A 56,910-nucleotide genomic window follows, 5' to 3' on the forward strand; every position below is an offset into this window, starting at 1 on the left:
CCAGGGACGGACGTTCGCCGGGTGTTGAGCCTCACATCGGGTGGCCGGCCTCACATCGCAGGCCGGGGCTTTGATCCGCGATGATGAGCGGATGCTCAGGTTCATGTTCGTCGGCGACTCCATGACGATCGGCAGCGCGGGGGAACACACCTGGCGCCACCGGATGTGGCAGCACCTGCGGTCCTCGCTCGGCGAGGAGGGTTTCGCGGTGGTGGGCCCGCGCGACGCGCTGCACGACAAGGTCTCCGGCGAACCGGTCTCGTACGCCTACGCCGGCAGCGACCCCGACTTCCCCCGCCACCACTTCGCGGGGTGGGGCGAGGGCTGGCTGCACATGGCGCCCCAGATAGCGGACGCGGTCCGGGAGGACCGCCCCGACGTCCTGCTCATCTCCCTCGGCCTGATCGACCTGGGCTTCTACACGAACGCGGAACAGACGGCGGAGAACGTACGCCGCTTCGTCTCGGCGGCGAGGTCGGCCAACCCGCGCATCCGCCTCGTCCTGCTCCCGGTCATCCCGAACATCCGGGCCAGGACGGACGCGCCGTTCGCGGCGGAGGTGTTCCGCTTCAACGTGCTCCTCGCGAAGGCGGCAGCGGACCTCGACACGGGCACCTCCCCACTGCTCCTGGCCTCGACGCCGCCGTCGTACGACATCGACCACGACACGTACGACGGCACGCACCCGAACGCGAGCGGCGAACACAAGCTGGCGGCGGCTTTCGCGGACGCCATGCACCAGGCGTGGGGCCTGGGCACACCGTACGGGCCGACGCATCCAGCACCCGCCGAACTTTCGACCACCGCCTGAAACAGGGGTCGTATCCCTTCGGCTGCCGGGGCTGGACGAAAGGCTGATGTCCGGGCAGGATTCGTCTTTCTAGCGTGCCGGTATGACGGTCGAGAGCACTGATGACGCCCCGCCACGGTCCGAAGCGCACGCGCCCCGCCCCGCGGCCGTGCCCCCCGGGGAGCGGGCACTCGCGCCCGACCTCGCGCGGGGGCTGATGCTGCTGTTCATCGTGCTCTCCAACACCGCGTTCCATCTGACGGCGGCCCGGCACGGGCCTTCCGGGTGGCAGCCGGTGGACGGCGGATGGGCCGATCACGCCGTGCAGTTCAGCATGATCACCGCCCTCGACCTGCGCGTCTATCCGCTCTTCGCGTTCCTCTTCGGGTACGGGATGATGCAGCTCTTCCTGCGCCAGAAGGCCGCGGGGACCTCCGAACGGGACGCCGTACGGCTGCTGCGAAGGCGCAGTCTCTGTCTGGTCGTCATCGGTCTGCTGCACGCCACCCTGCTGATGGGCGGGGACATCGTCGGCTTCTACGGGCTGATCAGTCTCGTCCTCGGCTGGCTCTTCCTGCGGCGCGGTGACCGCGCGCTGACCTGGTGGATCTGGGTCGCCGCCGCGCAGTACGTGCTGCTCGCCGCGCAGCCGGTCGTCGAGGCGGCCCTGTCCGGCGAGTTGGGATCCCTGGGCGACGCGGGCGCGGAGCCGGGGGCCGAGGCGTACGGCGCGGGTGAGGCGAACTGGCTGACGGCTGCGGGCACCCGCTTCTCGACCGGCCTGTTCGTCACCTTCGCCGCGGCCCCGCTGTCACTGGTGGGTGGCGCCTACCTCATCTTCCTGCTCGGCTTCTGGGCCGCCAGGAAGCGCGTGCTGGAGGAACCCGCGCGCCACCTGCCCCTGTTGCGCCGGACCGCCGTGATCGGCATCGCGGTGGGGTGGCTGGGTGCGCTGCCCTCGGCACTCGCCCACGTCGGGGTGATCACCGTGCCGGACGACGCCCAGAGCGAGAGCGGGGCGCTGACCGTGCTGCGGGACGTCACGGGGAACGCGGCCGGGCTCGGGTACGTGGCGGTCGTGGCGCTGTTCGTGGCGTGGTGGACCAGGCGCGGGTCCCGCCGCGCGGGGAGGAAGGCGGGTGCGGCCGTCGTCGCCTCGACCGCCGTCACCGCCGTCTCCGCCGTCGGGAAGCGCTCGCTCTCCTGCTACCTCGCCCACTCCCTGCTCTTCGCCCCGGTCCTCGCCGCGTGGGGCCTCGGCCTCGGCGAGCATCTGACGAGCGCGACCATGGCGTTGTTCGCGGTGGGCGTGTGGCTGCTGACGGTCGCGGGGGCGTTCGCGATGGAGCGGGCGGGGCTGCGGGGGCCGGTGGAGGTGGCGCTGCGGTGGGTGATGTACCGGCCGCGCTCCCCCGGAAAGCCGGGGGAAGCCCCGTCACGTGGCCCGCGTCAGCCGGTTCGCCAGGGTTGACATCGTGTACGTGCCGATGCCGAGGACGACTTCGAGGGCGTTGCGCTTCGTGTAGCCGTGGGCGAGGAATGCCTTGAGGTCGTCGTCCCCCACGCCTCCCGCGGTCGCAAGCACCTCCAGGGTGAACTGCCGTACCGCCTCCAGGCGTTCGTCGGTCAGCGCCTTCCCCTCACGCAGCGCGGCGATCAGCTCCGTGTCCGCGCCGAGCTTGCGCAGCTTGCCCGTGTGCATGGTCACGCAGATGTGGCAGTCGTTGCGCACGGCGACGGTCATGACGACGACTTCCCGCGCCACCGGCTCCAGCGTCGACCCCTCGAAGGACGCGCTCAACTCCAGGAAGCCGTTGAGCAGTTCGGGCGACTCGGCGAGCCGCGCCACCGCGTTCGGCGTCTTCCCGAAGGCGGTGGCGGTGCGCTCGATCGCGGCGCGGGACGCGGCCGGTGCGGTTTCCGCGGTGTGCTCGGTGAACAAGAGGTACCCCCTACGATGGACAACGTGGTTGACGATAAGAAGGTAAACCAGGTTGTCGATTCCGGCAAGGGCCTTTCGGCGGACGGCGACGACAGCGACGGGCGCGGCGCAGGCGACGACAGCGACGGGCGTGGCTTCGAGCTGCCGCTGCTCCTCTTCGCCGGGTTCCGCACCCTGATCGACCGCCTGCACTCCGAGCTGGCCCGCCAGGGCCACCCGGACGTACGCCCCGCCCACGGCTTCGCGATGCAGGCGATCGGCGTACGGGGCGCGAGCGCCAGCGAGGTGGGCCGGCGGCTCGGCGTCTCCAAGCAGGCCGCGGGCAAGACCGTCGACCGCCTCATCACCCTGGGCTACGCGGAACGCACCGACGACCCCGCCGACGCCCGCCGCAAGCTCGTCCGCCTCACCCCGCACGGCATCGACGCACTGCGCCGCTCGGCGGCGATCTTCGACGCGCTGCACGCGGAGTGGGCCGGTCAGCTCGGCGCGGGGCGCCTGCGCACGCTCCAGGACGACCTGCGCACGGTCGTGCCGCCGGACGCGTTCCGCCTCGACGCGGCGGGCTGGCTCGGCGGTTCGTGATCCCCCGCGGGGCGCGCACCCTTGCATAGAGCGCACTCCAAGTCGTTGGCTTGGCACCCATGAAGTACACGCAGCTGGGACGCACAGGACTCAAGGTCAGTCGACTCGTGCTCGGGACCATGAACTTCGGGCCACTGACCAACGAGCCCGACAGCCACACGATCATGGACGCCGCGCTCGACGCGGGCATCAACTACTTCGACACCGCCAATGTCTACGGGTGGGACGAGAACAAGGGCCGCACCGAGGAGATCCTCGGCACGTGGTTCACGCAGGGCGGCGACCGACGGGACAAGACCGTCCTCGCCACCAAGATGTACGGGAACATGGCCCTGGACGGAAAGCCCGCGTGGCCCAACCACGACCTGCTCTCCGCGGTCAACATCCGCCGGTCGGTGGAGGCCTCCCTCAAGCGCCTGCAGACCGACTACATCGACATCTACCAGTTCCACCACATCGACCGCCGCACTCCGTTCGAGGAGATCTGGCAGGCGATCGATACCCTCATCACCCAGGGCAAAATCCTCTACGCGGGTTCATCGAACTTCCCCGGATACAAGATCGCCCAGGCCAACGAGATCGCCGCGCGCCGCGGCAGCTACGGCCTCGTCAGCGAGCAGTGCCTCTACAACCTCGCCGAGCGCAGCGCCGAGATGGAGGTGATCCCGGCCGCCCAGGACTACGGCCTCGGCGTCATCCCCTGGTCGCCGCTGCACAGCGGGCTGCTCGGCGGCGTCCTGAAGAAGGAGGGCGAGGGCAAGCGGCGTACCGGCGGACGCGCCGCCCAGGATCTGGCGAAGCCCGAGGTGCGCGCGCAGGTCCAGGCGTATGAGGACCTGCTCGACAAGCACGGCCTCGCGCCGGGTGAGGTGGCGCTCGCCTGGCTGCTCACCCGGCCCGGCATCACCGGGCCGATCGTCGGGCCGCGTACGTCGGAGCAGCTCACCAGCGCACTGCGCGCCGTCGAGCTGGAACTCCCGGCCGAGCTGCTCGACTCCCTGGACGAGATCTTCCCGGGGCCGGGGCCCTCGCCGGAGTCCTTCGCCTGGTGATCAGCGACTGATCGGCGACTGATCAGCGGGTGATCAGCGGGTGATCAGGGCGTGCGTGCGGCCGCGGTCATCGCCTCACTGGCCGACCGCGGCCGCCACCGCCACGACGACGAACATCAGCACGAGCACACCGGCCATGATCCGGTTCCTGGTTTTCGGGTCCACGTGGTCGAGGTTAACCGGCCCCGGCCAACGGCCGTCGACCGACCACCTCCCCAGTTTCGGGAAGGGGCGGGGTGGGGGAGAGAAAGCCGCATGGACAGCCACAGCCACATAGCCATCCGGCCCGCCGGTCCCGACGACATCCCCACCGTTCTCGCCCTGTTCGACGAGGCCGTCGCCTGGCTGGTCTCGCAGGGGCGTACCGGGCAGTGGGGCGACAAGCCCTGGTCGGCCAATCCGAAGACCATCGCTCTGGTCGAGAAGTACGTGACCACCGGCTCCCCCTGGATCGCGGAGATCGGTGGACTGCCGGTCGGCACGCTCACGCTGACCGACGGCCCGGGGTCGTACATCGACCCGGTGGACGAGCCGGAGCGCTACATCCATCTGCTGGCCTCCCGGCACGGGACAGGGGCGGGAGCCGCCCTCCTGGCGCACGCGGCAGAGGAAACCCGGAGACAGGGGGTCTCCCTGCTCCGGGTCGACTGCTACGCGGGCGGCGACGGCAAGCTCGTCGCGTTCTACGAGCGCAACGGCTTCACGCGGACCGAGTCCTTCGTCGAGCAGGACGGCACCTGGCCGGGCCAGATCCTGGCCCGGCGGGTCTGACCGGGCAGCCGCTCACGCCGCCGTCGCCAGCTCCCGCGGCACGAACTGCACGTGCTGCTGCCCGCGCCGCAGATCCACCTTGAGCCGCAGGTTCGCGGCGCGGGCCAGCATCAGGCCGACCCCGACCGCGGCCACGGCGCAGATGACGCCGCCGGCGGCCATGCTCACGCGCACCCCGTACGCGTCGGCGAGCCAGCCGAAGAGCGGGCCGCCGAGCGGCGTGCCGCCGGTGAAGACCATCATGAAGAGGGACATGACGCGGCCCCGCATCTCGGGGTCGGTGGCCATCTGGACCGAGGAGTTGGCGGTGACGTTCACCGTCAGGCCCAGGATGCCGATGGGCACGATCAGTGCGACGAACATCCAGAGCTCGGGCGCGAACGCGGCCACGATCTGCAGCACGCCGAAGGCGATCGCGGCCCCGGCGAGCAGCCTCAGGCGTGAGGTCCCGCGGCGGGCGGCGAGCAGCGCGCCCGCGAGGGAGCCGATCGCCATCAGGGTGTTGAACAGGCCGTACATCCCCACGCCGCCGTGGAAGATGTCGTCCGCGAAGGCGCTCAGCCAGATCGGGAAGTTGAACCCGAAGGTGCCGACGAAGCCGACGAGGACGATCGGCCAGATCAGCTCGGGGTGCTTGGAGACGTAGTTCAGGCCCTCCCTCAGCTGCCCCTTGCCGCGCGGCTTGCGCGGGGTGGGGTGCAGCTCGCGGGTGCGCATCAGCATCAGGCCGGTGAGCGGCGCGAGGAAGGACAGGCCGTTGGCGAGGAACGCCCAGCCGGGTCCGACGGCGGCGGTGAGACCACTCGCCACGGCGGGGCCGATGAGGCGGGCGGACTGGAAGTTCGCCGAGTTCAGCGAGACGGCGTTGCGGACCTGGTCGGGTCCCACCATCTCGGACACGAAGGACTGCCGGGTCGGGTTGTCGACGACCGTGACGAGGCCCGTGAAGAAGGCCGCGAGGTAGACGTGCCAGACCTGGACGTTGCCGCTCAGGGTGAGCGCCGCCAGGAACAGGCCGCTGATGCTCATCGCGCCCTGGGTGCAGAAGAGCAGCTTCCGCTTGGCGAAGCGGTCGGCGATGACACCGCCGTAGAGGCCGAACAGGAGCATCGGCAGGAACTGCATCGCGGTGGTGATGCCGACCGCGGCCGAGGAGCCTGTGAGGCTCAGGACCAGCCAGTCCTGGGTGATGCGCGCCATCCACGTGCCGGTGTTGGAGACAACGGCGCCGGAGGCGAAGAGCCGGTAGTTGCGGATCTTCAGCGAGCTGAACATCGACTGCTTGGCGGCAGGGGTCTTGTCGAGGGTGGTTGGTGCGGGGGCGGAGTCTGCTCCGGATCCCGTACTCAAAGTGCGTTCGCCTCCTTGGCGTCGTACTGGTGGTACTGGTCGTGCTGGTCTCGTGCTGGTCGTGCTGCCCGCTGCTTACAAGTGCGCGAGCTTCTCCAGGACGGGGGCGGCGGCGCGCAGTCGCGCCCACTCGTCCTCGTCGAGGTGCTCGGCCAGGCCGGCCAGCCAGGCGTTCCGCTTGCGGCGGCTCTCCTCGAGCATGGCCTCGGCCGTCTCCGTCTGGGTCACCACCTTCTGGCGGCGGTCCTCCGGGTGCGGCTCGAGCCGGACGAGACCCTTGGCTTCGAGCAGCGCGACGATGCGGGTCATCGACGGCGGCTGCACGTGTTCCTTGCGGGCCAGCTCACCGGGGGTGGCGTGGCCGCAGCGGGCGAGGGTGCCGAGCACCGACATCTCGGTGGGGCTCAGCGACTCGTCGACCCGCTGGTGCTTGAGTCGACGGGACAGGCGCATCACGGCGGAGCGCAGGGAGTTCACGGCGGCGGCGTCGTCACCATGGGAGAGGTCCGGCATGTTCGTTAGAGTAACTCATTACTCTAGCTAAAGACCACCTGGTTTCCCGCGACAAGGGTCACGGAACCCTTTCGTCACCCATATGAGTGAGGTGGCCGCGGAAAGTGAGACGCGGCCCGCGGAACGGCGGGGACCCTGGCACGCATGGGATCGACAGTGCTCAGCCTGCGAATAGACGGTGAGCTGCTCGACCGGCTCAAGCAGCACGCCGCCAAGAGGGGAATGAGCGTCCAGGACTACGTGGTCGGGACGCTCATCCGTGGTGACTTCGACGAGCGCTTCCAGAGCGCCGTCGAGGAGACGGAAAAGTTCTACGGGGCGGCCTGATGGCCGCCCCGTAGGCATTCACGCGATACGCGCCCTTACGTGAGGCCGAGCGCCGGCATCAGGTAGTAGAAGGCGAAGACGGCCGACACGATGTACATCGCGGCCGGCACCTCGCGGCCGCGGCCCGAGGCCAGACGCAGCGCGGTGAAACTGATGAAACCGATGCCGATGCCGTTCGTGATCGAGTACGTGAACGGCATCATCACCATCGTCAGGAACGCCGGGATCGCGATGGTGAAGTCCGCCCAGTCGATCTGGCCGATCGAGCCGGACAGGATCAGGAAGCCGACCGCGAGCAGCGCGGGCGTGGCCGCCTGCGACGGGACCATCGTCGCGATGGGCGTGAGGAACAGCGCCACGGTGAAGAGACCGCCGGTGACGATGTTGGCGAAGCCCGTACGCGCGCCCTCGCCGACGCCCGCCGTGGACTCCACGAAGCAGGTGGTGGCCGAGGAGGACGAGGCGCCGCCCGCGGCGACCGCGATGCCGTCGACGAACAGGACCTTGTTCATGCCCGGCATGTTGCCGTTGGCGTCGGTCAGCTTGGCCTCGTCGCCGACGCCCATGATCGTGCCCATGGCGTCGAAGAAGCACGACAGGAGCACGGTGAAGACGAAGAGGATGCCGGTGAGCAGTCCGACCTTCTCGAAGCCGCCGAACAGGCTGACCTGACCGACCAGGCCGAAGTCCGGGGTCGCGACGGGGTTGCCGGGCCACTCGGGCGTCGTCAGGCCCCAGGAGGGCACCTTCGCGACCGCGTTGATGACCATCGCGACGATGGTCATGACGACGATGCTGATGAGGATCGCGCCCGGCACCTTGCGCACGATCAGGCAGAGGGTGAGCAGCGCGCCGAGCACGAAGACGAGCACGGGCCAGCCGTTGAGGTGCCCGTCGCCGCCCAGCTGCAGCGGGACCGTGGTGTGCGCGGCGTCCGGGATGCGCGAGACGAAGCCGGAGTCGACGAGGCCGATCAGCATGATGAAGAGGCCGATGCCGATCGCGATGCCCTTGCGCAGACCGAGCGGCACGGCGCTCATCACGCGCTCCCGCAGTCCGGTCGCCACGAGCAGCATCACGACGAAGCCCGCGAGGACGACCATGCCCATCGCGTCGGGCCACGACATGCGGGGCGCGAGCTGGAGGGCGACCACGGTGTTCACGCCGAGACCGGCGGCGAGCGCGATCGGGACGTTGCCGATGACGCCCATGAGCAGCGTGGTGAAGGCGGCCACCACGGCGGTCGCGGTCACCAGCTGGCCGTTGTCGAGCTGGTGCCCGTACATGTCCTTCGCGCTGCCCAGGATGATCGGGTTCAGCACGATGATGTAGGCCATCGCGAAGAAGGTGGCGAAGCCGCCTCGGACCTCACGGACGAGGGTGGAACCCCGCTCGGTGATCTTGAAGAAGCCGTCGATGCCACCCTGCGGGGGCTTCGGCGGCTCTTTGCTGGCGTCGACCGGGGTGGTGGCCGAGGAAGGCATGCGGGACCTCGTGGACTCAGAGAAACGCAGAGAAAGGGGGAAGATCGTCAAGTGGTGGGCAATGATCGATTTGTTTGTTCTTACGAAAACAACCAGCCATTAACGAGCGGTTTCAGTATGAATACATGAAGGGGAATTCGCTATCTCCGCGCGTAGACCCTTGTGCCGCCAGGGCGGACCGACCCCCGCGGGAGCCCGCCCCGACTGCTCGTAAGCTAGGCGCATGGAGAAGTGGACCCCCAAGCACGAGGCGCCCGAGCCCCTGGAGGGCCCCGTCGTCGCCACCATCACGGGCGGCACGATCCTCTGGTTCGTCCTCTTCCTGGTGCAGCTGCCGTTCTACGGCTGGTTCGACGACCACGACGCCACCTGGTGGGTGTGGACCTGCCTGGCCGGAGCGGGCCTCGGCCTGATCGGCATCTGGTACGTGCGGGGCCGCGACGCGGCGATCAAGCGGGACGCGGCACGCAAGGCGGCCCCCGCCGCCGAGTAGTCCGTTCGTCGCGCGGCCGCCCGCGCGACCACGGGACTGCGGTACGACCACGGGACGGTCCGTCTCCTACCGTGGTCGGATCTTTGGGCCACTCAAGGGGTGAAGCCCACGCCCCGCCCGTACCGTCGATGCCATGACGCATATCGACGCGGGCGCCGAGCTCGACCCGGTCCACCCGGTGGCACCGCCCACCGGACGCGCGACGGGTCTGACCGCCGCCGAGGTCGCCGAGCGGGTCGCACGCGGCGAGGTGAACGACGTACCCATCCGCAGCTCCCGGTCCACCACCGAGATCATCCGGGCGAACGTCTTCACGCGCTTCAACGCGATCATCGGCGTGCTCTGGGTGATCATGCTCTTCGTCGCGCCGATCCAGGACTCCCTCTTCGGGTTCGTGATCATTGCCAACACGGGCATCGGCATCATCCAGGAGCTGCGCGCCAAGAAGACCCTGGACGGACTCGCGGTCATCGGCGAGGCCAAACCCACCGTGCGGCGCGACGGCACGGCGGCCGAGATCTCCACCTCCGAGATCGTCCTCGGCGACCTGGTGGAACTGGGGCCGGGGGACAAGATCGTCGTGGACGGCGAGGCGGTCGAGACCGAGAGCCTCGAGGTCGACGAGTCCCTCCTGACCGGTGAGGCCGACCCGGTCATCAAGAAGCCCGGCGACAAGATGATGTCGGGCTCCTTCGTGGTCGCGGGCGGCGGCGCGTTCACCGCCACGAAGGTCGGCCGCGAGGCGTACGCGGCGCAGCTCGCCGAGGAGGCCAGCCGCTTCACGCTCGTCCACTCCGAGCTGCGCACGGGCATCTCCACGATCCTCAAGTACGTGACGTGGCTGATGGTCCCGACCTCGATCGGCCTCATCATCAGCCAGCTCGTCGTCAAGGACGACAACTTCAAGGAGTCCGTCGCCTACACCGTGGGCGGCATCGTCCCCATGATCCCCGAGGGGCTCGTGCTCCTCACGTCGGTCGCCTTCGCGATCGGCGTCATCCGGCTCGGCCGCAAGCAGTGCCTCGTGCAGGAACTCCCCGCGATCGAGGGCCTGGCCCGCGTCGACACGGTCTGCCTCGACAAGACCGGCACCCTCACCGAGGGCGGCATGGACGTCACCGAGCTGCGCCCGCTGGGCGACACGGACGAGGCGTACGTACGAAAGGTGCTCGGCGCCCTGGGGGAATCCGACCCGCGGCCCAACGCCTCGCTCCAGGCGATCATCGACGCCTACCCCGACAGCGAGGAGTGGCGCTGCACCGAGTCGCTGCCCTTCTCCTCGGCCCGCAAGTACAGCGGCGCCTCCTTCAGCGAGGGCGACGGCGGCGACTCGACGTGGCTGCTCGGCGCCCCGGACGTGCTGCTGCCCGACGGTGACCCGTCCCTCGCCGAGATCGAGGACCTCAACCAGCAGGGCCTGCGCGTACTGCTCCTGGCCCGCGCCGCCGGTGAACTGGACGACCCGGACGTGGCCGAGGGGGCCCGCGCGACCGCCCTGGTCGTCCTGGAGCAGCGGCTGCGCCCGGACGCCGCCGACACCCTGCGGTATTTCGAGGAGCAGGACGTCAGCGCGAAGGTCATCTCGGGCGACAACGCGGTCTCCGTGGGCGCGGTCGCCGGGAAGCTGAGCCTGCCGGGCGCCGAGAACACCGTGGACGCCCGCAAACTCCCCACTGACCAGGGCGAGATGGCCGAGGCCCTGGACGCCAACTCCGTCTTCGGCCGGGTCACCCCGCAGCAGAAGCGCGACATGGTGGGCGCTCTGCAGTCACGCGGCCACACGGTCGCGATGACGGGCGACGGCGTGAACGACGTCCTGGCCCTCAAGGACGCCGACATCGGCGTCTCCATGGGCTCGGGCTCCGAGGCGACGCGGGCGGTCGCCCAGATCGTGCTCCTGAACAACAGCTTCGCGACGCTGCCCTCGGTGGTCGCGGAGGGCCGCCGGGTCATCGGCAACATCACGCGGGTGGCGACGCTGTTCCTGGTGAAGACGGTCTACTCGGTCGTCATCGCACTCCTGGTGGTCTGCTCGCAGGTGGAGTACCTGTTCCTGCCCCGCCACCTCACCCTCCTCTCCACCCTGACGATCGGCGTCCCGGCCTTCTTCCTGGCCCTGGCGCCCAACAAGGAGCGGGCCAAGCCCCACTTCGTACGAAGGGTCATGCGGTACGCGATCCCGGGCGGGGTCGTCGCGGGCGTGGCGACGTTCTGCACGTACCTCCTCGCCCGGAGCCACTACTCGGGCGCGGGAGCGCGGGAAGCCGAGACCAGCGCGGCCACGCTGGCGCTGTTCCTGATCGCCATGTGGGTCCTCGCGATCATCGCCCGCCCCTACACATGGTGGCGGCTCGGCCTGATCGGCACGATGGGTCTCGGCTTCCTGCTGGTGCTCACCGTTCCGTGGCTCCAGGACTTCTTCCAGCTGAAGCTGGTCGGCACGACGATGCCGTGGGCAGCGGTCGCGGTCGCGGCGGTGGCCTCACTGATCATCGAGGTCATCTTCCGCTGGGTCGGCCGCCGCTTTCCGGCGTAGGTACGCGCGTGGGAACCAGCGTGTGAGAACTAGTTGACGTCGACGAAGTCGCCGGTCGACGTCACGGCCGGGGTCGTGGACGTACCGGCGAAGACGTAACGGAAGTAGCCGTCCGCGGAGGCCTTCACGGTCGTCTTCAGGTTGCCCTTGGAGTCGGACGTGATGGTCTTCAGGGTGGAGTAGGAGGTCGCACCCTTCTTCTTGTACTGAAGCTTCACCGGCTGGCTGGTGTAGCCCGCGTACTTGGAGGTCTCCCAGTTGGCGCGGGTGAGGGCGCCGGTGACGGTGAGGGTCTTGCCCTTCTTGACGGGCTCGGGGGAGGCGTTGGTGGTGAGGCGGGCGTTGCGCTGCATACGGGCGTCCGAAGCGAGCTCGTCCTTGGCCACGTAGTCACCGTCGTCGCCGTACGCGCTGGCCGAGACCTTCCACTTGCCGGCCAGGGTGTTGCTCCAGAGGTCGACCTTCGGGTCGACCACGACGGTGGACGTGCACGTGGACGTGGTGGCGTTCACGACCTTGCAGTCGGCCATGAGCTCGTCCGGGAAGATGAGACCGTCGATGTCGGCCTCGACGTCCGTGCCGTGCCACAGGAAAGCACTGCCGGCGATGATCCCCGAGGGGTCGGTCGCGGTCACGGCGATGGTGACCTTCTTCTTCTCGGTGGTACCGAGCACGATGTCCTTGCCGCCGTTGACGGTGACCTTCGTGATCTTGGTGTCGCCGACGACCTCGTCGAGCGGCATGTCGGCGGCGAAGGGCGCGAACTTCGGGGCGTTCGGCTCATCGGCCGCCTGAGCGGCGGGCACGACGAGAGCGGACAGAGCCAGGGTGCCGGTCAGTACGGCCACGGTGGCACGGATGCGCATGTGTTTCCCCAGGTGGGAAGGGGCTCCGCGGTGCGTGGGGGCTGTCACGCGGGGCCCGGTGATCTAGGAGTCTGTTGACTCGCAAGATCAGACCCACGAGTTGCCGGTCTGGTTGTACGAGAAGTGAAGATTTAGTGACCGAGATCTGGACTACAACCTTCCGCCCCCGAAGGGACACGAGGAACGGCGCGCCCTCACGCACCCGCGGACAACGACGAACCGGAGGTGCCTGAGGGGCGCGAGGAACGGCGCGATCAGCCCCCACGCACCCGCGGACAACGACGAACCGGAGGTGCCTGAGGGGCGCGAGGAACTGCGCGATCAACCACGACGAACTCGCACCCGACAACGAACCGACGCCCCCCCAAGGGGCGCGGGGAACTGCGCAACCAGCCCCCACGCACCCGCGGACAACGACGAACCGCCGGTCCCTAAGGGGCGCGGGGAACTGCGCGATCAGCCACAAGCCACCCGCGGGCAGCGACGAACCGCCGGTCCCCAAGGGGCGCGAGGAACGGCGCGACCAGCCACAAGCCACCCGCGGGCAGCGACGAACCGCCGGTCCCCAAGGGGCGCGAGGAACGGCGCGACCAGCCACGACCCACCCGCGGGCAGCGACGAACCGCCGGTCCCCAAGGGGCGCGAGGAACGGCGCGACCAGCCACAAGCCACCCGCGGGCAGCGACGAACCGCAGGTACCAAAGGGGCGCGAGGAACGGCGCGATCAGCCACAAACCACCCGCCCCCCACACCCCCCTCAGTCAAACCACCGGTCCCGCTCCAACTCCTCCGTCCGCGAAGGATCCTCAAGCAACGCCGCCACCTCGAACCGCCGAGGCCACTGCCCCGCCGCCCAGGCAAGCCCCGCCGCGACGCCCTCAAGGGTGGCGGCATGGACCGTGCCGTCCGGGCTCCGACGCCAGTCCAGCTCGACACCCCCGGCAACCAGCTCCTCGTGCTCGACGTACGTCCCCGGAGTCGCGGGGCCCAGCAGGAGACGTACCGACTCCGGCACCGGATGCTCCGCCCCCTCCCCCGCAGGCTCCACCGCCGAGGTCTCGCTCAGCCGACGTACCTGGAACAGCTCGGCCAAGTCCCCCGCCCTGCGCGGCTCCACCGGCAGCAGCGCCACACCCCCGGCCAGCGGCAACAGATCAGGCGCGTCGGCGACAACCGCGTCCGCCACGTCGACGACCACGACCTCTCCGTCCACCACGGCCCGCACCTCGTCCGGCAACGTCACCTGCTCCGGATCCAGATCGGCCAGAGCCCCGTACAGCGCGTGCAGCTGCGCCGCCGAAACGGTCCTCTCCGGGTCCGCGAGCCGTTCGAGCAGCTCGGCGGCGCCGCCCGGCTCCGCGAGGAGTGCGGCGACCGACGTACGGACGCCGAGCGCCCGCAGCACCTGCTCGTCGTCGAAGCCGGACGCGTCGGCCGCGTCGTAGAGCCCTTCGAGCAGCGGATCGCCGCCCGTGGCCCGCAGACCGGCGGGACGCCGCCCGCCGAGCACGGGATTCCCCCGCAGCCACCACGCCGTGTACGAACGGACGCTCTCCGTCGTGCCGTCCGGCAGCAGCACCCGCAGCGGCTGCGTCAACGCGTCCCGCAACGGCGGGAGCGACAACATCGCCAGGGCCTGCGGCCAGCAGTCGTCGTCGACCAGGTCCAGGTCCCGTACGGCGATGATCTCGGTGGCGACGGGCGGCACGGGAGTCTCCGGCAGCCGGTCGAGCGTGTCCTCGCACCACACGTCGACCGCGTCGAGCAGCCCCGCGTCGTCAGGCTCGGCGAAGTCGCCCTCGCGCGGGTCGAGTTCATCGGGGTCGAGTACGACGTCCGTGGCGCGGACGAGCGCGAAGGTGGCGAGCACCCCGCACGCGGCGAGCGGCTGCTCGCCCCAGCGCTCGGCGAGTTCGGCGTCCACCGTGGCGAGTTCGTCCTCGCGCATGACCTGGGCGAAGGGGCTGCCGGGGAAGACGAGTTCACCGGCGGGCGCGAGGTCGCCGTCCTCGTCGTCGGGGAGGGCGAGCGCGCCGAGCCAGGGCTCGTCGCCGGGCGCGAGGTTGGCGTCACGGACGAGCGCGAGCACGATGTCCGCGAGCTCGTCGGCGTCCAGGGCGTCCTCGTCCCACGTGTCGTCGTCGAGTGAGGCGGCGACGGCGGCGCGGACCTGCGGGGTCGTCAGAACGGCGCGGGGCGTGGCGGGCAGGGCGCCGAGCTTCTCCAGGAGGGGATGCACGGCGTCAGGGTGGGCGACCTTGAGACCGAGACGGACGAGCGCGGCCGGATCGCCGTCGTCGCCGGTGACGGGCAGAAGGACCTGCCGCGGACCGATGGTGGTACGGCCTCCCCCAGAGCCGAAAGCCTGGGAGGCGCCCCCAGCGAGCGGAACGGGAAGCCCGGTGAGCCGATCGGGATCGACCCCGGCCAACGTCTCGTACAGCCGGTGCCACCACTCCGGCTCCCGCTCAAGGCCCGCGAGGCGGTCGATGGCCTCCGTCAGCGGGACGCGGGCGACACCGAGGGTGCGCAGCTCGGCGCGCCGCTCAAGTCCTGCGGGCAACAGGCACGGCAGCACATCGGCCAGCACACGTACGGTGTCGGCGCCCGCGCCCTCCACGACCTCGGCGTCACGCGGCCGCAACGCGACGGGGACCTGCCACTCGGGCACGTCGGGGTCCTCTTGGGGCACGGCCTCCACCGCGGGCGGCAGGAAGGCCGTACGAGGCAGCCGGTCGAGGATGGCCTGGCGCAGGGCGCCGTCCAACTCGCTCTTGCCGAGCGGGCCGGGGACGAGCCCGATGATGGCTTCCCCGACGGGCCGCCAGTCGGCAAGGAGTTCGGCGTACGCGTCGGCCGCGCGCTGCACGAGGAAGTCGGTGAGGGGGCCGGGCGCCGCGTGCCGCCGGGTGGTGTCGAGCGGGAACGAGGCGATGAGCAGGGCGGGCACGCCGAGGGGCTCGTCACTCGGGGTCGGCGCGTGCAGGACGGGGGCGCTGCGGGGAGCCTGCGGGGCACCGTCGCGGTCGGTGGGGACGGCCCAGGTGACGGACCAGTGGGGGCGCAGCCGCTCCTCGACGGGCCGGTCGGCGAGGAGGCCCTGCTCCAGGGACCCTTGCTGACTTACGGTGCGCCAGCGGGTGTCGCCGTCACGGCTGTCGGAGACGTCGACGTAGCCGGGCTCGGAGGTACGGCGGAGGGTGCGGGGCGTCTGGTCCGCGACTTGGACGACTACTTCCTCAAGGCCGGGCAGGGCGAGGAGCAGCGCGTCATCGATCCCGTCGAGAAGCCGCACGACGAGGTCCTCGGCGGCGGCGTCACGCAACGGCAGGATGACGACGGTGTCGTACCCCTCCGGGGCGGACCCTTCGGCGGCGAAGGGCAGCCGCAGCAGGGGTACGTGGCCGTCGCGCCTGCGGATCTCGTCCCCGAGCCCCGGGCTGAACCGGGCGGTGTCGGCGGCGAGTTCCCGCGCCTCGCTCAACGACCAGCGGACGCCACCCGTACGCCCCACGAGGGCGGGCTCGTCGGAGACGGCGAGGACGGCGGCGAAGCCGACGCCGAAGCGGCCTACGGCGCCGTTGTTCTGCTCCTCCCGCTTGGCGGAGGCGCGGAGGGTGGAGAGGGATTCGACGCCGGTGGCGTCGAGGGGGGCGCCGCTGTTGGCGGCGGCGAGTACGCCGTCCCGGAGGGTGAGGGCGAGTCGTCCCGGGGCGCCGGCGCGGGCTGCGGCGTCGGCGGCGTTCTGGGCGAGTTCGACGATCAGGCGGTCGCGGTAGCCGCCGAGGGCGAGGTCTTCCTCGGCGTTCGCGTCCTCCCGGAAGCGGGCCGGGCTCGCCGCCCAGGCGTCGAGGACTCCCCGGCGGAGCCGTGCCGTGCCGAACGGGTCAGTACCCTCGGCCGCCGGCCGCACGGTCTTGCTCACGGTGTCGTCTCCCTCGCTCGGTTCGCGGGGCGAACGGTACCGCGTCGTGCGGTTTCGCCTGGCAGCGCGGGGTCTCGCCGGGGGCGGGACGACCTTCGCGGACCATTGCCCCCCCGGGGGGGGTGGGGCGTCCCCCGGATCATCGCTCCCGGGGGAGGCGGGGCGACCCCCACTGATCATTACCCCCGGGGGCGGGGCGACCCCCGGACCATCCCCCCGGGGGGCGGGGCACCCCCGGGGCCCGTCGGCCATCCCCGGGGCCCGTCGGCCATGCCCCGGGGGCGGGGCGACCCCCGCGGACCATCGCCTCCCCAGGCGCGGGGCAACCCCCGCCGACCAGCACCTCCCCGGGCGCGGGGCGACCCCCACGGACCGTTGCCCCCGGGGGGCGGGGCGACCCCGCGGACCATCGCCTCCGCGGGCGCGGGGCGGCCCCCGCCGACCAGCACCTCCCCGGACGCGGGGCGACCCCGCGCCCGTCGGACACCTCCCCCATGCTCGCTCCGCGCGGATCCTCCCCACCCACCCGCCCGAGCACCCCGCAGCGCAAACCTGCGGGTAGAAACCTCCCGGCGCTCCGCGCGGGTTTTCCCACCCGCCGCCCGAGCACCCCGCGACACCACTCCTCACGTAGGACCCCTTCGCGGCGCGAGCAGTCCACCGACCTGCAGCCCGGCGGACCCCTCCCCGCGCTCCGCGCGGACCTTCCCCACCCACCCACCCGAGCACCCCGCAGCACGAACCCTCGCGCAGGGGCCTCGGTGGCGCGAGGCGTCCCGACCCGCGGACCGGTGGACACTTTCCCGCGCTCCGCGCGGATCCTTCCCGCCCACCCACCCGGACACCCCGCAGCACTAACCCCACGCAGGAACCCTCGGTGGCGCGAAAGTCCCAAACCGCAGACCGGTGGACACTTTCCCGCGCTCCACGCGGATCCTTCCCGCCCACCCACCCGAGCACCCCGCAGCACCACGCCTCGCGCAGGAACCCTCCGTGGCGCGAGCAGTCCACCGACCTGCAGCCCGGCGGACCCCTCCCCACGCTCCGCGCGGACCTTCCTCACCCACCCGAGCACCCCGCAGCACCACCCCCCACGCAGGAACCCTCAGTCCTGACCCGCGAACCGGTGGAACCTTTCCCGCCCACCTACCCGAGCGCCCCGCAGCACCACGCCTCGCGCAGGAACCCTCCGTGGCGCGAGGCATCCCGACCTGCGGGCCGGTGGACACATTCCCGCGCTCCGCGCGGATCCTTCCCGCCCACCCACCCGTGCGCCCCGCAGCACGAACCCCCACGTAGGGGCCCTCGGTGGCGCGAAAGTCCCAAACCGCGGACCGGTGGAAACACCCCACCCGCTCACCCGAGCACCCCGTAGCCAATCGCTGCCGGGCAAACGGGTGGGCGGGCGGGAAGTATCCGCGCGGAGCGCGGCATGGAGCAGCGCCGGGCCGCAGACAGACAGGAAACGCGCACCCCCTCCCACGCCACCCCGGGGCAACGGGTGGGTGGGCGGGAGAAATCCGCGCGGAGCGCGGCGTGGAGCAGGGGCGGGCCGCAGACAGAGAGCAGACGCATGCCCATCCCACGCCTCCCCGCGCACCACGGGGTATCGGGTGGGTGGGCGGGGAAAAATCCGCGCGAAGCGCGGACGCGAAGCAGCAGAGGGCCGCCGAGGCAAGGCAATCCCGCGTTCCTCCCACGGCACCCCGTGCACCGCGGGGTAATCGGGTGGGTGGGTGGGAAAAAATCGCGCGGAACGCGGGCATTACGAAGCTGGGAAGCGCTGATGTAGGACGCCCCCGGCGCCACACCCCACGGCACCCCGTGCGGCTACGGGGCGATCGGGTGGGTGGGTGGGAGGCATCCGCGCAGCGCGGGTGCGCGGGTCGGAGGCATCCGCGCGGACTGGGCGCATGGGTGCGAGGCGTCCGCGCGGAGCGGGTGCGTGGGTGCGAGGCGTCCGCGCGGAGCGGGTGCGTGGGTGCGAGGCGTCCGCGCGGAGCGGGTGCGTGGGTGCGAGGCAACCGCGCCGAGCGGGTGCGTGGGTGGGAGGCGTCCGCGCGGAGCGCGGGTAGGGAGCAGCGCCGAGTCGCCGGCCAAGAACAGACGCCCGCCCCAGCCCCGTTCCAGCCTCAGCCCCACCCGCAGGGCGCCAGCCCCACCCGCAGCGAGCCAGTGCTAGGCCAGCCCAAGCCCAGCCCCACCCGCCGGGTGCCAGCCCAGCCCAGCCCAGCCCACCCCAAGCCCCCCCAAGGCCCCCCGGGAAACCTCAGCTATGGCCCAAGTCCTCCGCCCCACCCTCCAACGGAACCGACCCCGAGTCAGCAGCAGGACGCAAAGGCAGCACATCCACGCGCGTCTCGTCGAGGACCGGTGCGGCAGGACGTGACGGCGTAGGCATTACGGCCGCCTCCGAATGCCCACCGCAGCCGTACGCGAGGGACACCACGTGCCCGTCCGCAGGACCGAACTCGTTCGCGCACACCCCGAACGCCTGCCCGAGCGATCCGCCGATCGGGGCAAGGAAGCCACAGCTGACGCAGGACGCGGGCGCCGCCTGCGCCATCGCCGTCTTCGCGCCGTGCGATTCCTCCCAGCGATCGGCCGCGGCATGCAGGCCGTACCGGGACAGGACACGCGCCCGGCGCATGCCGAGCTCGTCCGCGAGCGCCGCGATGGAGCCACGCGCCGGCGCCGCCGGCAGCTCGGCGGGCGATCCCGCCGTCACCTCCGCGTCCTCCGCGTCGGCGAGCTCCGCCATCTCCTCGGAGAAGACCGAGTTCGGCGGCGGCTCCTCCTCGCCCGAGAAGCCGGGCTCGAGGCGCAGGTCCTCGGCGTCGGTCGGCAGGAGGTCGCCCGGACCCATGTCGCCGGGGCGCAGACGCTCGCTCCACGGCACCCACTCGGGGGCCAGCAAGGCGTCAGGGCCGGGAAGCAGCACCGTCTCGTCGAGCGTGACGACCTTGGCGCGCGAGGCGCGCGCCACCGTCACGGCCCAGCGCCAGCCCCGGTAGCCGAATTCCTTGCACTCGAACAGGTGCGTGACGACGCGGTCGCCTTCGACCACGACCTCGACATGCTCACCGACCACACCGGGCGCGGCGGCCTCCTCGGCCGCGTCACGGGCCAGTCCCACCGCCTCGGCGCACAGGCGGTCGGGAGTACGCGGGGTACGCGGGGTACGGCTTCGCGTTGTCGCTGCGCTCACAGGTATCGCTTCTCCATTACGCCGTCTCACGAGTGCGCCACCCATACGCGGGGGTGCGGACGGAGCGGACCAAGGGGCCGCGTCGACGTCCGCGCCCGAACGTCCTCGGGCGCACCTACGTCATCCATTCTGCGGGATGACCGAGAGGCGCGCGGCCAAGAACAACCGCCGCAGGCGCGCTACGCACGCTACCTTCTCCTGGCCCCTGGGCCTACACCGGCGTGCGGCTGCCCTCCCCACCGAGCAGAGCGTTTCGCCGCTTCGCGGCGTTTCTCCCGCCGCCCACCCGTACAGCGCGCCTTTAGGGGGCACTATGACGAGGTGGCAACCGCAAGGTCGTCGTCCCAGGGATACAGCGGACGAAGCTCGGTGCTGAACCGGGCCGCCCGCTGGGTCGGCCGCGCCCTGCACCTGCCCTTCACCGGGACGGCCCGCGGCATCCGCAAGGCCACGCACGCGCACGGCGCGGGCGAGTCGGGCCTCGGCAAGCTCATCGAACTGCACGCCGTGAACGGCGCGGGCGACGTCATGATCACCATCGCGCTCGCCTCGACCGTCTTCTTCTCCGTGCCGACGGACGAGGCCCGCGGCCGTGTCGCCCTCTACCTCGCCATCACCATGGCGCCCTTCACCCTCCTCGCCCCCGTCATCGGTCCCCTCCTGGACCGCCTCCCGCACGGCCGCCGGTACGCGATGGCCGCCGCGATGCTGGCCCGCGCCCTCCTCGCCCTGCTGTTGTCCGAGGCGGTGATCACGGGGAGCCTGGAGCTCTATCCGGCCGCGCTCGGCGTCCTGGTCGCCTCCAAGGCGTACGGGGTCGTGAGAAGTGCCGTGGTGCCACGGCTCCTGCCCAAGGGCTTTTCCCTGGTCAAGGCCAACTCCAGGGTCACGCTCGGCGGGCTTCTCGCGACCGGGATCGCGGCTCCCATCGGCGCGGGGCTACAAGCCCTCGGCCCGCGCTGGCCCCTCTACGGCGCCTTCGTGATCTTCATCGTCGGCATGCTTCTCTCCCTCTCCCTGCCGTCCAAGGTCGACTCGGCCAAGGGCGAGCACAAGGCGCTGCTCGCTGCCGACGAGGAGCATCTACATCTGCACGCGCGCGCCGAGGCCGCGTCGGACACGTCCAAGAAGCGGCGCCTGGGGCTGCGTACGGTCGGGCCCGCCGTCACGCACGCCCTCACCGCCAACGCCGCGCTGCGGTGTCTGTCCGGCTTCCTCATCTTCTTCCTCGCCTTCCTGCTGCGCGAGGAACCGCTCGGCGGCCAGAGCGCCGCGGTGTCCCTGGGGATAGTGGGTGTCGCGGCCGGAGTCGGCAACGCGCTCGGCACCGCCGTCGGCGCCGGCCTCAGATCGCGGGCGCCGGAGGTCATCATCGTGACCGTCGTCGGCGTCGTCCTCGGCGTGGCCGTCACCGCGGCGGTGTTCTTCGGGGCGGTGGGCGTGGCTTGCCTCGGCGCGGTGGCGGGCTTCGCTCAGGCCATGTCGAAGCTCTCCCTGGACGCGCTGATCCAGCGGGACGTGCCGGAAGAAGTGCGGACCTCCGCCTTCGCCCGCTCCGAGACCCTGCTGCAGGTCTCCTGGGTGGTCGGCGGCGGAATCGGCATGGCGCTGCCGCTGAACGGGTCACTGGGGTTCTCGGTGGCCGCCGCGATCGTCGCCGTCGGCTGGTTCTCGACGGTGCGGGGTCTGCTCTCGGCGGCCCGGCACGGCGGGAAGCGCCGCTCGCGGGTGGCGTGACCCCGACAGTGAACACGACAAATTGACGGAGGCGGCACGCCGCGACCCCCACGTGGCGGGACGGCACCGGGTGCCCGATAGCCTTCGCCCATGACCTCCCTGCTCCGCGGCGGAGCCGCACTCGTTCACCGCTCGGCGCGTCGCCGCCGTTCCGTGGCCGCCCTTGGCGCTGTCTCCGCCGGACTCCTCGTCCTGTCGGCCTGCGACAAGCCGACGCCGCTCGCCACCGTCACGGTCGGCAGCGACTCGGTGAACTCCGAGGCCTCCTGCTACAACGACGGCAAGGAGCTCGAGCAGTCCCAGCTGCAGGGCTGCCTCAAGGACACGGACGTCGAGTCCATCAAGGTCGACCCCGACGAGAAGGTCCGCTTCGGCGTCGACCCCGAGGTCGCCGACAAGGGCTGGACGCTCCTGATGAACGGTCAGCCGCTCACCGAGGCCAGCAACAAGACCTACGTCGTCATCCCCGGCAGCGTCTTCTTCAACCAGCAGTACGGCGGCGGCAAGAACTCCACCACCGTCAGCCTGCTCGAAGGCGGCAAGGGCTCCACGGCCAAGGCGACCGGCCTGTGGTCGTTCAAGCTCAAGAAGGACTCCTGACCCCTCCCCCGGCGTCCGCCCCTCGCGTCCTGGTGGCCACCGCCGTCCCCGCCGAACGGGACGCGGTGGCCGGCCGGCTGCCTCCTCACATGGACGCCGTCGCCGTCGGTGTCGGCCCCGCGGCAGCCGCGGCGCACACGGCGGCCGCCCTCGCGCGCGCCCCGTACGACCTGGTGATCTCCGCCGGGATCGGCGGCGGCTTCGGGCCCGACGCGCCGCTGGGCTCCCTCGTCCTCGCCGACGAGATCACCGCGGCCGATCTGGGCGCCGAGACGCCCGACGGCTTCCTGCCCGTCACCGAACTCGGGTTCGGTGCCGTCACCCATACGCCGCCGCTTTCCCTCGTACGGGATCTGGCCGCCGCCTGTGGCGGGCTCACCGGCAGCGTCCTGACCGTCTCCACCGTGACCGGCTCCGTCGAGCGCGCCGCCGAGCTGCGCCGCCGCCACCCGCGGGCGCTCGCCGAGGCGATGGAGGGTTTCGGCGTCGCCGAGGCGGCCGCCGCGTACGCACTGCCCGTCCTGGAGATACGCGCGATCTCCAACGCCGTCGGGCCACGGGACCGCGCGGCCTGGCGGATCGGCGAGGCGCTCGGCGCGCTGGGAGAGGCGTTCGGGAAATTCGCGCCCGTACTGGAGAGTTGGAAACGGCATGACTGAATCCCCCGCGCAGGACGCGCTGCAGATCGCTTACTCGCCCTGCCCTAACGACACGTTCGTCTTCGACGCCTGGGCGCACGGCCGGGTGCCCGGCGCGCCCGCCCTCGATGTCACCTTCGCCGACATCGACATCACCAACGGCATGGCCGAGCGCGGCGAGCTCGACATCCTGAAGGTGTCGTACGCCGTCCTGCCCTACGTCCTCGACCAGTACGCGCTGCTGCCCTGTGGCGGGGCGCTCGGGCGTGGTTGCGGACCGCTGGTCCTCACGCGGGAGGCGGGGGCCGACCTGACCGGCAAGACCGTCGCAGTGCCGAGCGAGAGGTCGACGGCGTACCTGCTGTTCCGGCTCTGGGCCGCGGACACCCTGCCCGACGGCGTGGGCGAGATCGTCGTGCTGCCCTTCGACCAGATCATGCCCGCGGTGCGGGACGGCAAGGTCGACGCCGGGCTCGTCATCCACGAGGCGCGCTTCACCTATCAGAACTACGGGCTCAACTGCCTTGCCGACATGGGCGAGCACTGGGAGCGGACGACGGGCCTGCCCATTCCGCTTGGCGCGATCATCGCCAAGCGGTCCCTTGGCGAAGAGCGTCTGCGGCAGCTCGCGGACAGCGTCCGGACCTCGGTGCGGATGGCCTGGGACGACCCCGAGGCCTCGCGCCCGTACGTGCAGGAGCACGCCCAGGAGATGGACCCGGCCGTCGCCGACCAGCACATCGGTCTGTACGTGAACGAGTTCACGGCCGATCTGGGCGAGAACGGCCACGCGGCGATCCGCGGACTCCTGACGCGCGCCGCGGCGGAGGGGCTCGTACCGCCCCTCGCGCCGGACGCGCTCGCGTTCCCCTGAGCCTGCGGCCTGGTGAGACTGCGGCCTGCGGCCTAGACGTCCAGCTGGTCCGCGACCGCACGCAGCAAGCCGGCGATCTTCGCGCCCGACGCCTTGTCGGGGTAGCGGCCCTTCTCCAGCATCGGCGTGATGTTCTCCAGGAGCGTCGTCAAGTCCTGGACGATGGATGCCAGTTCGTCCGGTTTGCGCCGCTGCGCGGCCGCGACGGACGGCGTCGGGTCGAGGATCGTCACCGACAGGGCCTGGTCACCGCGCTGGCCGGCGACGACGCCGAACTCGACGCGCTGGCCGGGCTTGAGTGTGTCGACACCTGCGGGCAGTACGGAGGAGTGCACGAAGACGTCGCCGCCGTCATCGCGGGAGAGAAAGCCGAAGCCCTTCTCGCTGTTGAACCACTTGACCTTGCCGGTAGGCACCTGAAGTCCTCGTCCTCGTACTTTGTCGTCGAACGCGTCTATGCCGCGGAAAACGGCTCTGGATAGCACTACAGCGGGTCGCCCGACCCGCCGGAACCAAGACTATTGGTCCGGGGGCCGGTGACAAGACGTCCCCGGATTCTTCCTTCGCGCTGGGAACTACCCTGGTGGGGTGCGTGACAAAACCCAAGCGAATTCCGCCGGACCGGGCGATGGCCTGGTCCGTGCCGGAGCGATCGTCTTCTTCGTCGGAGCCCTGGCCACTCTGGTCACGGTGGCCCCACTGTTCCTCGGCACCGAACCCTTCCCGTCCATCGCGTACGCGGTGTGCATGCTGATGGGCGTCGGATTCCTCGTCGCCGTGGCGGGCGTGCTGCGCGGTATCGCCGTACAACGCCGTCAGGCGAAGTCCGCGACTACTTGACGGGTCCCGCGACGTAGGAGTCGAGCCAGGCCGGGAAGCCCGCCAGGTCGGTGAGCACGATGTCCGCGCCCGCCGCGCGCAGTTCCGCTGCGTCGCACGGCCCGGTGGCCACCGCGACGGAGAGCGCGCCCGCCGTACGCGCGCCGCGTACATCACCGGTGTGGTCACCGACGTACACCGCCGCGTCGTGCTCGCGCAGCGCCTCCGCCTTCGCCTCGGCCCACAGCCAGCCGATCACCGCGTCCGCCTCGATGCCGAGGTGCGCCAGGTGGAGCTTCGCGTTCGGCTCGTGCTTGGCGGTCACCACGATCGCCCGGCCGCCGTGGGCGCGCACGGCCGCCACGGCCTCTCGGGCGCCGGGCATCGCGAGCGTGGGGGCGATGGCGTATGTGGGATAGATCTCACGGTAGCGGTCGGCCATCTCCTGGATGCGCTCCTCGGGGAACCAGTGGCGCAGCTCCTGCTCCAGGGGCGGGCCGAGCCGGGAGACGGCGAGGTCGGCGTCTATGGGTGTTCCGGTCTCGGCGGACAGGGCGTGAAAAGCCTTCCTGATGCCGGGGCGGGAGTCGATCAGGGTCATGTCGAGGTCGAAGCCGACGGTCAGAGCGCGTGAGGTCATGCAGCCATTGTGCAGAGGCCCGCGGGCCGGATGACCTGCGCCGCGGTGGCCTTACGCTTAGCCGAGCCTTACCGAAGTTCCCGCTCAGCCCCACCGACCCGAATCGAGCGCAGCCGATGCGTGTGCCAGCCCGACGCGCCGTCGCGATGACGGCAGCGGTCGTGGCCCTGCTGATCGCGGTCCTGCTCAGCCTCTCCGTCGGCGCCCGCGCCATCGCGCCGTCCGCCGTCCTCGACGCCCTGCTGCACGGCGGCCACAGCGACGCCGCCGACGTCATCCGCGAGATGCGGGTGCCGCGCACGCTCATCGGCCTGATGGTCGGCGCCGCGCTCGCCCTGGCCGGCACGGTCCTGCAAGGCATCACCCGCAACCCCATCGCCGACCCCGGCATCCTCGGCGTCAGCCAGGGCGCCTCGGTGGGCGTGGTCATGGCGATCGCGTTCGCGGGCGTGCACACGCTGACCGGATACGTCTGGTACGCCTTCGTCGGCGCGGGCATCGCGTCCGTCGCGGTGTACGCCATCGCCGCGAGCGGAAGGGGCGGGGCGACCCCCGTGAAGCTCGCGCTCGGCGGCGCCGCGATCAACGCCCTGCTGGTGTCCGTGACCACCGGCATCCTCACCACCAAGGCCTCGGCTCTCGACGAGTTCCGCTTCTGGCAGGTGGGCTCGCTCTCCGGGCGCGACGCGGAGATCGTCGGGCAGATCTGGCCGTTCCTGCTGGTGGGGCTCGTGCTCGTGCTGTCCGTCGCGCGCGGACTCGACGCGCTCGCGCTCGGCGAGGACGTCGCCAAGGGGCTCGGCCAGAAGGTCGCGACCGTGCGGATCGTCGGCGGGCTCGGGGCGACCGTCCTGACCGGGGCGGGGGTCGCGGCGGCCGGACCCATCGCGTTCATCGGGCTCGCCGTCCCGCACATCGCGCGCGCGATCGTGGGCAGTGGGCATCGCTGGGTCCTGCCGATGGCCGCCGTCCTCGGACCCGTCATGCTGCTCGTCTCCGACACCGTGGGGCGCGTGATCTTTCCGCCCAGTGAGGTGCCTGCGGGTGTGATGACCGCGCTCATCGGGGTGCCGTTCCTGGTGACCCTGGTACGCCGGAAGGCGGTGGCCGCGTGAAGACGACCCCCCGTTGTGGGCAGGCGTTCCGCACGGCGGAACGGGTGGGCACAACCCATGATGCGGGCCGGCCGGTGAAGCTGCGTCCAGCCGGGTATGCCGTACTGCGGCTCGGGAAAGCCGCGTTCCTGGTGCACCGCAGGGCAGCGGTGGCCGCCGTCGCCCTCGCCCTGCTCCTGGCGGCAAGCTGCCTCGCCTACCTCTGCGTGGGCGAGTCCTTCGTCGCGCCCGGTGAAGTCCTGAAGGTCCTGACGGGGCAGCCCTCCCCCGACGAACTGGTCGTGGGAACGCTGCGCGAACCCCGCATGGTCGTCGGCCTCCTCGTCGGCGCCGCCTTCGGAGTCGCGGGCGGCCTCATCCAGACCGTCGCCCGCAACCCTCTCGCCAGCCCCGACATCATCGGCATCAGCCAGGGCGCGAGCGCCCTGACGGTGGGTGCGATGACCCTCGGCGTCACGTCGGCCACCGTCCTGCCCTACCTCTCCGTGCTCGGCGGCGTCGCCGCGGCCGCCCTCGTGTACGCCTTCGCCTGGCGCGGCGGCCTGCACGCCACCCACTTCGTGCTCATCGGCATCGGCTTCGCGATCGCCCTGCGCTCCGTCACCACGCTCTTCATGACCAAGGGCGACTATCTCGTCGCCCAGCAGGCGCAGATCTGGATGACGGGCTCCCTCAACGGCCGCGGCTGGACGGAGGCGTCGCCCCTCGCCCTGACCCTGCTCGTCCTGCTCCCGTTCGTGTTCTGGGCCGCCCGCGCCCAGCGCGCGGTGACCATGGACGACGACACGGCGACCGCGCTCGGGGTGCGCCTGGGACACGTACGCCTCGGGCTCGTGCTGCTCGGCGTGATCCTGGCCTCCGTGGCGACCGGCGCCGCCGGGCCCGTCGACTTCGTGGCACTCCTCGCCCCGCAGATCGCCCGCCGCCTCACCCGCACCGCGCAGATCCCGCTGCTCTGCTCGGCACTGGTCGGCGCGCTGATCGTCGTCCTCGCCGACCTGCTCGCCCGGCGGCTCTTCTCGCCCACCGAGCTGCCGGTCGGCGTCCTCACGGCGGCCGTCGGCGCCCCGTACCTGATCTGGCTGATCGTGCGAAGCCACAGCGACCGCAGCCGCTCCGCCCGCAATGGAGGCACCTCGTGACCGCCGCCCGCCTCAGCGCCCGCGAGCTGACCCTCGCCTACGAGGACCGCGAAGTCGTGCACCAGCTCGAACTCGCGGTGCCCGACGGCAAGGTCACCGTCATCGTCGGCCCCAACGCGTGCGGCAAGTCGACCACCCTGCGCGCGCTCGGCCGCCTCCTCAAGCCCCGCAGCGGGGCGGTCCTGCTCGACGGCGACGCGCTCGCCAAGCTGCCGACCAAGAAGATCGCCCAGCAGATCGGGCTGCTCCCGCAGACGCCCGTCGCACCCGAGGCGATCACCGTCGCCGACCTCGTCGCGCGCGGACGCCAGCCGCACCAGCACTGGTGGCAGCAGTGGTCCGACGAGGACGAGCGGGCCGTGACCGAGGCGATGGAACGCACCGACGTCGCCGCGCTCGCCGAGCGGTCCGTCGACGAACTGTCGGGCGGTCAGCGCCAGCGGGTGTGGATCGCCATGGCCATCGCGCAGGAGACGGACATCCTGCTCCTGGACGAGCCGACGACGTATCTCGACATCGCCCACCAGGTCGAGGTGCTCGACCTGGTGCGCCAGCTCGCCGCCGACACCCCGGAAGGCGGCCGCGGCCGGACCGTGGTCGTCGTGCTGCACGACCTCAACCAGGCCGCCCGGTACGCCGACCACCTCGTCGCCATGAAGCAGGGCCGCATCGTCGCCGAAGGCGCGCCCGCCGATGTCGTCACCGAGGATCTCGTGCGCGAGGTGTTCGGTCTGGACTGTGTGGTGGTACCGGATCCCGTGACGGGGTCGCCCCTGGTCGTCCCCGGGGCCCCGTGGGCCGCCGACGCGCACCCGCACCCCTCGTCCGACCGAAAGGTGGCTCCCGGACCATGACCGCCAAGCCCCGCTCCCCGTACCGCTCTTCGCAGCGCCGTGTCCTCGTCGCCGGGGCACTCGCCCTCAGTGGCGCCCTCGCGCTCACCGCCTGCGGATCGTCGGACTCGGACTCCGGCAAGGAGGACGCCCGTTCCGGCGACACGCACGTCGTCAAGACCGCCATGGGTGACGTGAAGGTCCCCGTCGCCCCGAAGCGTGTCGTCGTCCTCGACACGGCCGAGCTGGACTCCGCGATCACGCTGGGCGTGAAGCCGGTCGGCTCCACGCACGTCGAGGCCTCGTCGGGCTTCCCGGGCTACCTGCCCAAGGACGAGGTCAGCGGCATCGAGGACGTCGGCGAGATGCTGAACCCGAACATGGAGGCCATCGCGGCCCTCGAGCCGGACGTCATCCTCACCAGCAAGATCCGGCACGCGGCGAAGTACGAGCAGCTCAAGCAGATCGCGCCGACCGTGATGACGGAGAACACGGGCTACCCCTGGAAGGAGAACTTCCAGGTGCACGCCGCCGCGCTGGGCAAGAAGGCCGAGGCGAAGAAGGTCGTCGCCGCGTACGACGCGCACGCCGAGAAGGTCACCACCGCCGTCGGCGGCCCGGCGAAGGCCAAGGCCACGGAGGTCAACGTCGTGCGCTTCGTGGAGGGCGCCGACATCCGCATCTACGGCGAGCGGACGTACGTCGCCACGCTCCTCGACGACGTGGGTCTGGGCCGCCCCGCCATCGCCGCCAAGGCCAAGGACGGCTTCTCGTACGACGTGTCGCCCGAGAAGATCGACCTCGCCGACGCGGACGTCATCTTCCGTTCCACGTACGGCGATCCGAAGAAGTCCCGGCAGACGCAGACCGTCGGCAGCAGCCTGTGGAAGAACATGGACGCGGTGAAGCAGGGCAACGTCCACACCGTCGACGACGAGCTGTGGATCCAGGGCATCGGCTACACGGCGGCGGACAAGATCCTGGACGAGATGCAGGCCGCGCTGACGAAGGAATGACGGAATGACGGGGGAATGACGAACGAGGCGGCGCACTCCGACGTGGTGTCGGTGTGCGCCGCCTCGGGGATGTACCGGCGTACGGCTCGCGGTGTCACGGCGGTCACTTGGGGTCGTCGTTGAACCTCGCGGTCGCCCAGAAGTAGCCGAGCAGGGTCAGTCCCAGGCACCAGCCGACGGCCAGCCAGCCGTTGTGGCCGATCTCGGTGCCGAGCAGCAGTCCGCGCAGGGTCTCGATGGCCGGGGTGAAGGGCTGGTACTCGGCGATCGGCCGGAACCAGCCCGGCATCGAGTCGACCGGGATGAACGCGCTGGACAGGAGCGGCAGCAGGATCATCGGCATCGCGTTGTTGCCGGCGGCCTCGGCGTTCGGGCTGACCAGGCCCATGCCGACCGCGACCCAGGTGAGGGCCAGGGAGAAGAGCACGAGCAGGCCGAAGGCGGCCAGCCACTCCAGGACGGTGGCGTCGGTGGAGCGGAAGCCGATGGCCACCCCGACGGCGCCGACGAGGACCACGCTCATGACGGTCTGGATCACGCTGCCGACGACGTGCCCGACGAGCACCGAGCCGCGGTGGATCGCCATGGTGCGGAAGCGGGCGATGATGCCCTCGGTCATGTCGTTCGAGACGGAGACCGCGGTACCGATCACGGTGCTGCCGATGGTCATGAGCAGGATGCCCGGGACGATGTAGGCGATGTAGTCGCTGCGGTCCGTGCCGCCGATGCCCGCGCTCATCACGTCTCCGAAGATGTAGACGAAGAGCAGGAGCAGCATGACCGGCGTCAGCAGCAGGTTCAGGGTGAGGGACGGGTAGCGCCGGGCGTGCAGGAGGTTGCGGCGCAGCATCGTGGAGGAGTCGCGGACGGCGAGGGAGAGGGAACTCATCGGACGTTCTCCTTGGGCTGGTTGGGCTGGCTGGGGATGGCGTCGGTGCTGGTGAGGGCGAAGAAGACGTCGTCGAGGTCCGGGGTGTGCACGGTGAGTTCGTCGGCCTCGATGCCCGCGGAGTCCAGCCGGTCGAGAACGGCGCGCAGTGCGCGCTGGCTGCCGTCGCTGGGGAGTTGCAGGGTGAGGGCCTCGTCGTCGCGGGTTACGTCGTCCAGGGCGAGGGCGGCTGCTTTGTAGGCGTCGGGGTCGGTGAACCGCAGGCGTACGTGGCCGCCGGGAATGAGTCGCTTGAGCTCTTCCGCGGTGCCTTCGGCGGCGATTTTGCCGTCGTTGAGGACGGCGATGCGGTCGGCGAGTTCGTCGGCTTCTTCCAGGTACTGGGTGGTGAGGAAGACGGTGACGCCGCCGGAGACGAGTTCGCGGATGATCTGCCACATGTTGTGGCGGGAGCGGGGGTCGAGTCCCGTCGTGGGTTCGTCCAGGAAGATGATGCGCGGGTCGCCGACCAGGGTCATGGCGATGTCCAGACGGCGCTTCATGCCACCGGAGTAGGTGGAGGCGGGCTTCTTGGCGGCTTCGGTGAGGTCGAAGCGTTCCAGGAGTTCGGCGGCGACCCGGCGTCCCTCGCCTCGCGGCAGGTGGTGCAGGTCGGCCATGAGGAGCATGTTCTCCTCGCCGGTGATCAGCCCGTCCACGGCGGAGAACTGCCCGGTCACGCCGATCGCGGCACGGACGGCCTGGGGCGCGGCGGCCAGGTCGTGGCCGCCGACGCGCAGGTCACCGGCATCGGCGGTGACGAGGGTGGAGAGGATCTTCACGGCGGTGGTCTTGCCGGCACCGTTCGGGCCGAGGAGGGAGAAGACCGTTCCTTCCGGGACGGCCAGGTCGATGCCGTCGAGCACGGTCTTGTCGCCGTAGGACTTGCGCAGCCCGTTCGCGGCGATGGCCAGGTTCGTCATGTGGAGCGCTCCTAAGGGGCTGCGGGTCGGCTGTCGGGGTCGTCGGATGCCGAGTGGTCAGATGCTGCGGGCCGTGATGTCGCCGTAGGCGGTGGTCGCGTGGATGTTCAGGCCCGCGGCGGCGCCATCGGCGTTCTGGAGCGTGTTGTGGATCCGGCCGTACGAGGTGCCCGCGTCCAGGGAGGCGGAGACCCCGCGGGCCGCGCCGACCGAGATCTCGCCGGACTCGGTGCGCAGGGTGACCGTGCCGTGCACGGCCTCGGTGACGGCCAGGTCGCCCTTCTGCGTGCTGATCTCCGCGGGCCCGCCGAGACGGCCGACCGTGATGTCGCCGGCCTGGAGGGCGAGGCGGGCGCTCGCGGTCTCGTCGAGCTTGACCGTGCTCTGCGCGCCCTCGAAGACGACGTCGCCGAGCCGTCCCACTCCGCGCAGGTCCGCGGCGGCGGCCTTCGCCTCGACGTGGGATCCGGCGGGCAACTGGACGGTGACCTCCACCGATCCGGAGCCGTTGCCGAGGATCCCGTGCTTCGCCGGCGCGGCCACGATGCGCAGGACACCGTCGGCGTACTCGACCGTGGTCTGCTCGGCCGCCGTCACATCGCGGCTCTTCGAGGCGCTCGCGGGCCGGACCTCGACCGCGGTGTCGGTCCGGTCGGCGGCGATGAGGCGGATGTGGCCGGCGGGGATGTCGATGACGGCGGAGATCGCGGTGGGGGTGTCGAAGTTCTGCATGGTGTGTTCCTTCGGGTCGTTGTTCGGTGTTGTTCGGGGTGTTGTTCTTTCGTCGTTTCCGACATGGGAAAAGCTACGTTGCGTTCACGGTACTGGCAACACACTCGTTGCGCTGAAGTTGCAGTTGCGCAGCTCAGGCCAGCTATTTCGTTGCAACAGTCCAAAAACGAATGCAACAACGGTGATGCGTTCGTTGCAATGAAATGGAAGTGAACGCTATGGTGAGGGCATTCGACGGGTACGAAGGAGATCGCGATGCCGGGCGGCAGACTCACTCAGCAGGAACGTCAGCAGATCGCGCTGGGACTGGCCGACGGCCTCGCCTACGCGGAGATCGCCAGAAGCCTCGACCGGCCGACGTCGACCATCACGCGCGAGGTGATGCGCAACGGCGGCCCCACCGCCTACCGCGCCGACCTGGCCCACCGCGCCACCGAACGCCGCACCCAGCGGCGCAGGCAGGCGGCCCCCCGCGCGCCGGAAGCCGCCCCGCAGGCACATGGACGTGACGCCGAGGCCGTACGGGAGTTCGAGGAGACGCTCACGACCGTCTTCATGCAGTCGGGGATGCCCAAGATGATGGCCCGGGTCCATGCCTGCCTCTGCACCACCGACTCGGGCAGCCTCACCGCGGCCGAACTCGTCCAGCGGCTCCAGGTCAGCCCGGCGTCCGTCTCCAAGGCCATCACGTACCTCGACGGGCAGGGACTCATCCGCCGGGAGCGCGACGAACGCCGCCGCGAGCGCTATGTCGTGGACGACGACATCTGGTACCAGTCGATGATGGCGAGCGCCCGCTCCACCGCCCACGTCGTCGAGACAGCGCGGCAGGGCGTGGGCATCCTCGGCCCCGGCACCCCTGCGGCCACCCGTCTCGAGAACATCGCCCGCTTCCTCGACTTCGTCAGCGAGAGCATCGCCCGCGCCGCGGACCAGGCACGCGAGGTGCTGCACGCGAAGCCGGAGGGGGGTTCGGACGACCGCGGCTGACCGCGGCCCGCGGGCCTACGGCCGTTGGCGCTGGGATCTCCACAGCAGGTAGAGCGCGGAGGCGATGGCGGCGCCGCGTACGACCCACGGCCAGGTCTCCGCCATCGCGTCACTCATGTGGCCCTCGCGGATGGGATCGCCCCAGCGCCCCTCGTTCCTGCCCCACAGCCAGGTGATCCCGGCGGCCACGGACAGACCCGGCAGCCCCAGTACGGCCCACTTGGCCTCGGCCCGGCTGAGCCTGCGCGAGGCGTAGGCGAGGAGCCAGCCGCCGCCCAGGGCAAGCCAGTTGCCGAGAATGGCGCCCACGGTGAGGAGGGCCGCCGCGAGCAGGAGCAGGGGGTTGGTGAAGCGGGGTCCTGTGGGGGCGCCGGCCGCGGTGACGGGCCGCCGGATGCGAAGGCGGCGGCGGGGCGCGCGGGCGGTGTCGTCCGCCTCCTCCCACTCCTCCTCTTCGCCCTCGTCCTCTTCGTCGGCCTCGTCGTCGGCCGCGCGCTTGTCCTCTTCGGGGCGCTTCTTGGGCGGGGGCTTGAGGATCTCCGGGATCTCTACGCCGCCGGTGAAGCCCGGGACGCTGTCGGCGAGGCCGAAGGGGCTGCTGTCCACCCGCCACCAGTCGGGCTCGGAGCCGCGGGCGCCGAGCTCGTCCGTGCTCGCGAGGTGCGGCGGGGACGGCAGGTCGTCCTGGGGCGGCTCCGGTTCCTCCGCGGCGGGGCGGGGGCGCGGGACGGCGCGGCGCAGGCGCTTGGGGCGTTCCTTCGGCTGGCCGGTGCGCTGGGTGGGGACGGCGGGGCGGGGAGTGCGGGGCTTATGGGGCTTGTGGGGCTCGCGGGGTTTGTGGGCCTTGGGCAAGTCGGGGGCGTCGCTGTCGGCGGTGCTGGCGCCCGAGCCCGCCGCTTCGACCAGTTCCTCGGGGGCCCCGAGGCGGTCCAGGATGCGGCGTATCGCGGCCGGATTGTCGGCGGAGGCCTTCGCTCTGCTGCGGTCGATCTCGTTCCGCAGATCGGATACGAGGCGCATGCGGGCGGCGGACGGCAGCTGGTGCTGCTGGGCCAGGTCGCCGACGCGGCTCAGATAGTCGAAGACGAGCTGATCGCTCTCGATCCCCACGAAGTCCCCTCCGGGGCGGCGCCGTTGGCCCGCCCTTTGTGCCCGGTAGGACGACCGTACCTTCTTCTGGCGTGGGCGCCTGTGTGTCCTCCCTCCTTTAGCCGGGGCTTCGAGCCCCTGCGCCCGTTTTCCTTGCGAACAAGCCTTCCCGCCCACCCGCCCGTTTGCCCCGCAGTCACCTCTTGACGAACAAGCCTTCCCGCCCACCCGCCCGATTGCCCCGCAGTCACCTCTTGACGAACAAGCCTTCCCGCCCACCCGCCCGATTGCCCCGTAGCCACCCCCGCCACCTGCCGCGCCCCCAGGAACGCCCGGCCTCGTACCCCAACCCGCTACCGTGAGCCCGATGAGCACCGACGAGCAGCCACAGCGCCCAGCGGACACCCCCCGGTCCCTCGCCGAGGCGCTTCGTTCCCGTGACGACGCGTCCCTCGGTGCGCTGCTCCACGCCCGCCCCGATCTGCTCACGCCGGTCCCGAACGACCTCACGCAGCTCGCCACCCGCGCGGCCACCCGCGCCTCCGTGGTCCGTGCCCTGGAGCGCCTCGACCGGTTCGCCCAGCAGGTCGCCGAGGCGCTCGCCGTGGCCCCGGAGCCCGCTGCGTACGAAGAGCTGCACGCGCTCGTGGCCGGGGACGAGGGAGGCGACAGCACCGTCGAGGCGGCGCTGGGCCGCGCCCTCGCCACCCTGCGCGAGCAGGCCCTGGTCTGGGGCGCCGACGACCGCCTCCGCCTGGTCCGCACCGCACGCGAACTGCTCGCGCCCGCCCCGCAGTACCCCTCCCCCACCGGTCTCGGCCCGACCGTCGCCGAGGCCACCGCGGGCATGTCGCCGAACCGCATGCAGGACATCGTGGCGGCGGCCGGGCTGCCGTCCACGCACGACGCGGTGTCCGCGGTCCGCTCGCTCACCGAACTCTTCACCGACCGCACCCGCATGTCCGCGCTCCTCGACGAAGCGCCCGCCGAGTCCGTCGAGGTGCTCTCCCGGCTCGTCTGGGGGCCGCCGTACGGGCAGGTCACCGCCGATCCGGCGCGCCACCTGCGCTGGCTCCTCGACCGCGGCCTGCTCCTGCCGACCGCGCCCGGCACCGTCGTGCTCCCCCGCGAGGCGGCCCTGCACCTGCGCGCCGGCCGCGCCCACCGGGTGCTCGAACCCGCGCCGCCCGCCGTCGAGGCGCTGCGCGAACACCGTCCACAGGCTGTGGACGCGGCGGCGGCCAGCCAGGCGTACATGGCACTCGACACGGTCGAGGAGCTCCTCAAGGACTGGGACGAGGGCGGCCCCACCGTGCTCCGCGCGGGCGGCCTCAGCGTGCGCGACCTGAAGCGGACCGCGGTGGCCCTGGACCTGCCGGAGCCGGTGGCGGCGTTCTGGGTCGAACTGGCCTACGCGGCAGGGCTCGTGGCGTCGGACGGCGAGGCCGACGAGCGGTACGCGGCGACGCCCGCGTTCGACGACTGGCAGGAGCTGCCCCCCGCCGAGCGCTGGTCGGTCCTGGCCACGGCGTGGCTGACGGCGACCCGCACGGCGGGCCTGATCGGCGGCCGTGACGGCAAGGACCGCACGCTTTCGGCGCTCGGCCCGCACCTGGACCGCTCGTCGGCGCCGGAGATCCGGCGCCGTGTGCTCACGCTCCTGACCACCCTGCCGGACGGCGCGAGCCCGACCCCCGAGTCGATGCTGGCCCGTCTGCGGTGGGAGCGCCCGCCGCGCGGCGGCGCGGCCGCCTCCGGCAGCACGCCCGCCGGCGCCGCTCCCGGTCACGCCGCCCCCCTGGAGCTGCGCGCCCGTATCGCCCAATGGACGCTGAACGAGGCGGAGTTGCTGGGCGTCACGGGACGCGGGGCGCTGTCCGCGCACGGCCGGGCCCTGCTCGGCTCCGAGAGCGAGGACGACTCCGTGGGGACGGCGGCCCCCCATCCCTCCCCCGCCGAACTCGCCGCGTCCGGCGCACGGGCCGCCCGGCTCCTGGCACCGTTGCTCCCCGAGCCCCTCGACCACGTCCTGCTGCAGGCCGACCTCACCGCCGTGGCCCCCGGCCCGCTGGAGCGGCCGCTCGCCGAGACGCTCTCCGTGCTCGCCGACGTCGAGTCGAAGGGCGGGGCGACCGTGTACCGGTTCACGCCCGGCTCCGTGCGGCGGGCGCTCGACGCGGGCAAGTCCGCCTCCGACCTGCACGCCTTCCTCGCCGCGCACGCGCGTACGCCGGTGCCGCAGCCCCTGGCGTATCTCATCGACGACGTGGCCCGTAAGCACGGCCACCTGCGGATCGGCGCGGCGTCCGCGTACGTGCGCTGCGACGACGAGGCCCTGCTGAACGAGATCCTGGCCGACAAGCGCTCCCAGAGCCTGCGTCTGCGCCGCCTCGCGCCGACCGTGCTCGCCGCGCAGGCCGATCCCGGGGCGCTCCTCGAAGGCCTGCGGGGGATGGGCTTCGCGCCCGCCGCGGAGAGCGCCGAGGGCGACGTCCTGATCACGCGGGCCCACGCCCACCGCTCGCCGCCCCGCACCGCTCCCGAGCCGGTGCACGACGGGCCGCCGCTGCCGGACACCACCTTGATCGGGGCGGCCGTGCGTGCCATCCGCGCCGGTGACCTCGCCTCGACCATGCCCCGCAAGGCGACCCCGGAGAAGGGCGACGCGCTGCCCCGCACCACGGCCGCCGAGACCCTCGCCACGATGCAGGCCGCGGTCCTGACCGGCGAGGCGGTGTGGATCGGGTACGTGAACGCCGAGGGCTCCGCGAGCCAGCGCGTGATCGCCCCGATCCGGGTGGAGGGCGGCTTCGTCACGGCGTACGACCACACCGCGGACGAGGTCAAGACGTATCCGCTGCACCGCGTGACGGGGGTCGCGGAGCTGGCCGACGACTGAGGCGGACGGTTCGGGCGCGCCATGCGGCACACTGGAGGTTTGGCTTACCGAAAGGGTGCGCGCGTGAATGGTCCCCTGATCGTCCAGTCGGACAAGACTCTCCTGCTCGAGGTCGACCACGAGCAGGCGGAGGCCTGCCGACGTGTCATCGCGCCCTTCGCGGAGCTGGAGCGTGCTCCCGAGCACATCCACACCTACCGCGTGACGCCGCTCGGCCTGTGGAACGCCCGTGCCGCCGGGCACGACGCCGAGCAGGTCGTGGACGCGTTGGTGGAGTTCTCCCGCTACCCCGTGCCGCACGCGCTGCTCGTGGACATCGCCGAGACGATGGCACGCTACGGCCGGCTCACGCTCTCGAAGCACCCCACGCACGGTCTCGTCCTGACCACCACCGACCGGCCGGTCCTGGAAGAGATCCTGCGGTCCAAGAAGGTGCAGCCGCTGGTCGGCGAGCGCCTCGACGCGGACACCGTCGCCGTACACCAGTCCGAGCGCGGTCAGATCAAGCAGACGCTCCTGAAGCTGGGCTGGCCCGCCGAGGACCTCGCCGGGTACGTCGACGGCGAGGCGCACCGCATCGACCTCGCGGAGGACGGTTGGTCGCTGCGGCCGTATCAGAAGCAGGCGGTCGAGGGGTTCTGGCACGGCGGCAGTGGTGTGGTCGTCCTGCCCTGTGGCGCGGGAAAGACGCTGGTCGGGGCCGGTGCGATGGCCGAGGCCAAGGCGACGACGCTGATCCTGGTGACCAACACGGTCTCGGCCCGGCAGTGGAAGTCCGAGCTGATCAAGCGGACGTCGCTGACCGAGGACGAGATCGGTGAGTACAGCGGGACCCGGAAAGAGATCCGGCCCGTCACCATCGCCACGTACCAGGTCCTGACGACGAAGCGTAAGGGCGTCTATCCGCACCTCGAACTCTTCGACTCCCGCGACTGGGGCCTGGTCATCTACGACGAGGTGCACCTGCTGCCCGCCCCCGTCTTCAAGTTCACCGCCGACCTCCAGGCGCGGCGACGCCTGGGCCTGACGGCGACGCTGGTGAGGGAGGACGGCCGCGAGTCGGACGTCTTTTCGTTGATCGGCCCCAAGCGGTTCGACGCTCCGTGGAAGGAGATCGAGGCGCAGGGGTACATCGCGCCCGCGGACTGTGTCGAGGTGCGGGTGAACCTCACGGACTCGGAGCGGCTCGCGTACGCGACGGCCGAGGCCGAGGAGAAGTACCGCTTCTGCGCCACGACGGCGACGAAGCGGAAGGTGACGGAAGCGCTGGTCAAGAAGCACGCGGGCGAGCAGACGCTGGTCATCGGCCAGTACATCGACCAGCTGGACGAGCTGGGCGAGCATCTGGACGCGCCGGTCATCAAGGGCGAGACGACGAACGCGCAGCGCGAGAAGCTGTTCGGGGCGTTCCGGGAGGGCGAGATCTCCGTTCTCGTCGTCTCGAAGGTCGCAAACTTCTCGATCGACCTGCCCGAGGCTACGGTCGCGATCCAGGTGTCCGGGACGTTCGGCTCCCGGCAGGAGGAGGCACAGCGGCTCGGTCGCGTGCTGCGTCCGAAGGCCGACGGTCATGAGGCCCGCTTCTACTCCGTCGTGGCGCGGGACACCATCGACCAGGACTTCGCGGCGCATCGGCAGCGGTTCCTGGCGGAGCAGGGGTACGCGTACCGGATCGTGGACGCGGACGAGCTGCTGGCAGACAACTGAGGGCCAGACAGCTGAGGGCCAGGGCGAGGGCCAGCAGGGGGTAGGGCGAGGCGAACGGCTGCTGCCAGTCGGGCAGCCGCAGATCCGTCTCCCCCTGGTGGGGGACGAGCCACAGGGTGCGGGCCGTGAAGAGGGTCGCCACCGCCGCGGTCAGGCGGGGGCGGCCCTCCGCCATGAGCAGGACCAGGAGCGGCACGCACCAGATCCAGTGGTGGGACCAGCTGATGGGCGAGACGAGGAGCGCGGTGGCCGCCGTGAGGAGGACGCCGCGGGGCTCGCTGAGGGCACTGCGGGCCAGCCACAGCCCGGTGGCGGCGACGAAGGCCGCGGGGACGGCCCACACGAGCCCTGGATGCGGGTCGTGCGTCACGCGGGCGACCAGCCCTTGCAGCGACTGGTTGTCGACGATCCACGCCTTGCCGACGCGGCCCGTCTCGAAGAGCCGGCGGGTCCAGAAGTCGACGCTGGCCGCGGGCAGCGCGAGCGCGCCGAGCGCGAGGGTGCCGGTGAGGGCGGCGGTGGCGGTGAGCCCTTCGCGTACGCGTCCGGTGAGGAAGAGATACGCGATGAAGACCGCCGGGGTGAGCTTGATGCCGGCGGCGACCCCGATCGCGGCGCCCCTGCCGAGGGCGCCGGGAGGCCGGGTGAGGTCCCAGAGGACCAGACACGCGAGGGCGAGATTGATCTGCCCGAAGACGATGGTCTGGAACACGGGCTCGACCCAGACCCCTAGGGCGGTGGCGACGAGGAGGGGGCCGACGCGGGTGGGAAGTCCGGCGAGGCGGCAGGAGAGGTGGACGAGGAGCCCGAGGAGGAGGACGTTCCCGCCGAGGAAGGCGAGCTTGAGGGCGGGGAGGGGGAGCCAGGTGGTGGGTACGAAGAGGAGGGCGGCGAAGGGCGGATAGGTGGCCGGAAGCTTCCACTCGGTGACGGTGAACCCGTAAAGATCCCCACCACCCGCGACGGCGAGCCCCTCGGCCCGATAGACGAGAACGTCGGCCATGGGGGTGCGCTGCACGAAACAGAGGACGGCCAGGGCAACAAGGGACACCCCCAGGAGGCAGGCACCTCCCGCCACACTCCGCACTCGCCCGCTCACCCTCAGTACCGTCACCCGGGCGACCCTAGTGGATCACCTCTGCGACTCCCTCCCGCGGACCTCTCCCACCCACCCGCCCAGAACCCCGCACCTACCCCTGACCGAACAAGCCTTCCCCACCCACCCACCCGTGGCCCGGCATCCGACGGCCGGAAGAGACGGGCCCCGGGGTGCCGGGCGGGTGGGCGGGAAAGGCCCGTTCGGCAACAGGCAAGACCTCGGGGCGCCGGGCGGGTGGGTGGGAGAGGCCCGTTCGGCAACAGGCAGGACCCAGGGCAAGCCGCACCCGGGAGGAAAATCCGTGGCCCCGCCCCCGCGCCCCGCATAAGATGCTCCGTCTGCCCGCGTGGAACGCGGTCGCTGGCCGGTCGGCAACCGGGCAGCCCCAACAGCCCGCACCCCGGCCGGAGGCAACCGTGCACGCCCAGCCCGACCCGCTCTCCCGAGAGCGGAACCACCTCGCCGCCTCCCGCTCGGCCCTCCGCGCCATGCGCGAGGACGCCGAAGCGCTCGACATCCGCGACGTCACCGCGAACTGGGTCAACGCCGCCGTCCTGCAGAGCCAGATCGACGAGCGGATCAAGTCCCTCGCCGACCTCTCCCACACCCCGCTCTTCTTCGGGCGGCTCGACTACCTCCACGCCCCCGGCGCCGAACAGGCGGAAGGCGCCGAGGGCGAGCAGTTCTACATCGGGCGGCGCCACGTCCACGACTCCGACGGTGACCCCATGGTCATCGACTGGCGCGCCCCGGTCTCGCAGCCCTTCTACCGCGCCTCGAAGAAGGCGCCGATGGACATCGCGCTGCGCCGGCGGTTCGGATACACGGGCGGCGACCTCACCGCGTACGAGGACGAGCACCTCAGCGACGCCGACGAGGCCGAGCGGACCAGCAAGCTCCTCCAGCAGGAGATCGAGCGGCCCCGCGTCGGCCCGATGCGAGACATCGTCGCCACGATCCAGCCCGAGCAGGACGAGATCGTCAGGAGCGGGCTCGGTGGTTCCGTCTGCGTGCAGGGCGGGCCCGGGACCGGCAAGACCGCCGTCGGTCTGCACCGGGTGGCCTATCTGCTCTACGCCCACCGCGAGCGTCTCGCCCGGACCGGGACCCTCGTCATCGGGCCCAACAAGTCCTTCCTGCACTACATCGAGCAAGTGCTGCCCGCGCTCGGCGAGTTGGAGGTCAAGCAGGCCACGGTCGACGACCTCGTCGCCCATGTGGAGGTACGCGGGACGGACGAAGCCGCCGCCGCCGTCGTCAAGGGCGATGCCCGCATGGCCGCCGTACTGCGAAAGGCCCTGCGCTCCCACGTGTCCATGCCCGAGGAGCCCGTCGTCGTCGTGCGCGGCTCCCGGCGCTGGCGTATCCCGGCGTACGAACTGGAGGAGATCGTCGGCGAGTTGCTCGCGCGCGACATCCGGTACGGGGCCGCCCGCGACGCCCTGCCCCAGCGCATCGCGCACGCCGTGCTCGTACGGATGGAGCAGGCCGGCGAGGCCCCCGACGACCGGGTGCAGGACGCCGTCGCCCGCAACGCCGCCGTGAAGGCCGCCGTCAAGGCCGTGTGGCCGCCCGTCGACCCCGCGAAGCTCGTGCTGCGGCTGCTCTCCGACGCCGAGTTCCTCGCCACGCACGCGGAGGGCATCCTCGATCACGAGGAGCAGAAGCTCATCCTCTGGGCGAAGCCCCCGCGGAGCGTGAAGGCCGCCAAGTGGTCCGCCGCGGACGCCGTGTTGATCGACGAGGCGGGCGATCTCGTCGCCCGGACCCATTCCCTCGGGCACGTCGTGCTCGACGAGGCGCAGGACCTCTCCCCCATGCAGTACCGCGCCGTCGGGCGCCGCTGCACCACCGGCTCCGCCACCGTCCTCGGCGACCTCGCGCAGGGCACCACCCCGTGGGCGACCCGGAGTTGGGAGCAGGCCCTGGAGCATCTGGGGAAGGGGGACGCCGTGGTGGAGGAGCTCACCGCCGGTTTCCGTGTGCCGAGGGAGGTCATCGCGTTCGCCTCCCGGCTGCTTCCCTCCATCGCGCCGGGCCTCGCCGAGGTGAGGTCCGTGCGTGAGTCGCCCGGTTCACTGGTGGTGCGGCACGTGACGGACACGGACGCCGCCTCCCCCGGCCTCGACGCCGCCTCCCTCGAAGCCTGTGCCGAGTCGCTGCGGCAGGAAGGTTCCATCGGGCTCATCGCCGCCGACGCCCGCATCCCCGCGCTCGCCGAAGCACTCGGCGCCGCGGGGATGACGTACCTCTCGCCCGGCGAGGAGACCACCCCCGACACCCGGCTCACGCTCGTGCCCGCCTCCCTCGCCAAGGGGCTCGAGTACGACTACGTGGTCCTGGACGAGCCCGCGGCCGTCGTCGACGGCGAGCCCGACGAGCGGACGGGTCTGCGGCGCCTGTACGTCGCCCTGACCCGTGCCGTCTCGGGGCTCACCGTCGTGCACTCGGCCGCGCTTCCCGAGCAGCTCGCCGGATAGGGCCCTCTGCCGGAGGGACGCCGGAGGGCCCTACGCGCGGGTCCCGGAGCCGTCCGCCGCGGTGCCGGCGGACGGCAGGTGCGTGACGACGAGGACGATGCCCGCGAGCGTCACGATCCGGGTGGCCGCGTCCAGGCCGTTCCAGTCCTCCGACTGCCACATGGCGAACCACTCGCCGCCGATCCCGATGAAGCCAGCCCCGAAGAGCAGGAGCACCATCAGGAGGCCGACCGTGCCCGCCCGCCGGGCCCGGCGCAGTCCCTGGGGGCGGCGCAGCGCCCCGGCGTACAGGACCGTCGCGGCGATGAGGACCAGCGCCGCCAGGGTCTCCCAGACGATGATCCCGACGTACGCGATGTCCTGCAGCGTGGTGGACTCCACCGCGCGCCACATCAGGTCGTCGTCCTTGAAGGTGGTGTCCATCGCCAGGACATGGCGTACGAACTGCTGGTTGGTACCGAAGTCGGTGATGTTCCCGAACGCCACGAGGGCGATGTAGAGCGCCACCGTCCCGGTGAGCAGCGTCGCGGCGACGGGCAGCGCCCCGGCCGCGAGCATCCGCTCCGCGGGACGCGTCTTGCTGGCTGGTGTCGGCATGAAGTCCCCTCCCTGTCCGTCCAGTTGTATCGCGTCCCGCGCGTCAGCCCCACACGCGGTCAGGCGTCCAGCGCCTCGCGCCACGTACGCACCGCGTCCGCCGAGACCGGCGCCGACCAGCCGTCGGGGCGTGAGGCGCCGCCGATGTGGAAGGCGTCGACGCCCGCGGCCCTGAGCCGCGGCAGGTGGTCGAGGCGCAGGCCGCCGCCGATCAGGATCTGCTGCTCGTAGCCCGGTTCGCCGGACCGCGCCGCCTCGTCGAGCAGCGTGGTCATGCCTTCGTCGACGCCCGTGGCCGCGCCCGCGGTGAGGTAGGTGTCGAGGCCGGGCAGGTCCGCGAGCTGCTTGCGCAGGGAGTCGCGGTCGGGGGCGCGGTCGATGGCCCGGTGGAACGTCCAGCGGCAGCCGTCGAGCGCGCCCACCACGGCCTCCACCGCGGCCAGGTCGGGGCCGCCCGTCTCGTCGAGGAAGCCCAGGACGAACTCGTCGGCGCCCGCGCTCCTGAGCTCGCGCGCACGGCGTACGAGTGCGTCGACGTCGCCCGCGTCGAAGCCGTCCGCGAGGCGCAGCATCACGCGCAGGGAGATGTCCACGGCGGCGCGGATCTCGGCAAAGGTCGCGCGGGACGGGGTCAGGCCGTCCGCGGCCATGTCGGTGACCAGCTCGAGGCGGTCCGCGCCTCCGGCCTGGGCGGCGACGGCGTCCTCGGCGTCGAGGGCGATCACCTCCAGGACTGCACGCTTGCTCATGGATGTCTTCCTTCGGGTCCGGGGCCGCGGGGGCGGGCGACGCGGAGGCCGTGAAGCCGCCACACATAGGTCTAGTCCAATTACCCAGCCTACGCGCAGATCACCCCGGCGCGCCCCAAGCGCACCGGGGTGATCGTAGAGACATGTACACGTCGGCCTTGCCGCAGGTTCCGCCGAGCGGCCCCCGGGTGTTCAGCTCAGCGGCTTGAACCCCCTCAGGCGCAGGCTGTTGCCGACCACGAAGACCGAGGAGAACGCCATCGCGGCGCCCGCGATCATCGGGTTCAGGAGGCCCGCGGCGGCCAGCGGCAGTGCGCCCACGTTGTAGGCGAAGGCCCAGAACAGGTTCGACCTGATCGTGCCGAGCGTGCGGCGGGAGAGGCGGATCGCGTCCGCCGCCGCCCGCAGGTCTCCCCGTACGAGCGTGAGGTCGCCCGCCTCGATCGCGGCGTCCGTGCCCGTGCCCATCGCAAGACCCAGGTCGGCCTGGGCGAGCGCCGCCGCGTCGTTCACGCCGTCGCCGACCATCGCCACGCTCCGGCCCTCCGCCTGCAGCCGCTTGACCACGTCCACCTTGTCCTGCGGCATGACCTCGGCGATCACGTCCTCGGGGGCGATGCCCACCTCGGCGGCCACCGATGCCGCGACCGCCTTGTTGTCGCCGGTCAGGAGGATCGGGGTCAGGCCGAGGGCGCGGAAGCGGCGGATCGCCTCCGGGCTCGTCTCCTTGACCGCGTCCGCGACCTCGAGGACCGCGCGCGCCTCGCCGTCCCAGGCCACCGCGATGGCCGTACGCCCGGCCGCCTCGGCCGCCGCCTTCGCCCGCTCGAGCTCCACGGGCAGCTCGATCGCCCACTCCTTCAGCAGCACCTCGCGGCCGACCAGGACCGCGTGGCCCTCGACGATGCCCTGGACGCCGAGACCCGCCACGTTCGCGAAGTCCTCGGGGGTGGGCAGCGGACCGACCTTCTCCGCGGAGCCCGCGGCGACCGCTTGGGCTATGGGGTGCTCGGAGGAGTGCTCCAACGCGCCTGCCAGACGCAGGACTTCGGCCTCGGTCGTGCCGTCCGCGACGTGCGTGGCGAGCAGGGTCATCTTGCCGGTGGTGACGGTGCCGGTCTTGTCCAGGACGATCGTGTCGACCTTGCGGGTGGTCTCCAGGACCTCCGGACCCTTGATGAGGATGCCGAGCTGGGCGCCGCGTCCGGTGCCGACCATGAGGGCGGTCGGCGTCGCGAGCCCCAGGGCGCACGGGCAGGCGATGATCAGTACGGCGACGGCCGCGGTGAAGGCCGCCGTCAGGCCGGAGCCGTTGCCGAGCCAGAAGCCGAGGGTGGCGACGGCGAGCGCGATGACGACCGGCACGAAGACCGCGGAGATCTTGTCGGCGAGGCGCTGGGCCGCCGCCTTGCCGTTCTGCGCGTCCTCCACCAGCTTGGCCATGCGGGCGAGTTGGGTGTCGGCGCCGACGCGGGTGGCCTCGACGACCAGGCGTCCGCCGACGTTGAGGGTGGCGCCGGTGACGGAGTCGCCCGTGGTGACCTCGACCGGCACGGACTCGCCGGTCAGCATGGAGGCGTCGACGGCGGACGCGCCCTCGACGACCTTGCCGTCGGTGGCGATCTTCTCGCCGGGCCGCACGAGGAACCGGTCACCGACCTTCAAGTCCCCCACGGGAATGGTCTCTTCGCGCTTCCCGCCGTCACGCAGGACGGTGACGTCCTTGGCGCCGAGCTGGAGCAGCGCCTTCAGGGCGGCGCCCGCCTTGCGCTTGGAACGGGCCTCGAAGTAGCGCCCGGCCAGGATGAAGGCGGTGACGCCCGCCGCCGCCTCCAGGTAGATGTTCCCGGCGCCGTCCGTGCGGGCGATGGTCAGCTCGAAGGGGTGCGTCATGCCGGGCGTGCCGGCCGTACCGAAGAAGAGCGCCCACAGCGACCAGATGAACGCGGCCGACGTGCCGACCGAGATCAGCGTGTCCATCGTCGCCGCGCCGTGCCGCGCGTTCGTGTACGCGGCCTTGTGGAAGGGCCAGGCCGCGTACGTCACGACCGGCGCCGCGAGCGTCAGGGACAGCCACTGCCAGTACTCGAACTGCAGGGCGGGGATCATCGCCATTGCCACGACGGGCAGGGAGAGCAGGACTGCGGTGATCAACCGCTCGCGCAGCGGCCGCAGTTCGTCGTCGGCCGCCCGCTCTTCGGCGTCCGGGGCCGACTCCTCCGTACGGGGCGGGGCGGGCTCCTGCGCGGTGTAGCCGGTGGCCTCGACGGTGGCGATCAGGTCCTGCACGGCGACGTCCTGGCCGCGGTAGCTGACCTTGGCCTTCTCGGTGGCGTAGTTGACGGTCGCCTCGACGCCGTCCATGCGGTTGAGCTTCTTCTCGATCCGGGCGGCGCACGAGGCGCAGGTCATGCCACCGATGGCCAGTTCTACTTCGGCCACCTCGGTGGTGCCGGTGCCGGTGCCGGGTGTGGTGGACATGGCTGCGGGCTCCTTGGGACGGGGGCGGGGGCAGGGGCAGGGCCGGGGGTACCCGGGGTGGGTACTCCTCAGCTGGCTCCCTTTATACCCCTGGGGGGTATCGCATGCAAGGGTCACCCGGGCTTGACTTGATACCCCTAGGGGGTATGGTCGGAGCCATAAGAGAGCCAGCCTCCCCTCGCCCCACCCACAGGAGCCGTCATGAACACCGGACTGAAGATCACCGCCTTCGCGGCGGCCGTCGCCGCGACCTTCGGCACCGCGTACGGAGTGGGCCAGGGCATCGACCCCGTGACCGCGGAGAAGAAGCCCGCGAGCGAGCACGGCGGGCATGCGGGCGAGGGCGGGAAGGAGGAGAAGCCAGGAGAAGCGGCCGCCGGCGGGGGCCACGCGGAGGCCGTGCCCGGCGGCCTGCAGATCTCCGAGCGCGGCTACACCCTCGCCCTGGAGACCCCCCGCATCGACGCCGACAAGCGCGAGGAGCTGCGGTTCACGGTCGTCAGGGACGGCACGGGCAAGGACGGCACGGGCGAGGACGGTGCGGGCAAAAACGGCCGGGGCAAGAACGTCACGGCGTACGAGAAGGAGCACGGCAAGGAGCTGCACCTCATCGTCGCCTCACAGGACCTGACGACCTACCGCCACCTGCACCCGACCCGCGCGGCGGACGGCACCTGGTCGACGCCGGTCGAGCTCCCGGAGGCGGGCGGTTACCGCGTCTTCGCCGACTTCAAGCCCGCGGGCGCGAAGGAGGGGCTGACGCTGGGCGCGGACCTCGCGGTGGCGGGGACGTACGAGCCGCGGACGCTGCCGAAGCCCGCCATGAGGGCGAGCGTCGACGGCTACGAGGTCAGCCTCAAGGGGGAGTTGAAGCCCGGGAAGGCGGCGGACGTGACCCTGAACGTGGAGAAGAACGGCAGGCCCGTCACCGATCTTCAGCCCTACCTCGGTTCGTACGGCCACCTGGTCGCCCTGCGGTCCGGCGATCTCGCCTACCTGCACGTCCACCCCACCGGCTCGCCCGGCGACGGCCGTACGAAGCCGGGGCCCGGCGTGTCCTTCGCGGCGACGGCTCCGAGCGGGGGCGCTTATCGGCTGTTCCTGGACTTCAAGCATGAGGGGGAGGTGCGGACGGCGGCGTTCACGGTGTACGCGGGTGGGAGCCACGACGCCGGGGGCGTCGAGACCCCCGAGTCGGGCGACTCGGGCCACGCGCACTGACCTGCGGGGTGCTGTGGCCGATCGCGCAGTTCCCCGCGCCCCTGAAACCGCCACGGACGCCGTCCGCACCTGCGGGTCCGCTGTGCTCGCTCGCGCAGTTCCCCGCGCCCCTTCGGGGCGCCGACCCCCCGAGAAACGACACGACCAGCCCCCTCCAGGGGCGCGAGGAACTGCGCGACAAGCCACGGCGGACCCGCAGAGACACACGACCGGACCCACCCCCCAGGGGCGCGGGGAACTGCGCGACAAGCCACGGCAGGCCCGCAGACGCACGCGGCCGGGATCAGTCGAAGATCGGCAGCTCCGATTCCTTCGCTCCCGCCAGTTCATAGCGCGTTCCCGCGAGAGGGCGGCCCGTGTAGAGGCGGATCAGGGTCGGTGCGTCGCCGATGTAACGGGCCGGGGGCCGCTTGCCGTCGGGGACGCCCAGGGCGAGCGGCTCATCCCTGCCGTCCACATCAGCGTGCAGCGCAAGCGCCGACGTCGCCCTGCTGTACTCCCCGAGCAGGGTCAACGCATCGGGCAGACCCGCACCGCCGTACGCCCCGGGCAGGCCCCACGCCTCCCGTACGTCCCCCGCGTGCACCCACTCCCCCAGCGCCACGCCGTCGAGGCGCCCCTTGAACTCGACCATGACCGCACCCGCCTCCGTCATGCCGCGCTCCAACTCGTCCACGACACGGGAGTTGGACCAGTCGGCACGCTCGGCGATGTCGCGGTCATTGCTCTCGGCGCTGTAGACGCCCTCCTCGAAACGGCGCTCGATGACGCGCATCAGAGCAGCACCGCAGTGCGCGAGGACGTGCCGCACGGTCCAGCCGGGACAACAGGTCCTGACCGCGTACGCGGAGTCATCGGCTTCCCTCAACAGCGGTATGAGCAGGTCGCGTTCGGTACGCAGCAGCCGTCCGGGCAGCTCGGGGTCGTAGGTCTCGTCGCGGTGCGTCATGGAAGTCATGCGGGCAAGCCAAGCGCGTGCGGCGGCATACGGCAACGCACAGGGGTGATATACGTACGGATACCCGCCCCGGGTATCCGTACGCCTGACCGCTAGAGTCGCCCCATGCCCCACGACGACAAGGACCTGGACCTCCGCGCCCGCTGGCACGCGACGCTGCTGCGCGCGAGCGAGGGAACCCCCGACCCCGGCCCCTACGCGGATAACCTGCTGGCGCGCTGGGCCGAGCCGCAGCGGCGGTATCACACCACCGCGCACCTCGCGGCGGTCCTCGATCACATCGACGTACTGGAGGAGCACGCCGAGGAGCCCGATCTCGTACGGCTCGCGGCGTGGTTCCACGACGCGGTGTACGCGCCGGACCGCTCCGAGAACGAGGAGCGCAGCGCCCGCCTCGCCGAACGCGCCCTGACCGAGGCCGGGTTGACCGAGGCGCGGACCGCCGAGGTGGCCCGCCTCGTGCGGCTCACCGTCACGCACGACCCGGCCGAGGGCGACCACGACGGCGAGGTGCTGTGCGACGCCGACCTGGCGATCCTGGCCGCGGCCCCGGACGCCTACGCCGCGTACGCCGCCGCCGTCCGCGAGGAGTACGCCTTCGTGCCGGACGAGGATTTCCGCACGGGCCGGGCCGCGGTGCTCCGGCAGCTCCTGGCGCTGCCGAGGCTGTTCCGTACGCCTTACGGAGCGGCCGAGTGGGAGGGTCCGGCGCGCGAGAACCTGGCGACGGAAATGGAGCTGCTGGACTCCTGAGGCTCCCGTACGCTCGCCGCATGCTTTCCATGGGCGGGGACCAGATCGAGGAAGCCGTGGCGCACGCGGCGGGGGTGCTGCGTGCGGGGGTGGAACTCGACTGGAGCGTCAAGGCGCGCGGTCTCGAATGGAGCTGCCTGGAGACGGCCGAGCACATCGCGGGCGATCTCGTCGCGTACGCGGGGCAGTTGACCGGCCGGGCGACCGAGGCGTGGGTCCCCTTCGAGATCGCCTTCGACGAGGGGTCGGGTCCCGCGGACGCGATCAGCGTCATCGAGTCGACGGGCGGGCTGCTCTCCGCGGTGGTGCGGACGACGCCCGCGGGGGTGCGGGGATACCACCCGTACCCGTACGGGAGCGCGGACGCGACCGGCTTCGCGGCGATGGGCACGGCGGAGGTGCTCCTGCACACGTATGACATCGGGCAGGCGCTCGGCCTGGACACGCAGCCGCCGGCGGGGCTGTGCGAAGCGGTGCTCGCCTGGCTCTTCCCGCAGGTCATGCCCGCGCGCACGCCTGACGAGCAGTGGGCGACGCTGCTCTGGGCCACGGGGCGCGGTGCGCCGGCGGGGCGGCCCCGCCTCGACAAGTGGCGCTGGCACAACGCCCTCTCGATTCCCGCGGGGCGGATCGCGCTGCGGGAGGTGTCCCCCGCGGCGGCGGCGGATCTCGCCGCGGGTGGCACGGGGGGTCTGACGTGGATCGAGGACGGGCCCTTCGACGGGACGCGGCGGGCGGCGGAGGGGGTCACGAAGGCGTACGCGTCCGGAGTGCACCGGCCCGAGTGGGGGATGTTCGCGCTGGTGCGGGTGGAGGACGAGGTCGCGGTCGGCGGCATGGGCTTCCACGGCCCGCCGGACGAGGAGGGCGTGGCGGAGGTCGGCTATGACCTGGCGGTCGGCGCGCGGGGCCGGGGGTACGCCACGGAGGCCCTCCGCGCGCTCTCCGACTGGGCCCTGGCCCGCCCGGGGGTCTCGGCCCTCCTCGCGGTGATCGACCCCGAGAACGAACCTTCCCAGGCGGTGGTCACCAGAGCGGGCTACACCCGAGCCTCGGACCGCGAGGATCTCCGGGCGTACTTGCGCCGCGTGTCGCCTGCGGCGCAAGGAGGGACTGCCCCGCAGCACGCGTAGCCGCGCGAGGCGCCTGCCCGCGGCACGGGAACGGGCTGCCCCGCGGCACGGGCACCCTGAACAGCCGCCGCTTCGCGGCAATGCTTCCCGCCCACCCACCCATCACCCACGGGAATGTCATCACCCATCCCGACGTTCACCACTGTTATGCCGACACCTGACCCGAAGTCCGCCGAGCCAGGCGCCAGCCGGTCCCGTATGCCCGTGGCCGTCTACATCCTCGGCCTCGCCGTCTTCGCGCTCGGGACGAGTGAGTTCATGCTCTCGGGGCTTCTGCCCCCCATCGCGGACGACATGGACGTCTCCATCCCCCGCGCCGGCCTCCTCATATCCGCCTTCGCCATCGGCATGGTCGTCGGCGCTCCCCTGCTGGCCGTGGCGACCCTGCGCCTTCCCCGCCGTACGACCCTCATCACCCTCATCACCGTCTTCGGGCTCGGCCAGGTCGCCGGTGCCCTCGCGCCCACGTACGAAATCCTCTTCGCGTCCCGCGTCGTCAGCGCCTTCGCCTGCGCCGGATTCTGGGCGGTCGGCGCGGCCGTCGCCATCGCGATGGTGCCGGTCAACCAGCGGGCCCGCGCCATGGCCGTGATGATCGGCGGCCTCTCCATCGCGAACGTCCTCGGCGTCCCCGCGGGCGCCTTCCTCGGCGACAACTTCGGCTGGCGTTCGGCCTTCTGGGCGGTGGGCGTCGCCTCCGCGATCGCCCTCGTGGGCGTACTGACCCTCATCCCCCGCATCCCGCTCCCGGCCGAGAAGCCGCGCCTGAAGCGGGAGTTGGCCATCTACCGCGACCGGCAGGTCTGGCTCTCCATCACGATCACCGCCCTCGCGGCGGGCGGCGTCTTCTGCGCGTTCTCGTACCTCTCGCCGCTCCTGACGGACGTCGCGGGCCTCGACGAGGGATGGGTGCCGACCGTGCTCGGCCTCTTCGGACTCGGCGCCCTCATCGGTACGGCGATCGGCGGCCGTGTCGCCGACGCGCACCTCTTCGGGGTCATGCTGAGCGGCGCCGCGGCCTCGACGGTCTTCCTCGTCGCCCTCGCCGTCTTCTCCGGCACGACGGCCGTCGCGGTGGCCCTCTCCTTCCTCCTCGGCGTCTCCGCCTTCTACACGGCCCCGGCCCTCAACGCCCGCATGTTCAACGTCGCGGGCGCCGCCCCCACCCTCGCGGGCGCGACCACGACGGCGGCGTTCAACCTGGGCAACACCGGCGGCCCCTGGCTCGGCGGCACGGTCATCGACCTGGACCTGGGCTACGCGTCAACGGCGTGGGCGGGCGCGGCGATGACGGCGGTGGCGATCATCGCGGTGACGGTCTCCCTGCGACTGCACCGCAGGGCGCCCAGCCGCGTGATCACCACCTCCCCGGCCGAACCCGAAGCCGAGGCTCCCCACCCCGCCTCCGCGCCCTCACTCCAGGGGCCGTAGGAACCGCCGCTCGTAGCGCCGGATGCACTGCGTCCGGCGCGCGAGCTCAAGGGCCTCCTGGCACTCGGGGTCACTCACGCTCTCCGTGCGGTAACGCTCGTAGTCGGCGAGGCTCGGGAAGGAGAAGAGGGCGTACGCGATGTCGCTGTCGCCCTCGCTGGGCAGGAAGTAGCCGTGGTGGTCGCCGCCGAGGCGGTTGACCAGGACGACCCACCGGCGGCCGTACTCCTCGAAGTCGGCGATGCGGTCGGGGTCGATCTCGTACTTCAGGTGAACCGTGATCATGCGGCTCACCCTAGGCTCGGGCTGCGTAGCGCGGCGGGCCTTTCATCGCGCCGCCGCCTTAAGCCGGCCTCCCCTTCGGCCGCCTCAACCCCGCATCCGTAAGCCTGCGCACCAGCTCCTTCGAGCCGATCTCGACCGCGCCCGCACGCACCGCGTCCTCGTAGCGGTGCGAGGGCAGGTCGTAGTGGTCGCGCTCGAAGGCGCGCGCGGGGGCGCCGATGCCCGCCGCGAACGCGTGCAGTTCCTCGTACGAGACGTCGCTGACCAGGTGCGACCACGTGCGGCCGTGGCCGGGCCAGGTCGGCGGGTCGATGTAGACCGTCACGGCGTCAGGCCGCCCACGGGGGCGACGACGACGCCCGCCTTGCCGCACACCCAGTGCGGGTCGGGGCCCAACTCGGGCTCCACGTCCAGGGCGTGCGGGTCACCCGTGCCGCAGACGGGGCACAGCGGCCAGCGGCCGTAGCGCTCCAGGAGCGCGTCCTGGACGTCCTGGGCGACGAGGCCCGCGACGTAGTCGACGCCCTCCGGCCACTGCTCGACCCACCAGCGGCGGTGCGCCACCGACTCCTCGACCAGCGAGACGACCTCGGCCTGGGCGACCTCCCGGGTCACGAGGTCGGCGAGGACAAGTGCACGAGCGGCGTGCAGCGCCTGCTCCAGAGGGTCGATCGCGTCCATGCAGCCATTGTCCACCCCACGCGCAACCCGCCGAAGATCCACCAGCACCCCCGCACGGACTTCGGGACTAAAGGGGTCTTGACCCATCCGGGGTCCGAAAATATCTTTCAAGCGTGACCAATGACGTGAAGGAAATTTTCGCGGGCGCGGCGCCCCCCGCCCCGGCCGCCCTCGCGGCCAAGGTGCGGACCCTCGCCCCGTCCATGACCCGCTCCATGCAGCTGGTCGCCGAAGCCGTCGCCGGCGACCCCGCGGGCTGCGCGGCCCTCACGGTCACCGGCCTCGCCGAGCTCACCGGGACCAGCGAGGCCACGGTGGTCCGCACCGCCCGCCTCCTCGGCTACCCCGGCTACCGCGACCTGCGGCTCGCCCTCGCCGGACTCGCCGCCCAGCAGCAGTCGGGCCGCGCGCCCGCCGTCACCGCCGACATCGCCGTCGACGACCCCATCGCGGACGTCGTGGCGAAGCTGGCGTACGACGAGCAGCAGACCCTCGCCGACACCGCGGGCGGACTCGACACCGTCCAGCTCGGCGCCGCCGTCGCCGCGCTCGCCGTCGCCCCCCGCACCGAGATCTACGGCGTCGCGGCCTCCGGCCTCGTCGCCCAGGACCTCGCCCAGAAGCTCCTTCGCATCGGCCACATCGCCCACGCGCACTCCGACCCGCACCTGGCCGTCACGAACGCCGTCACCCTGCACTCCAAGGACGTGGCCATCGCGATCACGCACTCCGGGTCCACGGGTGACGTCATCGAGCCGCTGCGCGTCGCCTTCGAGCGCGGGGCGACGACCATCGCGATCACCGGACGCCCCGGCAGCCCCGTCTCGCAGTACGCGGACCACATACTGACCACCTCCACCGCCCGCGAGAGCGAGCTCAGGCCCGCCGCGATGTCCTCCCGCACGAGCCAGCTGCTCGTCGTGGACTGCCTGTTCGTGGGCGTCGCCCAGCGGACGTACGAGACCGCCGCCCCCGCGCTCGCCGCCTCGTACGAAGCGCTCGCCCACCGGCACAGCCCGCGCGGCAGCGCCCGCTGAGCCGCCCCCCCTGACGCCCGCATCCGCGCCTGCACGCCACCCCCACCACCCCCGCCGCACACGAAAGAGCCGCACCTCATGACCTCCACCACCGACGCCACGGACTCCCCCGCCCCCGGAAGCGGATCCGGGGACACCTACGGCGAACTCCGCGCCCAGCTGGACACGCTCACCACGGAGGCGTTCCGGCCCGAGCTCTCCGAGATCGACCGGCTGCCCACGGCGGAGATCGCGAAGATCATGAACGGCGAGGACGCCACCGTGCCCGCGGCCGTCGCCGAGCAGCTCCCGGCCATCGCCGCCGCCATCGACGGCACCGCCGAGCGCATGGCCCGCGGCGGACGGCTCATCTACGCGGGCGCGGGGACGGCCGGGCGCCTCGGGGTGCTCGACGCCTCCGAGTGCCCGCCCACCTTCAACACCGACCCGGCCGAGGTCGTCGGCCTCATCGCGGGCGGCCCGAGCGCCATGGTCACGGCGGTCGAGGGCGCGGAGGACAGCAAGGAACTCGCGGCCGAGGACCTGGACGGGCTCGGGCTCACCGCGGACGACGTGGTCGTCGGCGTCTCGGCGTCCGGCCGCACCCCGTACGCGATCGGCGCGGTCGAGCACGCACGGGCCCGCTGCGGCGCGCTCACCATCGGCCTCTCCTGCAACGCGGACAGCGCTCTCGCGGCGGCGGCCGACCACGGCATCGAGGTCGTCGTGGGCCCCGAACTCCTCACCGGCTCCACCCGCCTGAAGGCGGGCACGGCCCAGAAGCTCGTCCTCAACATGCTGTCGACGATCACGATGATCCGCCTCGGCAAGACCTACGGAAACCTGATGGTGGACGTACGCGCGTCGAACGAGAAGCTGCGCGCCCGCTCGCGCCGGATCGTCTCCCTCGCCACCGGCGCGTCCGACGAGGAGATCGAGGCCGCGCTCGCCGCCACCGACGGGGAGGTGAAGAACGCCATCCTCACCATCCTCGGCGGAGTCGACGGCCCCACGGCCGCGGACCTGCTCACCGCATCGGACGGCCACCTCAGGTCAGCCCTCGACAGCTCGCGTACGACCAGCACCCCCCGTACCACCTGACCGACCTCCCCCAGCCGCTGAAGAACAGCGCCACCCGCACGCACAGCAAGGCACCCCGCACCATGGCAACTGACAAGAACCGCGCCACCGCCGCCGCGATCCTCCCCCTCGTCGGCGGCGCCGAGAACGTCACGTCCATCGCCCACTGCATGACGCGCCTGCGCCTGGGCCTCGCCGACCGTTCGCTGGTCGACGACGAGGCCCTGAAGGCGCTGCCCGCCGTCATGGGCGTGGTCGAGGACGACACGTACCAGATCGTGCTCGGTCCGGGCACGGTCGCCCGCGTCACCCCGGAGTTCGAGGCCATGGTGGCGGAGGGCAGGCCGGCCGAACCGGCCGCGCCCGCCGAACCCACCCTCACCGCCGAGGAGTTGGCGGCGCAGGGTGCCTCGCTGAGGGCGGCACGCAAGGCGAAGAACGCCACCCCCTTCAAGCTCTTCCTGCGCCGCATCGCGAACATCTTCGTGCCGCTGATCCCGGCCCTCATCGGCTGCGGCATCATCGCGGGCATCAACGGCCTCCTGGTCAACCTGGAGTGGCTGCCCGCGATCACTCCGGCGCTCGCGGCGATCGCCTCCGGGTTCATGGCGTTGATCGCGGTGTTCGTGGGCTTCAACACGGCGAAGGAGTTCGGCGGTACGCCGATCCTGGGCGGCGCGGTCGCGGCGATCATCGTGTACGCGGGTGTCGCGAACATCGAGGCGTTCGGCCAGAAGCTCTCCCCCGGCCAGGGCGGTGTACTGGGCGCGCTCGGCGCGGCGGTCCTCGCCACGTACATCGAGAAGTGGTGCAGGCGCTGGGTTCCCGAGGCGCTCGACGTCCTCGTGACCCCCACCGTCACGGTGCTGCTCTCCGGCCTGGTCACGATCTTCGGCCTGATGTTCCTCGCGGGCGAGGTCTCGACGGGCATCGGCACGGCGGCGAACTGGCTCCTGGACAACACGGGCGCGTTCGCGGGCCTGGTCCTGGGCGGCCTGTTCCTGCCCCTCGTCATGCTGGGCCTGCACCAGGCGCTGATCCCCATCCACACCACGCTCATCGAGCAGCAGGGCTTCACGGTCCTGCTCCCCATCCTGGCGATGGCGGGCGCGGGTCAGGTGGGCTGCGCGATCGCGGTCTACAAGCGGCTGCGCCACAACACCTCGATCCGTACGACGATCAAGTCCGCGCTCCCCGCGGGTTTCCTGGGCGTGGGCGAGCCCCTGATCTACGGTGTCTCGCTGCCGCTCGGCCGTCCGTTCGTCACGGCGTGCGTGGGCGGCGCGGCGGGCGGCGCGTTCATCGGCTTCTTCTCGATGATCGGCGACAAGGTCGGCTCCACGGCGATCGGCCCGTCGGGCTGGGCCCTCTTCCCGCTCCTCGACGGCAACCAGGGCCTCGGCCTGACGGTCGCGATCTACGGCGGCGGCCTGCTCGTCGGCTACCTCGTGGGCTTCTTCACGACGTACTTCTTCGGCTTCAGCAAGCAGATGCTGGTCGACCTGAACGCCGACACGACCACCCACGAACAGGTCGTCGCGGCCTCCCCGGCGACGGCTTCCGGGCCGACGACCCCGGAGGCGGAGCCGGCCAAGGTCTGACCCACGTGCGTCCGCCCGCGGCGAGTTGTCCGCGGACTTCCCCGGGTTTGTCCGTGATCCGTAACGGACTTCTCCTCGGTGCATCCTCGCGCCCCCGTTCCTCGTCCTGCCAGGTGCCGCGCGTGACCGGGGAGCGGCGAGGGACTGGACGCGAAGGGGCGGACGATGGCGCGGCACAGCGGCGGACGTGGCTGGTACGGCAAGTTGATCGGGGCGGCGCTCGGCGTGACGCTGCTCGCCACCGGCGCGGGGGTGTGGAGCGCGCAGGCCGGCACCTCGGAGGAAGCACCGGCGGCCAAGAAGCCCAGCGCCGTGAAGCCGGTCTCGGCGACCATCGCGCACGCCTCCGAGAAGGGGAAGCAGGGCGTCAACCTCACCATCGACGACGGCCCCGACCCCGTCTGGACCCCCCAAGTACTCGACGTGCTCGCGGAGTACGACGTGAAGGCGACGTTCTGCATGGTCGGCACGCAGGCCGAGGCCCACCCCGACATGGTCAAGAAGGTCGTCGCCGCCGGACACCGCCTGTGCGACCACTCGGTGTCGCACAACACCGGCATGGACAAGGACTCCAAGGCCTACCAGTCCCGGCAGATCCTGGACGCCGAGCGCATGATCACCAAGGCGTCCGGCGGCGTACGTCCGATGTACTACCGGGCCCCCGGCGGGGCGTTCACCCCGTACAGCCGCAAGCTCGCCGCCGAGCGGGGCATGCGTCCGCTCGGCTGGAACGTGGACACCAAGGACTTCGAGCGCCCCGGCACGGACGCCATCGTCGCCACGGTCGAGCGGGAGCTGCCGGGCGGGCCCACGCTCCTCTT

49 protein-coding genes and 1 pseudogene (1 of these 50 cut by a window edge) are annotated in these 56,910 nt (G+C 71.7%); 29 read left to right on the top strand and 21 right to left on the bottom strand.

Annotation, left to right across the window (positions count from 1 at the left end; translation table 11 throughout):
• Positions 1–91 precede the first annotated feature (91 nt).
• Entirely contained in the window at positions 92–811 is a 720-nt protein-coding gene (locus tag AB0M70_RS20855) for an SGNH/GDSL hydrolase family protein (RefSeq protein ID WP_365821447.1), read from the top strand.
• Between the two features lie 82 nt (positions 812–893).
• Positions 894–2,261, top strand: a complete 1,368-nt coding sequence (locus AB0M70_RS20860; protein WP_365821448.1) for a DUF418 domain-containing protein — start codon at positions 894–896, stop codon at positions 2,259–2,261.
• Here AB0M70_RS20860 and AB0M70_RS20865 read toward each other — a convergent pair.
• The gene (locus AB0M70_RS20865; protein WP_365821449.1) at positions 2,226–2,732 is read right to left on the bottom strand and encodes a carboxymuconolactone decarboxylase family protein; all 507 of its coding nucleotides are present in this window, start codon (positions 2,730–2,732) and stop codon (positions 2,226–2,228) included. The two genes, AB0M70_RS20860 and AB0M70_RS20865, sit on opposite strands and share 36 nt — an antisense overlap.
• Before the next feature lie 15 nt (positions 2,733–2,747).
• Between AB0M70_RS20865 and AB0M70_RS20870 the strand changes: the two genes are divergently transcribed.
• The 3 genes from AB0M70_RS20870 to AB0M70_RS20880 all read left to right on the top strand — a co-directional run bounded on the left by AB0M70_RS20870 (position 2,748) and on the right by AB0M70_RS20880 (position 5,140).
• The gene (locus AB0M70_RS20870) at positions 2,748–3,317 is read left to right on the top strand and encodes a MarR family winged helix-turn-helix transcriptional regulator (RefSeq protein WP_365821450.1); all 570 of its coding nucleotides are present in this window, start codon (positions 2,748–2,750) and stop codon (positions 3,315–3,317) included.
• Between the two features lie 59 nt (positions 3,318–3,376).
• Complete coding sequence (locus AB0M70_RS20875) at positions 3,377–4,369, top strand: aldo/keto reductase (RefSeq protein WP_365821451.1); 993 nt, start codon at positions 3,377–3,379, stop codon at positions 4,367–4,369.
• Positions 4,370–4,624: 255 nt separating this feature from the next.
• Positions 4,625–5,140 carry a GNAT family N-acetyltransferase gene (locus AB0M70_RS20880; RefSeq protein ID WP_365821452.1) on the top strand — a complete coding sequence of 172 codons (516 nt, stop codon included), beginning with the start codon at positions 4,625–4,627 and terminating at the stop codon, positions 5,138–5,140.
• Positions 5,141–5,152: 12 nt separating this feature from the next.
• On the opposite strand, the gene AB0M70_RS20885 is transcribed toward AB0M70_RS20880, so the two are convergent.
• Positions 5,153–6,490, bottom strand: coding sequence for an MFS transporter (locus AB0M70_RS20885; RefSeq protein ID WP_365821453.1), 1,338 nt, complete (start codon positions 6,488–6,490; stop codon positions 5,153–5,155).
• A 75-nt stretch (positions 6,491–6,565) separates the two neighbouring features.
• A complete protein-coding gene (locus AB0M70_RS20890) occupies positions 6,566–7,003 on the bottom strand; it encodes a MarR family transcriptional regulator (RefSeq protein WP_249589249.1) in 438 nt (145 codons plus the stop codon).
• Between the two features lie 144 nt (positions 7,004–7,147).
• On the opposite strand from AB0M70_RS20890, the gene AB0M70_RS20895 reads away from it, so the two are divergent.
• Positions 7,148–7,330 carry a ribbon-helix-helix protein, CopG family gene (locus AB0M70_RS20895; RefSeq protein ID WP_363211910.1) on the top strand — a complete coding sequence of 61 codons (183 nt, stop codon included), beginning with the start codon at positions 7,148–7,150 and terminating at the stop codon, positions 7,328–7,330.
• 35 nt (positions 7,331–7,365) lie between these two features.
• Here the strand turns inward: AB0M70_RS20895 and AB0M70_RS20900 are convergent, their stop codons facing one another.
• The gene (locus AB0M70_RS20900; protein ID WP_365821454.1) at positions 7,366–8,814 is read right to left on the bottom strand and encodes an NCS2 family permease; all 1,449 of its coding nucleotides are present in this window, start codon (positions 8,812–8,814) and stop codon (positions 7,366–7,368) included.
• A 223-nt stretch (positions 8,815–9,037) separates the two neighbouring features.
• On the opposite strand from AB0M70_RS20900, the gene AB0M70_RS20905 reads away from it, so the two are divergent.
• Together AB0M70_RS20905 and AB0M70_RS20910 are read left to right on the top strand one after the other, a co-directional pair.
• Complete coding sequence (locus AB0M70_RS20905; RefSeq protein WP_365821455.1) at positions 9,038–9,307, top strand: DUF2530 domain-containing protein; 270 nt, start codon at positions 9,038–9,040, stop codon at positions 9,305–9,307.
• A 133-nt stretch (positions 9,308–9,440) separates the two neighbouring features.
• The gene (locus AB0M70_RS20910; RefSeq protein ID WP_365821456.1) at positions 9,441–11,843 is read left to right on the top strand and encodes a cation-translocating P-type ATPase; all 2,403 of its coding nucleotides are present in this window, start codon (positions 9,441–9,443) and stop codon (positions 11,841–11,843) included.
• Between the two features lie 29 nt (positions 11,844–11,872).
• Here the strand turns inward: AB0M70_RS20910 and AB0M70_RS20915 are convergent, their stop codons facing one another.
• The 3 genes from AB0M70_RS20915 to AB0M70_RS20925 all read right to left on the bottom strand — a co-directional run bounded on the left by AB0M70_RS20915 (position 11,873) and on the right by AB0M70_RS20925 (position 19,842).
• Positions 11,873–12,709, bottom strand: coding sequence for a calcium-binding protein (locus AB0M70_RS20915; protein WP_365821457.1), 837 nt, complete (start codon positions 12,707–12,709; stop codon positions 11,873–11,875).
• A 757-nt stretch (positions 12,710–13,466) separates the two neighbouring features.
• Complete coding sequence (locus AB0M70_RS20920; RefSeq protein ID WP_365821458.1) at positions 13,467–16,634, bottom strand: molecular chaperone Hsp90; 3,168 nt, start codon at positions 16,632–16,634, stop codon at positions 13,467–13,469.
• 2,269 nt (positions 16,635–18,903) lie between these two features.
• Positions 18,904–19,842 (bottom strand): DUF3027 domain-containing protein, encoded by a 939-nt coding sequence (locus tag AB0M70_RS20925; protein WP_365821459.1) that lies wholly within the window; start codon positions 19,840–19,842, stop codon positions 18,904–18,906.
• Between the two features lie 369 nt (positions 19,843–20,211).
• Here AB0M70_RS20925 and AB0M70_RS20930 point away from each other — a divergent pair, with 369 nt between their 5' ends.
• The 4 genes from AB0M70_RS20930 (at position 20,212) to AB0M70_RS20945 (ending at position 23,691) form a co-directional block, all read left to right on the top strand.
• Positions 20,212–21,579: an MFS transporter gene (locus AB0M70_RS20930; protein WP_365821559.1), complete on the top strand. Its 1,368-nt coding sequence runs from the start codon at positions 20,212–20,214 to the stop codon at positions 21,577–21,579.
• Positions 21,580–21,669: 90 nt separating this feature from the next.
• Positions 21,670–22,179, top strand: a complete 510-nt coding sequence (locus AB0M70_RS20935; protein ID WP_365821460.1) for a DUF2771 domain-containing protein — start codon at positions 21,670–21,672, stop codon at positions 22,177–22,179.
• On the top strand, positions 22,149–22,838 hold the full coding sequence (locus AB0M70_RS20940; protein ID WP_365821461.1) for a futalosine hydrolase: 690 nt from the start codon (positions 22,149–22,151) through the stop codon (positions 22,836–22,838). Before AB0M70_RS20935 ends, AB0M70_RS20940 begins: the two co-directional genes overlap by 31 nt.
• The gene (locus AB0M70_RS20945; RefSeq protein ID WP_365821462.1) at positions 22,831–23,691 is read left to right on the top strand and encodes a 1,4-dihydroxy-6-naphthoate synthase; all 861 of its coding nucleotides are present in this window, start codon (positions 22,831–22,833) and stop codon (positions 23,689–23,691) included. The genes AB0M70_RS20940 and AB0M70_RS20945 overlap by 8 nt, the downstream gene beginning before the upstream one ends.
• Before the next feature lie 32 nt (positions 23,692–23,723).
• Here the strand turns inward: AB0M70_RS20945 and AB0M70_RS20950 are convergent, their stop codons facing one another.
• A complete protein-coding gene (locus AB0M70_RS20950) occupies positions 23,724–24,107 on the bottom strand; it encodes a cold-shock protein (RefSeq protein ID WP_055701393.1) in 384 nt (127 codons plus the stop codon).
• Between the two features lie 172 nt (positions 24,108–24,279).
• On the opposite strand from AB0M70_RS20950, the gene AB0M70_RS20955 reads away from it, so the two are divergent.
• Entirely contained in the window at positions 24,280–24,531 is a 252-nt protein-coding gene (locus AB0M70_RS20955) for a hypothetical protein (RefSeq protein ID WP_363211920.1), read from the top strand.
• Here the strand turns inward: AB0M70_RS20955 and AB0M70_RS20960 are convergent.
• A complete protein-coding gene (locus tag AB0M70_RS20960) occupies positions 24,524–25,150 on the bottom strand; it encodes an HAD hydrolase-like protein (RefSeq protein WP_365821463.1) in 627 nt (208 codons plus the stop codon). The genes AB0M70_RS20955 and AB0M70_RS20960 overlap by 8 nt on opposite strands.
• Before the next feature lie 116 nt (positions 25,151–25,266).
• Here AB0M70_RS20960 and AB0M70_RS20965 point away from each other — a divergent pair, with 116 nt between their 5' ends.
• Genes AB0M70_RS20965 through AB0M70_RS20980 form a run of 4 tightly spaced genes read left to right on the top strand, consistent with a single transcriptional unit; the run spans position 25,267 to position 29,256 of the window.
• Positions 25,267–26,265, top strand: a complete 999-nt coding sequence (locus tag AB0M70_RS20965) for an iron ABC transporter permease (protein ID WP_365821464.1) — start codon at positions 25,267–25,269, stop codon at positions 26,263–26,265.
• 44 nt (positions 26,266–26,309) lie between these two features.
• Positions 26,310–27,407, top strand: a complete 1,098-nt coding sequence (locus AB0M70_RS20970) for an iron ABC transporter permease (protein ID WP_365821560.1) — start codon at positions 26,310–26,312, stop codon at positions 27,405–27,407.
• Positions 27,404–28,261 carry an ABC transporter ATP-binding protein gene (locus AB0M70_RS20975; RefSeq protein ID WP_365821465.1) on the top strand — a complete coding sequence of 286 codons (858 nt, stop codon included), beginning with the start codon at positions 27,404–27,406 and terminating at the stop codon, positions 28,259–28,261. Before AB0M70_RS20970 ends, AB0M70_RS20975 begins: the two co-directional genes overlap by 4 nt.
• Positions 28,258–29,256 carry an iron-siderophore ABC transporter substrate-binding protein gene (locus AB0M70_RS20980; protein ID WP_365821466.1) on the top strand — a complete coding sequence of 333 codons (999 nt, stop codon included), beginning with the start codon at positions 28,258–28,260 and terminating at the stop codon, positions 29,254–29,256. Before AB0M70_RS20975 ends, AB0M70_RS20980 begins: the two co-directional genes overlap by 4 nt.
• A 103-nt stretch (positions 29,257–29,359) precedes the next feature.
• Here AB0M70_RS20980 and AB0M70_RS20985 read toward each other — a convergent pair whose 3' ends face one another.
• From AB0M70_RS20985 to AB0M70_RS20995, 3 genes are read right to left on the bottom strand one after another with little or no spacing between them, the layout of a single operon-like run.
• Complete coding sequence (locus AB0M70_RS20985; protein ID WP_365821467.1) at positions 29,360–30,145, bottom strand: ABC transporter permease; 786 nt, start codon at positions 30,143–30,145, stop codon at positions 29,360–29,362.
• Positions 30,142–31,107, bottom strand: a complete 966-nt coding sequence (locus AB0M70_RS20990) for an ATP-binding cassette domain-containing protein (protein WP_365821468.1) — start codon at positions 31,105–31,107, stop codon at positions 30,142–30,144. Before AB0M70_RS20990 ends, AB0M70_RS20985 begins: the two co-directional genes overlap by 4 nt.
• Before the next feature lie 57 nt (positions 31,108–31,164).
• Entirely contained in the window at positions 31,165–31,839 is a 675-nt protein-coding gene (locus tag AB0M70_RS20995) for a DUF4097 family beta strand repeat-containing protein (protein ID WP_365821469.1), read from the bottom strand.
• Between the two features lie 255 nt (positions 31,840–32,094).
• Here AB0M70_RS20995 and AB0M70_RS21000 point away from each other — a divergent pair, with 255 nt between their 5' ends.
• Complete coding sequence (locus AB0M70_RS21000; RefSeq protein ID WP_365821470.1) at positions 32,095–32,829, top strand: helix-turn-helix domain-containing protein; 735 nt, start codon at positions 32,095–32,097, stop codon at positions 32,827–32,829.
• 15 nt (positions 32,830–32,844) lie between these two features.
• Here AB0M70_RS21000 and AB0M70_RS21005 read toward each other — a convergent pair whose 3' ends face one another.
• Entirely contained in the window at positions 32,845–33,939 is a 1,095-nt protein-coding gene (locus tag AB0M70_RS21005) for a hypothetical protein (protein WP_365821471.1), read from the bottom strand.
• A 346-nt stretch (positions 33,940–34,285) separates the two neighbouring features.
• Here AB0M70_RS21005 and AB0M70_RS21010 point away from each other — a divergent pair, with 346 nt between their 5' ends.
• Positions 34,286–36,817 (top strand): helicase-associated domain-containing protein, encoded by a 2,532-nt coding sequence (locus AB0M70_RS21010; RefSeq protein ID WP_365821472.1) that lies wholly within the window; start codon positions 34,286–34,288, stop codon positions 36,815–36,817.
• Between the two features lie 63 nt (positions 36,818–36,880).
• On the top strand, positions 36,881–38,524 hold the full coding sequence (locus AB0M70_RS21015) for a DNA repair helicase XPB (protein ID WP_365821473.1): 1,644 nt from the start codon (positions 36,881–36,883) through the stop codon (positions 38,522–38,524).
• A gap of 19 nt (positions 38,525–38,543) precedes the next feature.
• Here AB0M70_RS21015 and AB0M70_RS21020 read toward each other — a convergent pair.
• Positions 38,544–39,527 (bottom strand): annotated as a pseudogene (locus AB0M70_RS21020) (glycosyltransferase 87 family protein); the annotation flags it as partial.
• A 512-nt stretch (positions 39,528–40,039) separates the two neighbouring features.
• On the opposite strand from AB0M70_RS21020, the gene AB0M70_RS21025 reads away from it, so the two are divergent.
• Positions 40,040–42,103 (top strand): ATP-binding domain-containing protein, encoded by a 2,064-nt coding sequence (locus tag AB0M70_RS21025; RefSeq protein ID WP_365821474.1) that lies wholly within the window; start codon positions 40,040–40,042, stop codon positions 42,101–42,103.
• Between the two features lie 30 nt (positions 42,104–42,133).
• Here the strand turns inward: AB0M70_RS21025 and AB0M70_RS21030 are convergent, their stop codons facing one another.
• The 3 genes from AB0M70_RS21030 to AB0M70_RS21040 all read right to left on the bottom strand — a co-directional run bounded on the left by AB0M70_RS21030 (position 42,134) and on the right by AB0M70_RS21040 (position 45,930).
• Positions 42,134–42,700 carry a DUF2165 domain-containing protein gene (locus AB0M70_RS21030; protein ID WP_365821475.1) on the bottom strand — a complete coding sequence of 189 codons (567 nt, stop codon included), beginning with the start codon at positions 42,698–42,700 and terminating at the stop codon, positions 42,134–42,136.
• A 59-nt stretch (positions 42,701–42,759) separates the two neighbouring features.
• Entirely contained in the window at positions 42,760–43,449 is a 690-nt protein-coding gene (locus AB0M70_RS21035; protein WP_365821476.1) for a copper homeostasis protein CutC, read from the bottom strand.
• A gap of 192 nt (positions 43,450–43,641) precedes the next feature.
• Positions 43,642–45,930, bottom strand: coding sequence for a heavy metal translocating P-type ATPase (locus AB0M70_RS21040; protein WP_365821477.1), 2,289 nt, complete (start codon positions 45,928–45,930; stop codon positions 43,642–43,644).
• Between the two features lie 201 nt (positions 45,931–46,131).
• On the opposite strand from AB0M70_RS21040, the gene AB0M70_RS21045 reads away from it, so the two are divergent.
• Positions 46,132–47,151, top strand: coding sequence for a hypothetical protein (locus tag AB0M70_RS21045; RefSeq protein WP_365821478.1), 1,020 nt, complete (start codon positions 46,132–46,134; stop codon positions 47,149–47,151).
• A gap of 283 nt (positions 47,152–47,434) precedes the next feature.
• Here the strand turns inward: AB0M70_RS21045 and AB0M70_RS21050 are convergent, their stop codons facing one another.
• Entirely contained in the window at positions 47,435–48,109 is a 675-nt protein-coding gene (locus AB0M70_RS21050) for a maleylpyruvate isomerase family mycothiol-dependent enzyme (RefSeq protein WP_365821479.1), read from the bottom strand.
• A 105-nt stretch (positions 48,110–48,214) separates the two neighbouring features.
• On the opposite strand from AB0M70_RS21050, the gene AB0M70_RS21055 reads away from it, so the two are divergent.
• The 3 genes from AB0M70_RS21055 to AB0M70_RS21065 all read left to right on the top strand — a co-directional run bounded on the left by AB0M70_RS21055 (position 48,215) and on the right by AB0M70_RS21065 (position 51,426).
• Positions 48,215–48,862, top strand: a complete 648-nt coding sequence (locus tag AB0M70_RS21055) for a hypothetical protein (RefSeq protein WP_365821480.1) — start codon at positions 48,215–48,217, stop codon at positions 48,860–48,862.
• A 20-nt stretch (positions 48,863–48,882) separates the two neighbouring features.
• Positions 48,883–49,995 carry a GNAT family N-acetyltransferase gene (locus tag AB0M70_RS21060; protein ID WP_365821481.1) on the top strand — a complete coding sequence of 371 codons (1,113 nt, stop codon included), beginning with the start codon at positions 48,883–48,885 and terminating at the stop codon, positions 49,993–49,995.
• 198 nt (positions 49,996–50,193) lie between these two features.
• Entirely contained in the window at positions 50,194–51,426 is a 1,233-nt protein-coding gene (locus AB0M70_RS21065) for a Cmx/CmrA family chloramphenicol efflux MFS transporter (protein WP_365821561.1), read from the top strand.
• Here AB0M70_RS21065 and AB0M70_RS21070 read toward each other — a convergent pair.
• Genes AB0M70_RS21070 through AB0M70_RS21080 form a run of 3 tightly spaced genes read right to left on the bottom strand, consistent with a single transcriptional unit; the run spans position 51,409 to position 52,392 of the window.
• Positions 51,409–51,711, bottom strand: coding sequence for an NIPSNAP family protein (locus AB0M70_RS21070; RefSeq protein WP_365821482.1), 303 nt, complete (start codon positions 51,709–51,711; stop codon positions 51,409–51,411). The genes AB0M70_RS21065 and AB0M70_RS21070 overlap by 18 nt on opposite strands.
• A 58-nt stretch (positions 51,712–51,769) precedes the next feature.
• Positions 51,770–52,036 (bottom strand): DUF4031 domain-containing protein, encoded by a 267-nt coding sequence (locus AB0M70_RS21075; RefSeq protein ID WP_365821483.1) that lies wholly within the window; start codon positions 52,034–52,036, stop codon positions 51,770–51,772.
• Complete coding sequence (locus AB0M70_RS21080) at positions 52,033–52,392, bottom strand: hypothetical protein (RefSeq protein WP_365821484.1); 360 nt, start codon at positions 52,390–52,392, stop codon at positions 52,033–52,035. The genes AB0M70_RS21075 and AB0M70_RS21080 overlap by 4 nt, the downstream gene beginning before the upstream one ends.
• A 113-nt stretch (positions 52,393–52,505) precedes the next feature.
• Between AB0M70_RS21080 and AB0M70_RS21085 the strand changes: the two genes are divergently transcribed.
• The 4 genes from AB0M70_RS21085 to AB0M70_RS21100 all read left to right on the top strand — a co-directional run.
• Positions 52,506–53,429, top strand: a complete 924-nt coding sequence (locus tag AB0M70_RS21085) for a MurR/RpiR family transcriptional regulator (RefSeq protein WP_365821485.1) — start codon at positions 52,506–52,508, stop codon at positions 53,427–53,429.
• A gap of 78 nt (positions 53,430–53,507) precedes the next feature.
• Positions 53,508–54,509 (top strand): N-acetylmuramic acid 6-phosphate etherase, encoded by a 1,002-nt coding sequence (gene murQ, locus AB0M70_RS21090; RefSeq protein WP_365821486.1) that lies wholly within the window; start codon positions 53,508–53,510, stop codon positions 54,507–54,509.
• Between the two features lie 62 nt (positions 54,510–54,571).
• Positions 54,572–56,089 carry a PTS transporter subunit EIIC gene (locus AB0M70_RS21095; RefSeq protein ID WP_365821487.1) on the top strand — a complete coding sequence of 506 codons (1,518 nt, stop codon included), beginning with the start codon at positions 54,572–54,574 and terminating at the stop codon, positions 56,087–56,089.
• A 165-nt stretch (positions 56,090–56,254) separates the two neighbouring features.
• Positions 56,255–56,910 carry the 5' portion of a polysaccharide deacetylase family protein gene (locus AB0M70_RS21100; RefSeq protein ID WP_365821488.1) on the top strand. The gene runs 103 nt beyond the window's last position, so only the first 656 of its 759 coding nucleotides appear in the window; its start codon is at positions 56,255–56,257; its stop codon lies off the right edge, out of view.

Source organism: Streptomyces sp. NPDC051214 (genome assembly GCF_040682375.1).
Lineage (GTDB): Bacteria > Actinomycetota > Actinomycetes > Streptomycetales > Streptomycetaceae > Streptomyces.

Bases quoted from the DNA above. Each gene is read 5' to 3' on its own strand.
- AB0M70_RS20855 (WP_365821447.1), top strand. From the start codon at position 92: ATGCTCAGGTTCATGTTCGTCGGCGACTCCATGACGATCGGCAGCGCG.
- AB0M70_RS20860 (WP_365821448.1), top strand. From the start codon at position 894: ATGACGGTCGAGAGCACTGATGACGCCCCGCCACGGTCCGAAGCGCAC.
- AB0M70_RS20870 (WP_365821450.1), top strand. From the start codon at position 2,748: ATGGACAACGTGGTTGACGATAAGAAGGTAAACCAGGTTGTCGATTCC.
- AB0M70_RS20875 (WP_365821451.1), top strand. From the start codon at position 3,377: ATGAAGTACACGCAGCTGGGACGCACAGGACTCAAGGTCAGTCGACTC.
- AB0M70_RS20880 (WP_365821452.1), top strand. From the start codon at position 4,625: ATGGACAGCCACAGCCACATAGCCATCCGGCCCGCCGGTCCCGACGAC.
- AB0M70_RS20890 (WP_249589249.1), bottom strand. From the start codon at position 7,003: ATGCCGGACCTCTCCCATGGTGACGACGCCGCCGCCGTGAACTCCCTG.
- AB0M70_RS20895 (WP_363211910.1), top strand. From the start codon at position 7,148: ATGGGATCGACAGTGCTCAGCCTGCGAATAGACGGTGAGCTGCTCGAC.
- AB0M70_RS20900 (WP_365821454.1), bottom strand. From the start codon at position 8,814: ATGCCTTCCTCGGCCACCACCCCGGTCGACGCCAGCAAAGAGCCGCCG.
- AB0M70_RS20905 (WP_365821455.1), top strand. From the start codon at position 9,038: ATGGAGAAGTGGACCCCCAAGCACGAGGCGCCCGAGCCCCTGGAGGGC.
- AB0M70_RS20910 (WP_365821456.1), top strand. From the start codon at position 9,441: ATGACGCATATCGACGCGGGCGCCGAGCTCGACCCGGTCCACCCGGTG.
- AB0M70_RS20915 (WP_365821457.1), bottom strand. From the start codon at position 12,709: ATGCGCATCCGTGCCACCGTGGCCGTACTGACCGGCACCCTGGCTCTG.
- AB0M70_RS20935 (WP_365821460.1), top strand. From the start codon at position 21,670: ATGACCTCCCTGCTCCGCGGCGGAGCCGCACTCGTTCACCGCTCGGCG.
- AB0M70_RS20945 (WP_365821462.1), top strand. From the start codon at position 22,831: ATGACTGAATCCCCCGCGCAGGACGCGCTGCAGATCGCTTACTCGCCC.
- AB0M70_RS20960 (WP_365821463.1), bottom strand. From the start codon at position 25,150: ATGACCTCACGCGCTCTGACCGTCGGCTTCGACCTCGACATGACCCTG.
- AB0M70_RS20965 (WP_365821464.1), top strand. From the start codon at position 25,267: ATGCGTGTGCCAGCCCGACGCGCCGTCGCGATGACGGCAGCGGTCGTG.
- AB0M70_RS20980 (WP_365821466.1), top strand. From the start codon at position 28,258: ATGACCGCCAAGCCCCGCTCCCCGTACCGCTCTTCGCAGCGCCGTGTC.
- AB0M70_RS20985 (WP_365821467.1), bottom strand. From the start codon at position 30,145: ATGAGTTCCCTCTCCCTCGCCGTCCGCGACTCCTCCACGATGCTGCGC.
- AB0M70_RS20990 (WP_365821468.1), bottom strand. From the start codon at position 31,107: ATGACGAACCTGGCCATCGCCGCGAACGGGCTGCGCAAGTCCTACGGC.
- AB0M70_RS20995 (WP_365821469.1), bottom strand. From the start codon at position 31,839: ATGCAGAACTTCGACACCCCCACCGCGATCTCCGCCGTCATCGACATC.
- AB0M70_RS21000 (WP_365821470.1), top strand. From the start codon at position 32,095: ATGCCGGGCGGCAGACTCACTCAGCAGGAACGTCAGCAGATCGCGCTG.
- AB0M70_RS21010 (WP_365821472.1), top strand. From the start codon at position 34,286: ATGAGCACCGACGAGCAGCCACAGCGCCCAGCGGACACCCCCCGGTCC.
- AB0M70_RS21030 (WP_365821475.1), bottom strand. From the start codon at position 42,700: ATGCCGACACCAGCCAGCAAGACGCGTCCCGCGGAGCGGATGCTCGCG.
- AB0M70_RS21035 (WP_365821476.1), bottom strand. From the start codon at position 43,449: ATGAGCAAGCGTGCAGTCCTGGAGGTGATCGCCCTCGACGCCGAGGAC.
- AB0M70_RS21040 (WP_365821477.1), bottom strand. From the start codon at position 45,930: ATGTCCACCACACCCGGCACCGGCACCGGCACCACCGAGGTGGCCGAA.
- AB0M70_RS21045 (WP_365821478.1), top strand. From the start codon at position 46,132: ATGAACACCGGACTGAAGATCACCGCCTTCGCGGCGGCCGTCGCCGCG.
- AB0M70_RS21050 (WP_365821479.1), bottom strand. From the start codon at position 48,109: ATGACTTCCATGACGCACCGCGACGAGACCTACGACCCCGAGCTGCCC.
- AB0M70_RS21055 (WP_365821480.1), top strand. From the start codon at position 48,215: ATGCCCCACGACGACAAGGACCTGGACCTCCGCGCCCGCTGGCACGCG.
- AB0M70_RS21060 (WP_365821481.1), top strand. From the start codon at position 48,883: ATGCTTTCCATGGGCGGGGACCAGATCGAGGAAGCCGTGGCGCACGCG.
- AB0M70_RS21065 (WP_365821561.1), top strand. From the start codon at position 50,194: ATGCCCGTGGCCGTCTACATCCTCGGCCTCGCCGTCTTCGCGCTCGGG.
- AB0M70_RS21070 (WP_365821482.1), bottom strand. From the start codon at position 51,711: ATGATCACGGTTCACCTGAAGTACGAGATCGACCCCGACCGCATCGCC.
- AB0M70_RS21080 (WP_365821484.1), bottom strand. From the start codon at position 52,392: ATGGACGCGATCGACCCTCTGGAGCAGGCGCTGCACGCCGCTCGTGCA.
- murQ (WP_365821486.1), top strand. From the start codon at position 53,508: ATGACCTCCACCACCGACGCCACGGACTCCCCCGCCCCCGGAAGCGGA.
- AB0M70_RS21095 (WP_365821487.1), top strand. From the start codon at position 54,572: ATGGCAACTGACAAGAACCGCGCCACCGCCGCCGCGATCCTCCCCCTC.